This window comes from Klebsiella sp. 4_1_44FAA (assembly GCF_000238715.1).
Lineage (GTDB): Bacteria > Pseudomonadota > Gammaproteobacteria > Enterobacterales > Enterobacteriaceae > Klebsiella > Klebsiella pneumoniae.
Genome location: NZ_JH414799.1, coordinates 788,708 through 846,378 on the forward strand (window position 1 = coordinate 788,708; position 57,671 = coordinate 846,378).

A 57,671-nucleotide genomic window follows, 5' to 3' on the forward strand; every position below is an offset into this window, starting at 1 on the left:
AGCCAGCGCCGTATCAGCAGCCGGCTTACGATCGCATGCCGTCACCTGCGCCGCAGTCCTATCAGCCTGAGCCAGCGCCGTATCAGCAGCCGACTTACGATCCGCATGCCGGTCAACCTGCGCCGCAGGCCTATCAGCCTGAGCCAGCGCCGTATCAGCAGCCGGCTTACGATCCCTATGCCGGTCAACCTGCGCCGCAGGCCTATCAGCCGGAGCCAGCGCCGTATCAGCAGCCGGCTTACGATCCCTATGCCGGTCAGCCTGCGCCTCAGACCTATCAGCAGCCGGCTTACGATCCGAATGCCGGTCAGCCCGCGCCGCAGACCTACCAGCAGCCGGCTTACGACCCGCATGCCGGCCAGCCCGCGCCGCAGCCGTATCAGCCGGAGCCAGCGGCGTATCAGCCGCAAAGCGCGCCAGTTCCCCCACCGGAGCCAGAGCCCGAGGTCGTGCAGGAGGAAGTGAAACGTCCGCCGCTCTATTATTTCGAGGAAGTGGAAGAGAAGCGGGCGCGCGAACGCGAGCTGTTGGCCTCCTGGTATCAGCCAATTCCTGAGCCGGAAAGTCCGATTGCCACTAAACCGCTGACGCCGCCGACCACTGCGTCCAAACCGCCAGTGGAGACAACCGTAGTCTCTGCGGTAGCGGCTGGGGTGCATCAGGCTACCGCCGCCAGCGGCGGCGCGGCGGCAGCAACCTCGTCCACTGCCGCATCCGCTGCGGCTACGCCATTGTTCAGCCCGGCGTCCAGCGGCCCACGGGTTCAGGTGAAAGAGGGCATCGGTCCAAAACTACCGCGGCCCAATCGCGTGCGTGTTCCTACGCGTCGGGAACTGGCCTCCTACGGCATCAAGCTACCGTCGCAGCGGGAGGCGGAACAGCGCGCGCGGCAGGCGGAGCGCGATCCGCATTATGATGATGAGCTGCTCTCGGATGAGGAAGCGGATGCTATGGAGCAGGATGAACTGGCTCGCCAGTTCGCCGCCACCCAGCAGCAGCGCTACGGTCATCGCTGGGAAGACGATAACGCGACTGATGACGATGAGGCCGACGCCGCGGCGGAAGCGGAGCTGGCGCGTCAGTTTGCCGCTACCCAGCAGCAGCGGTACGCTACCGAGCAGCCGCCGGGCGCCAACCCGTTCTCGCCGGCAGATTATGAATTCTCGCCGATGAAAACGTTGGTCAATGACGGCCCGAGCGAACCGCTGTTTACGCCGACGCCGGAAGTCCAGCCGCAGCAGCCGGCCCAGCGCTATCAACAACCGGCGGCCGCTCCGCAGCAGAGTTATCAACCTGCGCAGCATCAGCCGATACACCATCAGCCTGTGCCGCCGCAGCCGCAGTCCTATCCGACTGCGTCGCAGCCCGTGCAGCCGCAACAACCGGTTGCCCCGCAGGGGCATCAGCCTGCCGCCCCTGCGCCGCAGGAGAGCCTGATCCACCCGCTGCTGATGCGCAATGGCGATAGTCGACCGCTGCAAAAGCCGACCACGCCACTGCCGTCGCTGGATCTGCTTACCCCGCCGCCGAGTGAAGTCGAGCCGGTGGATACCTTTGCTCTCGAGCAGATGGCACGCCTGGTGGAAGCGCGACTCGCCGATTTCCGCATTAAAGCGGATGTGGTGAACTACTCACCGGGGCCGGTGATCACCCGCTTCGAACTGAATCTGGCGCCTGGCGTTAAGGCCGCACGGATCTCTAACCTGTCACGGGACCTGGCGCGATCGCTGTCAACGGTCGCCGTGCGCGTGGTGGAGGTGATCCCGGGCAAACCGTATGTCGGGCTTGAGCTGCCGAATAAAAAACGCCAGACCGTCTACCTGCGTGAAGTGCTCGACAACGCCAAGTTCCGTGATAACCCATCTCCGCTCACCGTGGTGCTGGGTAAAGACATCGCTGGCGATCCGGTAGTAGCCGATCTGGCGAAAATGCCGCATCTGCTGGTGGCCGGTACCACCGGTTCCGGTAAGTCTGTTGGCGTCAACGCCATGATCCTCAGCATGCTCTACAAGGCGCAGCCGGAAGATGTGCGTTTCATTATGATCGACCCGAAAATGCTCGAGCTGTCGGTCTACGAAGGAATTCCGCACCTGCTGACGGAAGTGGTCACCGACATGAAAGACGCCGCCAATGCGCTGCGCTGGAGCGTCAATGAGATGGAGCGCCGCTACAAGCTGATGTCGGCGCTGGGCGTGCGTAACCTGGCGGGCTACAACGAGAAGATCGCCGAAGCCGCGCGCATGGGACGTCCGATCCCGGATCCGTACTGGAAGCCTGGCGACAGCATGGACGCCGTACATCCGGTGCTGGAAAAACTGCCGTACATCGTGGTGCTGGTGGATGAATTCGCCGATCTGATGATGACCGTCGGCAAAAAGGTGGAAGAGCTGATCGCTCGCCTGGCGCAGAAAGCGCGCGCGGCGGGGATCCACCTGGTGCTGGCGACACAGCGTCCGTCGGTAGATGTTATTACCGGCCTGATTAAGGCCAACATCCCGACGCGCATCGCCTTTACCGTGTCGAGTAAAATTGACTCACGTACCATTCTCGATCAGGGCGGCGCGGAATCGCTGCTGGGTATGGGGGATATGCTTTACTCCGGGCCGAACTCTACCACGCCGGTGCGTGTCCACGGGGCGTTTGTGCGCGACCAGGAAGTCCACGCCGTGGTTCAGGACTGGAAAGCCCGCGGTCGCCCGCAATATGTGGATGGCATTACCTCCGACAGCGAAAGCGAAGGCGGCGGTGGCGGCTTCGATGGCGGGGAAGAGCTGGATCCGTTGTTCGATCAGGCAGTCAACTTTGTGACCGAGAAGCGCAAAGCGTCGATTTCCGGGGTTCAGCGTCAGTTCCGCATCGGCTATAACCGTGCCGCGCGTATTATCGAACAGATGGAAGCGCAGGGTATCGTCAGCGAGCAGGGCCATAACGGTAACCGCGAAGTGCTGGCGCCGCCGCCCTTTGAATGAGTGCAAAGTTGGGTAAATAAGCGCAAAATCAGCCAATTCTTCTGTCCCGCCGCCGCCGGCGGTCCTACAGTAGGGGCAGAAGAGGCTCCCGCGTCGGGAGTGACGCACATTAAGGAAGAACAATGAAAAAACTCGCAATCACCTGTGCATTACTGTCTGGTATGGTCGTCAGCCAGGTCTGGGCAGATGCGGCCAGCGACTTAAAAAGCCGTCTTGATAAAGTGAGCAGCTTCCATGCCAGCTTCACGCAAAAAGTCACCGACGGCAGCGGTAACGCCGTGCAGGACGGGCAGGGAGACCTGTGGGTGAAACGCCCGAACCTGTTTAACTGGCATATGACCCAGCCGGATGAGAGCGTCCTCGTTTCGGATGGTAAAACGCTGTGGTTCTATAACCCGTTCGTCGAGCAGGCCACGGCGACCTGGCTGAAAGACGCTACCAGCAACACGCCGTTTATGCTGATTGCCCGCAACCAGTCCAGCGACTGGCAGCAATATAATATCAAGCAAAATGGCGATGATTTTGTGCTGACGCCAAAAAGCGGCAGCGGCAACCTCAAGCAGTTCACGATCAACGTCGGTCGGGACGGCACTATCCATCAGTTCAGCGCCGTCGAGCAGGATGATCAGCGCAGCAGCTATCAGCTGAAATCGCAGCAGAACGGCGCCGTCGACGCAGCTAAGTTCACCTTTACGCCGCCGAAAGGGGTGACGGTGGACGATCAACGTAAGTAGAGGCGAAAGTGAGCAATCTGTCGCTCGATTTTTCCGACAACGCGTTTCAACCTCTGGCCGCTCGCATGCGGCCAGAAAATTTAGCGCAGTATATTGGCCAGCAGCACCTGCTGGCGCCGGGTAAACCCCTGCCGCGGGCCATTGAGGCCGGGCACCTGCATTCGATGATCCTCTGGGGGCCGCCGGGTACCGGCAAGACCACTCTGGCGGAAGTGATTGCCCGCTACGCCAGCGCCGATGTCGAACGGATCTCAGCGGTAACCTCCGGGGTGAAAGAGATTCGCGAGGCTATTGAGCGCGCGCGGCAAAATCGCAACGCCGGCCGGCGAACCATCCTGTTTGTTGACGAAGTGCATCGCTTTAATAAAAGCCAGCAGGATGCCTTTCTGCCGCATATTGAAGACGGCACCATTACTTTTATTGGCGCGACCACCGAAAACCCCTCCTTTGAGCTTAACTCGGCGCTGCTCTCCCGCGCTCGCGTCTACTTACTGAAATCGCTCACCACCGACGATATCGAGCGGGTGCTTGACCAGGCGATGAACGATAAAACCCGCGGCTACGGCGGCCAGGATATCATTTTGCCGGATGAGACCCGCAGGGCTATTGCCGAACTAGTGAACGGCGACGCGCGGCGAGCGCTGAATACCCTGGAAATGATGGCCGATATGGCCGAAAGCGATGACTCGGGCAAGCGGGTGCTGAAGGCGGAACTGCTGACCGAGATCGCTGGCGAGCGCAGCGCGCGCTTTGATAATAAAGGCGACCGGTTCTACGATTTGATTTCCGCCCTGCATAAGTCGGTGCGCGGTAGCGCGCCGGATGCGGCACTTTACTGGTACGCGCGGATCATCACCGCCGGCGGCGATCCGCTGTACGTTGCTCGCCGCTGTCTGGCGATTGCCTCGGAAGATGTCGGCAACGCCGACCCGCGGGCGATGCAGGTCGCCATTTCGGCGTGGGACTGCTTTACCCGCGTCGGGCCGGCGGAAGGCGAACGGGCGATTGCCCAGGCCATTGTCTATCTGGCCTGCGCGCCGAAAAGCAACGCGGTGTACACCGCCTTCAAAGCGGCGCTGGCCGACGCGCGGGATCGTCCTGACTACGACGTTCCGGTGCATCTGCGCAATGCGCCGACGAAGCTGATGAAAGAGATGGGCTATGGCCAGGAGTATCGTTACGCTCATGACGAACCCAACGCCTACGCCGCCGGCGAGCAGTACTTCCCGCAGGAAATGGCGCAAACGCGCTATTATCACCCGACAAACCGGGGGCTTGAGGGCAAAATTGGCGAAAAGCTCGCCTGGCTCGCTGAACAGGATCAAAATAGCCCGATAAAACGCTACCGCTAATTGAGGCGTTGCGGTAAGGTTATTACACTATTTCCGTGGTCGTAGTCTGCGGCCACTTTTCTTTTTTAATTCGATAAGCACAGGATAAGCATGCTCGATCCCAATCTGCTGCGTACCGAGCCAGACGCAGTCGCAGAAAAACTGGCACGCCGGGGCTTTAAGCTGGATGTAGATAAACTTCGCGCGCTTGAAGAGCGTCGTAAAGTTCTGCAGGTGCAAACGGAAAACCTGCAGGCGGAGCGTAACTCCCGATCGAAATCCATTGGCCAGGCGAAAGCGCGCGGGGAAGACATCGAGCCATTACGCCTGGAAGTTAACAAGTTTGGCGAACAACTGGATGCTGCAAAATCCGAGCTGGAAACGCTGCTGGCGGAAATTCGCGATATCGCGCTGGCGATCCCGAATATTCCTCATGATGATGTGCCGGTTGGTCGCGACGAAAACGACAACGTTGAAGTTAGCCGCTGGGGTACGCCGCGCCAGTTCGATTTTGAGGTGCGCGATCATGTGACGCTGGGTGAAATGCACGGGGGGCTGGATTTTGCCGCCGCCGTTAAGCTCACCGGCTCGCGCTTCGTGGTGATGAAAGGGCAGCTGGCCCGTCTGCACCGCGCCCTGGCGCAGTTCATGCTGGATCTGCACACCGAACAGCATGGCTACAGCGAAAACTATGTCCCGTACCTGGTAAACCAGGATACCCTGTATGGCACTGGCCAGCTGCCGAAATTCGCCGGCGACCTGTTCCATACCCGTCCGCTGGAAGAAGAGGCTGACAGCAGCAACTACGCGCTGATCCCGACGGCGGAAGTGCCGCTGACCAACCTGGTGCGCGATGAAATCATCGACGAAGACGATCTGCCGATCAAAATGACCGCCCATACGCCGTGCTTCCGCTCTGAAGCCGGTTCCTATGGCCGCGACACCCGCGGTCTGATCCGTATGCACCAGTTCGATAAAGTTGAAATGGTGCAGATCGTCCGCCCGGAAGACTCTATGGCCGCGCTGGAAGAGATGACCGGTCACGCCGAGAAAGTGCTGCAGCTGCTGGGCCTGCCGTACCGTAAGGTCGCGCTGTGCACCGGCGATATGGGCTTCAGCGCCTGCAAAACCTATGACCTCGAAGTATGGGTTCCGGCGCAAAACACTTATCGTGAGATCTCCTCCTGCTCCAACGTCTGGGATTTCCAGGCGCGTCGTATGCAGGCTCGCTGCCGCAGCAAGTCCGATAAGAAGACCCGTCTCGTTCATACCCTGAATGGTTCTGGCCTGGCAGTAGGTCGTACCCTGGTGGCGCTGATGGAAAACTATCAGCAGGCTGATGGCCGTATCGAGATCCCGGAAGTGCTGCGCCCGTATATGCGCGGCCTCGAATATATCGGCTAAACTTCTCACTCCTTCTTTTAAAAGCGCCTGCGGGCGCTTTTTTTACGCCCTTATTGATACCGGGCAATAATCCTTTTCGCGAATGCAGTGATACTCCCTTTGGATTAAACCAGCATAAAAAACCAATAATATCGCAAAGCATTATATATATGTCTATATAACGCTTGTCAGTTTATTGTGAGCAACCAAAGCGAGTATCCATGAAAATTAAAGCCCCTGATGCTTTACTGGCTGCTGAGGTAAGCCGCCGTGGTCTGATGAAAACCACGGCAATAGGCGGCCTGGCGCTGGCCAGCAACGCACTAACGTTACCTTTTACCCGACTGTCGCATGCTGCCGATACGCCGGCGCCCGCCAGTGAGAAGGTGGTCTGGAGCGCCTGCACCGTCAACTGCGGTAGCCGTTGCCCGCTGCGCATGCACGTGGTGGATGGCGCGATTAAATACGTCGAAACCGATAATACCGGTGATGATAACTATGACGGTTTGCACCAGGTCCGCGCCTGCCTGCGTGGGCGTTCAATGCGCCGCCGGGTCTATAATCCGGACCGTCTGAAGTACCCGATGAAGCGCGTTGGTAAACGCGGTGAGGGCAAGTTCGAGCAAATCAGCTGGGAAGAGGCGTTGGATACCATCGCCAGCAATATGCAGCGGCTGATTAAAGAGTACGGCAACGAATCCATCTATCTGAACTACGGCACCGGCACGCTCGGCGGGACGCTGACCCGCTCCTGGCCGCCGGGGAAAACGCTGATTGCCCGTCTGATGAACTGCTGCGGTGGCTATCTCAACCATTATGGCGACTATTCATCAGCGCAGATTGCTGCCGGTCTGAATTACACCTACGGCGGCTGGGCGGACGGCAACAGCCCATCGGATATTGAAAACAGTCAGCTGGTGGTGCTGTTCGGCAATAACCCCGGCGAAACGCGGATGAGCGGCGGCGGGGTGACGTACTACCTTGAACAGGCGCGGCAGAAATCCAATGCCCGGATGATAATCATCGATCCGCGCTATACCGACACCGGCGCCGGGCGTGAAGATGAATGGATCCCGATTCGTCCTGGGACCGATGCGGCACTGGTTTCGGGCCTCGCGTGGGTGATGATCACCGAGAATCTGGTCGATCAGCCGTTCCTCGATAAATACTGCGTGGGATACGACGAGAAAACGCTGCCCGCCGGTGCGCCAGCCAATGGTCATTACAAAGCTTACATTCTTGGCCAGGGCACTGACGGTATCGCCAAAACGCCGGAGTGGGCCTCGACGATTACCGGTATTCCGCGCGAACGCATTGTTAAACTGGCGCGCGAAATTGCCACCGCCAAACCGGCCTATATTAGCCAGGGCTGGGGTCCGCAGCGTCACGCCAACGGAGAGATCGCCACCCGCGCCATCTCAATGCTCGCCATTCTGACGGGTAACGTCGGGATCAACGGCGGCAATAGCGGGGCGCGCGAGGGCTCGTATAGTCTGCCTTTTGAGCGTATGCCGACGCTGGAGAATCCGGTTGAGACCAGTATCTCGATGTTTATGTGGACCGATGCTATTGAGCGCGGCCCGGAAATGACCGCTCTGCGCGACGGCGTACGCGGTAAAGATAAGCTCGACGTGCCGATCAAGATGATCTGGAACTATGCGGGCAACTGTCTGATTAACCAGCATTCTGAGATCAACCGGACCCACGAAATCCTGCAGGACGACAAGAAATGCGAGATGATTGTGGTCATTGACTGCCATATGACCTCCTCGGCGAAATACGCCGATATTCTGCTGCCGGACTGTACCGCCTCCGAGCAGATGGATTTCGCGCTGGATGCCTCCTGCGGCAACATGTCCTACGTTATCTTTGCCGATCAGGCCATCAAGCCGCGCTTTGAATGCAAAACCATCTATGAGATGACCAGCGAACTGGCAAAGCGCCTGGGCGTCGAAGAGCTGTTTACCGAGGGCCGTACCCAGGAAGGCTGGATGCGCTATCTGTATGAGCAGTCGCGCAAAGCGATTCCCGACCTGCCGGATTTCGACACCTTCCGTCAGCAGGGCATCTATAAGCAGCGCGATCCGCAAGGTCATCATGTGGCCTACAAAGCCTTCCGTGAGGATCCGCAGGCTAATCCGCTGACCACGCCTTCGGGCAAGATCGAAATTTACTCGCAGGATCTGGCGAAAATCGCGGCCACCTGGGAGCTGCCGGAAGGGGATGTTATCGATCCGCTGCCGATCTACACCCCGGGTTTCGAAAACTACAACGATCCGCTGACAGCGAAATACCCGCTACAGCTCACCGGCTTCCACTATAAATCTCGCGTCCACTCGACCTACGGCAACGTCGATGTGCTGAAGGCCGCCTGTCGGCAGGAGATGTGGATTAACCCGATCGATGCCCGCAAGCGCGGCATTGCCAACGGCGATCGTATTCGCATCTTCAACGATCGGGGTGAAGTGCATATCGAAGCGAAGGTGACGCCGCGCATGATGCCGGGCGTCGTCGCGCTGGGGGAAGGGGCCTGGTACAACCCGGACGCCTCGCGTGTGGATCAGGCGGGCAGTATCAACGTGCTGACCACCCAGCGTCCGTCGCCGCTGGCGAAGGGAAACCCGTCGCATACCAACCTCGTTCAGGTTGAGAAGCTGTAAGGAGTAACCGATGACAACTCAGTATGGATTTTTTATTGATTCCGCCCGTTGCACCGGTTGCAAAACCTGCGAACTGGCCTGTAAGGACTACAAGAACCTGACCCCGGAGGTCAGCTTCCGCCGCATCTATGAATATGCCGGCGGCGACTGGCAGGAGAACAACGGCGTCTGGCAGCAGAACGTGTTTGCCTATTACCTCTCCATCGCCTGTAACCACTGTGAAGATCCGGCCTGCACCAAGGTCTGTCCGAGCGGCGCGATGCATAAGCGCGAAGACGGTTTTGTGGTGGTCAACGAAGAGGTATGCATTGGCTGCCGCTACTGCCATATGGCCTGCCCGTACGGCGCCCCACAGTACAACGCCGACAAAGGCCATATGACCAAGTGCGATGGCTGTCACGAGCGCGTCGCCGAGGGGAAAAAGCCGATCTGCGTCGAGTCCTGCCCGCTGCGGGCGTTGGATTTCGGGCCGATTGCCGAACTGCGCGCTAAGCACGGCCAGCTGGCCGCGGTAGCGCCGCTGCCGTCGGCGCACTTTACCCGGCCGAGTATCGTTATCAAACCTAACGCCAATGCCCGGCCGTGTGGCGATACCACCGGTTACCTGGCGAACCCGAAGGAGGTGTGAGATGGGAAACGGATGGCATGAATGGCCGCTGATGGTCTTTACGGTCTTCGGCCAGTGCGTCGTAGGCGGCTTTATTGTTCTGGCGCTGGCGCTGATGACAGGCAAGCTTTCCCGTGAGCAGGAGCTGCGCGTGGTGGGCAGCATGTTCGGACTGTGGGTATTGATGGGGATCGGGTTTATTGCCTCGACGATGCACCTTGGCTCGCCGCTGCGGGCCTTTAATTCGCTGAATCGCATGGGAGCCTCGTCGCTGAGTAATGAAATAGCCAGCGGGGCGATCTTCTTCGCCGTCGGCGGAATTGGCTGGCTGCTGGCCGTGTGCAAAAAGCTGCCTGCCGGCCTGCGGAGCCTGTGGCTGGTGGTGACCATGGTGCTGGGCGTGATTTTCGTGTGGATGATGGTGCGGGTATACAACACCATCGACACGGTGCCGACCTGGTACACCGTTTGGACGCCGCTGAGCTTCTTCCTGACGCTGTTTATCGGCGGTCCACTGCTGGGCTACCTGCTGCTGCGCGTCGCAGGCGTCGATGGTTGGGCGCTGCGCCTGCTGCCGGTGGTTAGTTTGCTGGCGCTGCTGGTCAGTATTATGGTGGTCGTGATGCAGGGAAGTGAACTTGCCACCATCCGCAGCTCAGTTCAGCAGGCCTCCGCCCTGGTGCCGGATTACGGGTTGCTTATGGCCTGGCGCGTGGTGCTGCTGGCCCTGGCCCTGGCCTGCTGGTGCGTGCCGCAGATTCGCGGCCGCAAACCGGCGGTCTCGCTGCTCGGCCTGGCCTTTGTTCTGATACTGGCGGGAGAGATGATCGGCCGCGGCATATTCTATGGCCTGCATATGACCGTTGGGATGGCTGTCGCCAGTTAACTACCTCCATCATGCCGGTGCCTAACCACCGGCATGATGAAAACGTGCTGTCGATAGATGAAATTTTTCAACTGAAATTAACTTCGGCATTTATTAATAAACCAGCAAAAACAATAGCGTATTATCTGTTGTCTCACCTTTTTCCATCCTCTGGATAAAAAACTTCTATCGTAGCCGACAAAACCGCGTCACGCCTGATTTCAGGTGGATTGACAATGTTTTTAGCAGTGGCATGATGCGCTCGCGATCTGAACATTCCTCACGGTTTTTACCCATGACCATCTACACCCGGCCAGTGCAAATGCTGCTCTGTGGCCTGCTTTTATTGACCCTGGCGATAGCGGTGCTGAATACGCTCGTCCCGCTCTGGCTCGCCCATGAAAACATGCCAACCTGGCAGGTCGGCATGGTGGGGTCATCCTATTTTACCGGCAACCTGGCCGGTACGTTGCTGGCCGGCTGGGTGATCAAGCGCCTGGGGTTTAACCGTAGCTATTATCTCGCATCGTTAATTTTCGCCGTCGGCTGCGTAGGGCTGGGGATCACCGTTGGCTTCTGGACATGGCTGAGCTGGCGTTTTATCGCCGGCATAGGTTGCGCGATGATCTGGGTGGTGGTGGAAAGCGCGCTGGTTTGCAGCGGCACTTCCCGCAGTCGCGGTCGTCTGCTGGCGGCGTACATGATGGTCTATTACGTCGGTACCGTACTGGGCCAGCTGATGGTCAGTAAATTACCCACCGATTTAATGAGCGTCCTGCCGTGGGTGACCGGCCTGGCGCTGGCGGCGATCCTGCCGTTGCTGTTTACCCGCATTATGGGGCAGGCAGAAGAGCCGCATGAAACGGTACGTATCTGGCCGATGCTGAAGCTGCGCCAGGCGCGCCACGGGGTCAATGGCTGTATTATTTCGGGGATTGTCCTCGGCTCGCTGTATGGCCTGATGCCGCTGTGGCTGAACCATCAGGGCGTCAGCGACTCCGGCATCGGCTTCTGGATGGCGGTGATGGTGAGTGCGGGGATCCTCGGCCAGTGGCCGGTAGGGCGCCTGGCAGACCGCTACGGTCGCCTGCTGGTGCTGCGGGTACAGGTCTTTGTGGTCATTCTGGGATGTCTGGCGATGCTTAGTCAGGCGGCAATGGCCCCGGCGCTGTTTGTGCTTGGGGCATCTGGTTTCACGCTGTATCCGGTGGCGATGGCCTGGGCCTGTGAAAAAGTGGAGCACCATCAGCTGGTGGCGATGAATCAGGCGCTGCTGATGAGCTATACCATCGGCAGCCTGCTGGGCCCGACCCTGACGGCGATGCTGATGCAGAACTTCTCAGACAACCTGCTGTTTATCATGATCGCCAGCGTGTCGTTTATCTATCTGCTGACCCTGCTGCGCAAAGCCGGGCATCATCCGACGCCGGTGGCGCACGCCTGACCCTGCAACGCGCAGCGCATGCTGCGCGTCATCTGCTGCAATCGCATAGGCTTACTGCCGCAGAGAGGACAAGTCGTTTTTCATGAGAATGAAACGGCGGGGCGGACACAGCTTCCCACGCCGTTGCAGGCCGGCATAAGCGCATCACCGGCCCGGGCGGGATTAGTACATTACTTTGTGACCATACTGCTCAAGGATGCCTTTTACCCGCTCCATGGTCTCTTTCTTCGGCGGATGGACGCCGTCCAGCTTGTACTCTTCGCCCATCGCTACCCATTTGTGTTTACCCAGCTCATGGTAGGGCAGCAGCTCGATTTTTTCGACATTGCCCATATCGCGGGTAAATTCGCCCAGGCGGTGCGCGGAATCATCATCGTCTGACCAGCCGGGAACCACCACGTAGCGGATCCAGACATTGATATTCTTCTTCGCCAGATACTGGGCGAATTCCAGCGTACGATGGTTAGAGACGCCGACCAGGTTCTGGTGAATCTCATCGTTCATCTGCTTGAGATCCAGCATCACCAGGTCTGTTACCTCCAGCAGCTCGTCGATAACCGGATCGTAGCGACGTACGAAGCCGTTGGTATCCAGGCAGGTGTGGATGCCTTCTTTCTTACACGCGCGGAACCAGTCGCGAACAAACTCCGCCTGCAGGATCGCCTCACCGCCCGAGGCGGTGACGCCGCCGCCGGAAGCATTCATAAAGTGACGATAGGTCACCACCTCTTTCATTAATTCTTCAACGGTGATTTCTTTGCCGCCGTGGGTATCCCAGGTGTCACGGTTATGGCAGTACAGGCAGCGCATCAGGCAGCCCTGGAAAAAGGTAATAAAGCGGATGCCCGGGCCATCAACGGTGCCACAGGATTCAAAGGAGTGAATGCGACCAATAACTGACATTGCGGTGTTTTCTCCAGATGTGGCCCATCCGGGGCCGTGTTGGTGCGCAGCTCAGCGGCTGCGTCGAGTCTGTTTTGACAGGTACCCAAAGTATAGATAACTGGCAAAGCAGGCTGGGGCGGGGAATGCTTGTTAAAAAGGCCCCACTGATGTGGGGCCTTTATTGTACGCCTTTTCAGTCAGACAGGGAATTACATGGTCTGAGTGAAGGTACGGGTAATAACATCCTGCTGCTGTTCTTTGGTCAGGGAGTTAAAACGTACGGCGTAGCCAGATACACGGATGGTCAGCTGCGGATATTTTTCCGGGTTTTCCATCGCGTCGAGCAGCATTTCGCGGTTCATGACGTTCACGTTCAGGTGCTGACCACCTTCGATGGACGCTTCGTGATGGAAGTAACCATCCATCAGACCCGCCAGGTTGGTCTTACGAACTTCGTCGTCTTTACCCAGCGCGTTCGGCACGATAGAGAAGGTATAAGAGATACCATCTTTCGCGTAAGCAAACGGCAGTTTAGCGACGGAGGTCAGAGAGGCTACTGCGCCTTTCTGGTCACGGCCGTGCATCGGGTTAGCACCTGGACCGAACGGCGCGCCAGCGCGACGACCGTCTGGGGTATTACCGGTTTTCTTACCGTACACCACGTTAGAGGTGATGGTCAGAACAGACTGAGTCGGGATAGCGTTGCGGTAGGTGTGCAGTTTCTGAATTTTCTTCATGAAACGTTCAACCAGGTCAACGGCCATGTCATCGACGCGAGGGTCGTTGTTACCAAACTGCGGGTATTCGCCTTCGATTTCGAAGTCGATAGCCAGACCGTCTTCGTCACGAATCGGTTTAACTTTCGCATATTTGATAGCAGACAGGGAGTCAGCAGCAACGGACAGACCAGCGATACCACACGCCATGGTGCGGATAACGTCACGGTCGTGCAGCGCCATCAGAGAGGCTTCGTAGCTGTACTTGTCGTGCATGTAGTGGATGATGTTCAGCGCGGTGACGTACTGTTTAGCCAGCCAGTCCATGAAGTGATCCATGCGATCCATTACTTCGTCGAAGTTCAGGACGTCGCCTTTGATCGGTTCAGATTTCGGACCAACCTGCATTTTCAGTTTTTCATCCACGCCGCCGTTGATAGCGTACAGCATGGTTTTCGCGAGGTTAGCGCGAGCGCCGAAGAACTGCATTTGCTTACCAACAACCATCGGGCTTACGCAGCATGCGATAGCGTAGTCGTCGTTGTTGAAGTCCGGACGCATCAGGTCATCGTTCTCATACTGCAGAGAAGAGGTATCGATGGACACTTTAGCGGCGAATTTCTTGAAGCTCAGCGGCAGTTTTTCAGACCACAGGATAGTAATGTTCGGCTCCGGAGACGGCCCCATGGTGTACAGGGTGTTCAGGAAGCGGAAGCTGTTTTTGGTCACCAGAGTACGGCCGTCAACGCCCATACCGCCGATGGATTCCGTTGCCCAAATCGGGTCGCCGGAGAACAGTTCATCATATTCCGGGGTACGCAGGAAGCGAACCATACGCAGTTTCATGACCAGGTGGTCAACCATTTCCTGCGCGTCTTGCTCGGTGATTTTACCTGCCTGCAGGTCACGCTCGATGTAGATATCCAGGAAGCTGGAGGTACGACCGAAGGACATTGCCGCGCCGTTCTGAGATTTCACGGCAGCCAGGTAACCGAAGTAGGTCCACTGAATCGCTTCCTGAGCGGTGGTCGCCGGACCGGAGATGTCATAGCCATATTTAGCGGCCATCTCTTTGATCTGGCCCAGTGCGCGGTGTTGTTCAGCGATTTCTTCACGCAGACGGATGGTCGCTTCCAGGTCTTCGCCGCTTTCCAGTTTCGCTTGCAGAGAGTTGAACTGGGCGAATTTGTCTTTCATCAGGAAGTCGATACCGTACAGCGCAACGCGACGGTAGTCACCGATGATACGACCACGACCGTAAGCATCCGGCAGACCCGTCAGCACGCCGGATTTACGGCAGCGCAGGATGTCCGGGGTATAGACGTCGAAAACGCCCTGGTTGTGAGTTTTACGGTACTCTGTGAAGATTTTTTTCAGCATCGGGTCCAGCTCGCGATTATACGCTTTGCAGGAACCTTCAACCATTTTGATACCACCGAACGGGATGATCGCACGTTTCAGCGGCGCTTCGGTCTGCAGACCAACGATTTTTTCCAGACCTTTCTCGATATAGCCCGCGTCGTGAGAGGTGATGGTGGAAGCCAGGGCAGTGTCAAAATCAACAGGCGCGTGAGTGCGGTTTTCCTGTTTTACACCTTCCATTACGGTGTCCCACAGCTTGGTGGTCGCTTCAGTCGCGCCAGCCAGGAAGGATTCGTCGCCTTCATATGGGGTGTAGTTTTTCTGAATAAAGTCACGGACGTTGACTTCATTCTGCCAGTCACCTTTCGCAAAACCTTCCCAGGCTGTGGCTAACTTTTCATTAAGCTCGGACATGTAACACCTACCTTCTTAAGTGGATTTTTTATTTACTGCCTGAAACAACCCTTAGTGATGGTCGTTGCCACGCAGGTAAATGACCCAGTATGTCAACCCGACCAGCAGACCCCCGCCGATAATGTTCCCGATAGTTACCGGAATCAGGTTATCAGTGATGAAGTTCATAACGGTCAAGTGAGAGAAACTTTCCGGAGTCGAACCGATGGCGGTCCAGAATTCCGGGCTTGCAAAGTTGCGGATTACGATACCCATCGGGATCATAAACATGTTGGCGATGCTGTGCTCAAAGCCGCTGGCAACGAACATCGCTACCGGCAGGACCATGATCATCGCTTTATCCATCAGGCTACGACCGGAATAGCTCATCCATACGGCGAGACAAACCATCAGGTTAGCGAGGATACCCAGGCTCACGGCCTCCACAAAAGTATGGTGCATTTTGTGGTCGGCGGTCTGCAGAACGTTTAGCCCCCAGCCGCCGTTGGCAGTCATATATTCGCCTGATAACCACATCAGCAGCACAAACAGCAGCGCGCCCACCAGGTTACCAAAATAGACGTTGAGCCAGTTTTTTGCCAGTTGCCCCCAGGTAATTCGACCGCTGGCTTTGGCCACCACGATCAGTACCGTAGAGGTAAAGAGGTCAGCGCCGCAGATAACGCACAGAATCAGACCCAGAGAAAAACAGATCCCACCGATAAGTTTGGCAATCCCATAAGGCATCGCGGCAGTGCCGGTGGTCGCGGTGATATAGAATACGAAAGCGATGGAGATGAAAACGCCAGCGGTGATCGCCAGATAAAACGTCTTCATCGGATGCTTCGTTGCTTTATAGACACCTGCTTCTTCGGCGACTTTCGCCATCGCGGCAGGGAGCAAAAGATCAAAAGGGTTGTCAGCTTTCACACTAACTCTCTCTTTATATAAGTTGGCGGTGAGATACTAACAAAGCATTATAGAAGGGAAATTGATATAGATCATATCTCACCGGAACTATATGCCTTTTTAGTGTGTGGTTTCTATTGAAATTATCTATAACTGCATGAAATGTATAGAGAAAATAATTTTTAAATTTTATAAATAATGTTGAATTTTTTCTTTTTTACCCCCATTTTTGAGTTAATTAAAATGGAGTATTTTTATTAAATTTAACAATTGATAAATGATGAAATGGCGTTATTTAACATTAATTAACTTTACAACTACAAATTATAGGAGGCGCTTTCTCAGGGTTAAATAACGGAGCCGCTGAGGGCTCCGTTGTAAGCATGAACGATGGCGCAAGCTGGGCTTATTTTGCCCAAAACGCCGCTTTCGCCCGCTGCAGTTTTTCATAGGCTTTCAGCAGCGACTGATGGGCCGGGAAGGCCTGCAGATCGCTATCGACCGCCTGGAGACCATAGAACGGCGCTTCCCCGCTCAGCGCCGCGCTGGCGGCTTCGACCGCGTCGGCGCCGTACATACGGATGAAGGCGTTCAGGTACTGCAGCGGCTGACGCTCTTCTTCCTGGCTCAGCAGCAGCAGGGTTTGCAGACAGCGATAGTAGTTCGCGCGCTCCGCGCTGAAGACCGAAGCATTAAATTCCATGGTCCACTCGGTCCAGATCAGCGCCTGTTCCAGATCGCCGCCGGCCAGGGCCAGCATCGCTTTCAGCTCGCCGACGCGCAGGGTATACCAGCCGTTGTCTTTTCCGGTGGCGAGCCCCAGCAGTTCGCGAACGCGGGTGAAATCATCCAGACCCTCATCGTCCATCTGCTCGATCAGCGCCAGGTAATCTTCTTTATCCCACTCGCTGCCCGGCAGGGACAGAATGGTGTCCCGCAGATGAGCGCCCATGCTGTTGTTCGCCAGCCACAGGTCTTCCGCCGGGTATATGTCCGACATCCCCGGGACGATGATACGGCAGGCGTAAACGCCCAGGTGCTCGTAGTCGGCGATGTACACTTCTTTATCTTCGGCCTTGAAGATGGCCATCAGGGTGGCGAACTCTTCTTCGGTGGTACCGGAGAAGCTCCAGTCAACGAATGGATAGTCGGCGTCCTGCTTGAACATATCCCAGGAGATCAGGCCGCTGGAGTCGATAAAGTGGGTTTCGAGGTTCGCGTGCTCGGCGACCTCTTCGTCATCGAAGGTTGGCGGCGTGAAGACATCGAGGTCTTTCAGGCTGCGGCCCTGCAGCAGTTCGGTGACGGTTCGCTCCAGCGCCACGCCAAAGTCCGGGTGGGCGCCGAAGGAGGCGAAGCAGGTGCCGTTAGCCGGGTTAAACAGCACGACGCAGATAACCGGATATTTGCCGCCGAGCGAGCCATCATAGGCAAAGATCGGGAAACCTTCAGCTTCCAGTTTGGCGATCGATTCCACGACGCCCGGATAGCGCGCCATGACTTCCGCCGGGATCTCCGGCAGGCTGATGCTTTCAGCGATGATGCGGTTTTTAATGTGACGTTCAAAGACCTCTGACAGACCCTGTACCCGCGCTTCGTTGCGGGTGTTACCGGCGGACATGCCGTTGGAGACGTACAGGTTACCGACAATATTCATCGGAATATAGACGGTTTCGCCGTCGGACTGGCGGGTAAAAGGCAGACCGCACACGCCGCGCTCATCGTTACCCGACTGCAGATCCACCAGCATACTGGCCGTTAACTGATCGTCAGGATCGTAGAACGCGCGCAGGCGGGCATCCAGCAGACCTTCCGGGACTTCATCATCCTCAGTCAGCGGGAACCACTTTTCGTTCGGGTAGTGAACAAACGGGCCGTTAGCGATTGTGTCGCCTAACCAGAAGTCGGCGAAGAAATAGTTAGTGGACAGACGTTCGAAATATTCGCCCAGCGCGGAGGCCAGGGCTGCCTTTTTGGTGGCGCCTTTACCATTGGTAAAGCACAGCGCGCACGCTTTATCGCGAATGTGAACGGACCACACGTGCGGCACCGGGTTCAGCCACGAGGCCTCTTCGATATCAAATCCGAGGTCGAGCAATTTCTGCTGGAAGCGAGCGATGGAATCTTCCAGGGCGGCATCTTTGCCGGGAATAAACGTTTGGGTCATGGCGATCACTTTTGTCGTACGGAAAGCGCGCAATGATACGGCTTTTATCTGACAGGTGCTATCTCCATCATCTGGCTATGCTTAGAGGCATCTTTAATACACAGGGAGATGGAAAATGAAAGCCTTTGACTGGCAGCGGATGGCGCTCGATAAAGTACCGGTGGAATTCCTGGCGGAGGTGGCGTTGCGCAGCCTCTATACCTTCGTTCTGGTCTTTATTTTCCTCAAGATTACCGGACGGCGCGGCGTGCGGCAGATGTCGCTGTTCGAGGTGCTGATTATTTTGACCCTCGGCTCGGCGGCGGGTGACGTGGCGTTTTATGACGATGTGCCGCTGCTGCCGGTGCTGGTGGTCTTCGTTACGCTGGCGCTACTGTATCGCGGCATTATGTGGCTGATGGGGCATAGCGAAAAGCTGGAGGATCTACTGGAGGGGAAACCTATCGTAGTGGTGGAAGAGGGACAGTTGGCCTGGGAGAAGCTGCATGCGGAAAACATGACCGAATTCGAATTTTTTATGGAGCTGCGGGTCAACAGCGTCGAGCAGCTTGGCCAGGTCCGGCTGGCAATCCTCGAAACCAACGGGCAGATCAGCGTGTTTTATTATCCCGATGAAGAGGTGAGGGCCGGATTATCGATCCTTCCAGCGCATTGTACCACACGCTATACCACCATTCCGCAAGAGGGGATCTATGCCTGCGTGCGCTGCAGCATCGTAATGGCGATGCAGGCGGGAGAAAAACGAATATGTCCGCGCTGCGCAAATGCAGAATGGTCGAAGGCCAGCCGGGCGAAACGGCTTACCTGACAGCAAATATGTCGGTTTTATTACGTCAAGCCGATAGATTCTGTTGTGTGACGGCGGCCGCGTTTTACCGTCGGCGAGTTTTAGCCATTGCGGACCGTGTCACTGAATGATAAAACCGATAGCCACAGGAATAACTTATGCTCGCGGCGGTTCGCGGGCAAAACAACATAGCAACGTGGTGAGGGGAAATGGCTCAGGTCTATAACTTCAGTTCGGGCCCGGCAATGCTGCCGGCGGAAGTACTCAAACTGGCGCAGCAGGAACTGTGCGACTGGCACGGTCTGGGGACGTCGGTCATGGAGATCAGTCACCGTGGTAAGGAGTTTATCCAGGTGGCAGAAGAGGCAGAACAGGACTTCCGCGCTCTGCTGAACATCCCTTCCAACTATAAAGTTTTATTCTGCCACGGCGGCGGCCGCGGCCAGTTCGCCGGGATCCCGCTGAACATCCTCGGCGATAAAAAGGTCGCTGACTATGTGGACGCCGGCTACTGGGCGGCCAGCGCGGTCAAAGAGGCGAAGAAATACTGCACGCCGAACGTTATCGACGCGAAAATCACCGTCGACGGCAAGCGCGCTGTGAAGCCGATGAGCGAGTGGCAGCTGACCCCGGGGGCGGCCTATCTGCACTACTGCCCGAACGAAACCATTGATGGTATCGCGATTGATGAGACGCCGAACTTCGGCGACGACGTCATCGTGACCGCCGATTTCTCCTCCACCATTCTTTCCCGCGAAATTGACGTCAACCGCTTCGGCGTAATCTACGCCGGCGCGCAGAAGAATATCGGTCCGGCTGGGCTGACGCTGGTCATCGTGCGTGAAGATCTGCTGGGCAAAGCCAGCGTGGCCTGCCCGTCAATTCTTGACTACACCGTGTTAAGCGAGAATGACTCGATGTTTAACACACCGCCGACGTTCGCATGGTATCTGGCTGGACTGGTGTTTAAGTGGCTGAAACAGCAGGGTGGGGTTGCCGCGATGGATAAAATCAACCAGCAGAAAGCCGAACTGCTCTACGGCGTGATCGATAACAGCGGCTTCTATCGTAACGATGTGGCGCAGGCCAACCGTTCGCGTATGAACGTACCGTTCCAGCTGGCGGACAGCGCCCTGGACAAACTGTTCCTCGAAGAGTCGTTTGCTGCCGGGCTGCACGCGCTGAAGGGCCACCGGGTGGTGGGCGGCATGCGTGCTTCCATCTACAACGCCATGCCGCTGGACGGCGTGAAGGCGTTAACCGACTTTATGCTGGACTTCGAACGCCGCCACGGTTAATCGCCTGTTTCTTTCTTCCTCCCCGCGGCCTGTCTGCGGGGTTTTTATTCTGTTTGTTTGAGAGTGAAGTTTGATGGAATCCCTGACGTTACAACCCATCGCACGCGTAGAGGGCACCGTGAACCTGCCAGGTTCGAAAAGCGTCTCCAACCGCGCGCTGCTGCTGGCTGCCCTGGCCCGCGGCACGACGGTGCTGACCAACCTGCTGGACAGCGACGATGTGCGCCATATGCTGAATGCCCTGAGTGCGCTGGGGGTTCAATATACCCTGTCTGCCGACCGCACCCGCTGCGAAGTGACCGGCAACGGCGGCCCGTTGCGCTCTGCCGCGGCGCTGGAGCTGTTCCTTGGCAACGCCGGTACCGCGATGCGTCCGCTGGCGGCGGCTCTGTGCCTTGGCAGCAACGATATCGTGCTGACCGGCGAACCGCGGATGAAAGAGCGTCCGATCGGCCATCTGGTGGATGCCCTGCGTCAGGGCGGCGCTCAGATCGACTATCTGGAGCAGGAAAATTATCCACCGCTGCGCCTGCGCGGCGGTTTTCAGGGCGGCAACGTCGAGGTTGACGGCAGCGTCTCCAGCCAGTTCCTGACCGCGCTGCTGATGACCGCGCCGCTGGCGCCGCAGGATACCGTCATCGTCATTAAGGGCGATCTGGTGTCGAAACCCTATATCGACATTACGCTGCACCTGATGAAAACCTTCGGCGTTGAGGTGGACAATCAGTCTTATCAGCGATTTGTGGTGCGCGGCAAGCAGCAGTATCAGTCGCCGGGAGATTACCTGGTGGAAGGCGATGCTTCCTCGGCCTCGTATTTCCTCGCCGCTGGCGCCATTAAGGGCGGCACGGTAAAAGTCACCGGTATCGGCCGCAACAGCGTACAGGGCGACATTCGTTTCGCCGACGTACTGGAGAAAATGGGCGCCACCGTCACCTGGGGCGACGATTTCATCGCCTGCACCCACGGCGAGCTCAAGGCGGTCGATATGGATATGAACCATATCCCGGACGCCGCGATGACCATCGCCACCGCCGCGCTGTTCGCGCAAGGGACCACTACCCTGCGCAATATCTACAACTGGCGGGTCAAGGAGACGGACCGTCTGTTCGCCATGGCGACCGAGCTGCGTAAAGTGGGCGCCGAGGTGGAAGAGGGAGAAGATTATATCCGCATCACCCCGCCGGCAAAGTTGAAGTACGCAGAAATCGGCACCTATAACGACCACCGGATGGCGATGTGCTTCTCGCTGGTAGCGCTGTCTGATACGCCGGTGACCATCCTTGATCCCAAATGTACGGCCAAAACGTTCCCTGACTACTTTGAGCAGCTGGCGCGGATCAGTACCCTCGCCTGAGTAAAACTTTGTCATCCCGCGGGCTGATATCCTGTCAGCCCGCTATAATTGCGCAAAACTTCTGCTTTTCATTTCCTGTAGTCCGTAATTTACAAGCAATGCTCACTTTCCGGCGTATTGATGCGTATAATGCGCGGCGTTTATATTCCATGCGCCTTGCTGAAGGAGAAAAAGATGACGGCGAATATTCCGGTAATCACCATTGATGGACCTGGCGGTGCGGGTAAAGGTACGTTGTGCAAGGCAATGGCGGAAGCGCTGGGCTGGCATCTGTTAGATTCAGGCGCGATCTACCGCGTTCTGGCGCTGGCGGCGCTGCATCATCATGTCGACGTGGAGTCCGAAGAGGCGCTGGTGCCCCTGGCTGCACATCTTGACGTGCGTTTTATTTCTACTGACGGCAACCTGGAAGTGGTGCTGGAAGGGGAAGATGTCAGTAGCGAAATTCGCACTCAGGAGGTCGCGAACGCGGCCTCGAAAGTGGCGGCTTTTCCGCGCGTTCGCGAAGCGCTGCTGCGCCGCCAGCGCGCCTTCCGCGAACTGCCGGGGCTTATCGCCGACGGTCGCGATATGGGAACGGTAGTGTTCCCGGACGCGCCGGTGAAAATTTTCCTCGATGCCTCGGCCGACGAGCGGGCGCATCGCCGCATGCGGCAGTTGCAGGAAAAGGGCTTTGATGTTAACTTTGAACGTCTTTTGTCCGAGATAAAAGAGCGTGACGATCGCGACCGAAATCGCGCCGTGGCGCCGCTTGTCCCGGCTGCCGATGCATTAGTTCTCGATTCAACCGAACTAAACATTGAGCAAGTGATTGAAAAAGCGCTACAATATGCGCGCGAAAAATTGGCCGTTGCGTAGGCCTTAACCGGTAACGCGCCGAAGCCTCCGAATTATAGCAGTACCCCGCGGCAATGGATGGTCAGCGGGTATGTGAAACAACCCCATCCGGCACGGAGCCAGGTGGACGTTAATATTAACCTGAAGATTAAACATGACTGAATCTTTTGCTCAACTGTTTGAAGAATCCTTAAAAGAAATCGAAACCCGCCCGGGTTCCATCGTTCGTGGTGTTGTTGTTGCTATCGACAAAGACGTAGTACTGGTTGACGCCGGTCTGAAATCTGAGTCCGCCATCCCGGCTGAGCAGTTCAAAAACGCCCAGGGCGAGCTGGAAATCCAGGTTGGTGACGAAGTTGACGTTGCTCTGGATGCAGTAGAAGACGGCTTCGGTGAAACTCTGCTGTCCCGTGAGAAAGCTAAACGTCACGAAGCTTGGATCACGCTGGAAAAAGCTTACGAAGACGCTGAAACTGTTACCGGTGTTATCAACGGCAAAGTTAAAGGTGGCTTCACTGTTGAGCTGAACGGTATTCGTGCGTTCCTGCCGGGTTCCCTGGTAGACGTTCGTCCGGTGCGCGACACGCTGCACCTGGAAGGCAAAGAGCTTGAGTTCAAAGTCATCAAGCTGGACCAGAAGCGTAACAACGTTGTTGTTTCTCGTCGTGCCGTTATCGAATCCGAAAACAGCGCAGAGCGCGATCAGCTGCTGGAAAACCTGCAGGAAGGCATGGAAGTCAAAGGTATCGTTAAGAACCTCACTGACTACGGTGCATTCGTTGATCTGGGCGGCGTTGACGGCCTGCTGCACATCACCGATATGGCCTGGAAACGCGTTAAGCATCCGAGCGAAATCGTAAACGTTGGCGACGAAATCACTGTTAAAGTGCTGAAGTTCGACCGCGAGCGTACCCGTGTATCCCTGGGCCTGAAACAGCTGGGCGAAGATCCGTGGGTAGCTATCGCTAAACGTTATCCGGAAGGTACCAAACTGACCGGTCGCGTGACCAACCTGACCGACTACGGCTGCTTCGTTGAAATCGAAGAGGGCGTTGAAGGCCTGGTTCACGTTTCCGAAATGGATTGGACCAACAAAAACATCCACCCGTCCAAAGTTGTTAACGTTGGCGACGTTGTGGAAGTAATGGTTCTGGATATCGACGAAGAGCGTCGTCGTATCTCCCTGGGTCTGAAGCAGTGCAAATCTAACCCATGGCAGCAGTTCGCGGAAACCCACAACAAGGGCGACCGTGTTGAAGGTAAAATCAAGTCTATCACTGACTTCGGTATCTTCATCGGCCTGGACGGCGGCATCGACGGCCTGGTTCACCTGTCTGACATCTCCTGGAACGTTGCAGGCGAAGAAGCAGTTCGTGAATACAAAAAAGGCGACGAAATCGCAGCAGTTGTTCTGCAGGTTGACGCAGAGCGTGAGCGTATCTCCCTGGGCGTTAAACAGCTCGCGGAAGATCCGTTCAACAACTACGTTGCTCTGAACAAGAAAGGCGCTATCGTTGTTGGTAAAGTGACTGCAGTTGACGCTAAAGGCGCAACCGTAGAACTGGCTGACGGCGTAGAAGGTTACCTGCGTGCTTCTGAAGCATCCCGTGACCGCGTTGAAGACGCAACTCTGGTTCTGAGCGTTGGCGACGAAGTTGAAGCGAAATTCACCGGCGTGGATCGTAAGAACCGCGTAGTGAGCCTGTCTGTACGTGCGAAAGACGAAGCGGAAGAAAAAGACGCTATCGCTACCGTGAACAAGCAGGAAGACGCGAACTTCTCCAACAACGCTATGGCTGAAGCGTTCAAAGCAGCGAAAGGCGAGTAATCTTTGTCATTCAGGTAATAACAACCTGAATAGCGACGAGTTTACTTGACAGATTGCAGGATTCGTCCTGTAATCAAGCACAAAGGGCGGCTACGGCCGCCCTTGTTTAAGCTGTTAGCTAATTTTTGCCTTGAAGGAAACCGGAGGAATAATGACCAAGTCAGAATTGATTGAAAGACTTGCCAGCCAGCAATCTCACATTCCGGCGAAAGCGGTGGAAGATGCTGTTAAAGAAATGCTGGAACATATGGCCTCAACGCTTGCTCAAGGTGAGCGCATTGAAATCCGCGGTTTCGGCAGCTTTTCTCTGCACTATCGAGCACCTCGCACCGGACGTAACCCGAAAACTGGTGATAAAGTCGAACTGGAAGGTAAGTACGTTCCGCACTTTAAGCCCGGGAAAGAATTACGTGACCGCGCCAATATTTATGAAGGGTGAGTTGCACGACGTGCAGCCTGCCTGACGATAAAGAAAGCACCTTCGGGTGCTTTTTTTGTGCCCGCCATTTACGGCCATCCTCACAAAAAAAGCGTGCCCGGCTGCAAGCGAGGCGATTGTCTGGAATGCGCCGCGCAAGCCTGAATTCGCCGCCAGGACGCCAGCACCGCTTTGCGTAACACTGCCCACTCACAGGGAGGTGTTTATGCGTCTACCATGGCTTGCCGGATGCGCCATCATTGCAATGCTGCCGCTTCTCTGGCTACCCGTCTTGCCGGGCCCGTACAGTCTGGCGGGCGCGAGCGCACTGGCGCTGGCGCTGATTCGTCTGCATGGAAGGGCCGTCGCCGGAGTGGCGATGACGCTTCTGCTGGTGGTCTGGGGAGTATTGAGCGCGCATCAGGCGCTGTGGCCGACCCGGCACCTTACCGGCGCCATCCGGCAAGCGGAAGTGATCCTTAGCGAGACGGATGGCCAGACCTTGCACCGTGGACAGATGGTGCGCCTGCGGGGCCGCTATCTGTTTCCCCCGGTAGGCGTAACGCTGTACGGGGAACTTGCACCTGCGCCAGCCTGTGCGGGTCAACACTGGCTGATGACGCTGCGCCTGCGCCCGGTGCACGGGCAGCTCAATGACGGGGGCTTCGACAGCCAGCGCTATGCGCTGGCGCAGCACCGACCGCTGAGCGGAGGGATCGTCGCCGCTTCCGCGCTGGATGCCCGCTGCAGTCTGCGCGCCCGCTATCTGGCGTCGCTGACCCGGCGACTGCAGACTTATCCCTGGCGCGCGGTGATGTTGGGATTAGGAATGGGGGAGCGGCTGTCTCTGCCGACGGAGATAAAGGTCCTGATGCAGAACACGGGCACTTCCCATCTGATGGCTATCTCGGGTTTGCATATCGCTCTCGCGGCTTCTCTTATCATGCTGTTGCTGCGCGGCGTGCAGTATATTCTCCCGGGCCGCTGGATTGGCTGGCGGTTGCCCCTTGTCGCCGGGCTGGCCGGCGCCGTCGGCTATGCCTGGCTGACCGGTATGCAGCCGCCGGCCCTGCGCACTTGCTTAGGGCTTGCGGTCTGTTGTGCTTTACGTTTGTCGGGTCAACGCTGGACGGCGTGGCAGGTGTGGCTCTGCTGTCTGGGAGCGATACTGGTTGCCGACCCGCTGGCGGTCCTGTCGCAAAGCCTGTGGCTATCTGCCTTCGCCGTGGCGGGGCTGATCTTCTGGTTCCAGTGGCTCCCGCTGCCTGCCGGCCGCTGGCGCTGGCCGTGGAAGCCCATAATTGCTCTTGTTCATTTGCAGGCTGGCGTGACGCTGCTGCTGCTGCCGCTGCAGTTGTTGCTATTCCATGGCATAAGCCTGACGTCGATGGCGGCTAATTTGCTGGCGGTACCGTTAGTCACCCTGTTGGCGGTGCCGCTTATTCTGACCGCGATGCTGGTGCATCTCTCGGGGCCGGAGATAGTGGAGTCGCTGCTCTGGCTGGCGGCCGATCGCGTGCTGGCCGTATTGTTCTGGGGATTAAGACGTTTACCGGACGGCTGGTTGACGCTGGATACTCGCTGGCTGTGGATCAGTATCCTGCCGTGGCTGTTGGTGATGGGCTGGCGTTTTCAGAGCTGGCGGCATTCACCGGCGCTGTGTCTCAGCGTGCTGTTTTTACTGACGCGGCCATTCAGCCGACAACCGCCTGCGGACGAATGGCGGGTGACGATGCTGGATGTCGGGCAGGGGCTGGCGATGGTGATCGAGCGTCACGGTAAGGCATTGCTTTACGATACCGGGCCGGCTTGGCCGCAGGGTGATAGCGGTCAACAGGTGATTATCCCGTGGTTGCGCTGGCACCATCTGCAGCTGCAAGGGATTATGCTAAGCCATGAACATCTGGATCATCGCGGCGGCCTTGATTCAGTGCTGCAGGCATGGCCGCAGGCCTGGGTGCGCAGCCCGTTAGGCTGGGCGCATCATCTGCCGTGTCATCGCGGTGAGCGCTGGCAATGGCAGGGACTCAACTTCCAGGCCCTGTGGCCGCTACCGGGCAGCACGGCAAAGGGTAACAATCATTCCTGTGTGGTGCGGATCGATGATGGTCGCTCCAGCATCCTGCTCACCGGCGATATAGAACGTCAGGCGGAGCAGGCGATGATCAGCCGTTACTGGCGGCATCTGACGTCTACACTTATTCAGGTTCCCCACCACGGCAGCAATACCTCCTCCAGCGCGCTGCTGATCCGCCGGGTGGATGGCGCGGCCGCGCTGGCCTCCGCTTCGCGCTACAATGCGTGGCGGATGCCCTCGTACAAGGTGGTTCAGCGCTACCGCCAGCGGGGTTATCGCTGGTTCGCCACGCCGCAGCAGGGGCAGATAACGGTGGTTTTTTCCGCAGAAGGGTGGCAAATCCATAGCTTACGGGATCAAGTTTTACCGCGTTGGTATCATCAGTGGTTTGGCGCGCCCGCCGATAACGGGTAGAATATGCGGCTATTTCAACACAAGCTGGTTTATTGAATGCAGAACGATAAAGATCTCTCCACGTGGCAGACCTTCCGCCGACTTTGGCCGATTATCGCGCCGTTTAAAGCCGGGCTAATCGTAGCGGCGGTGGCGTTGGTGCTTAACGCGGGCAGTGACACCTTCATGTTATCGCTTCTTAAACCGTTATTGGATGATGGTTTTGGTAAAACGGATCGCTCAGTGCTGCTATGGATGCCGCTGGTGGTTATCGGCCTGATGGTGCTGCGTGGGATCACCAGCTACATCTCGAGCTATTGTATTTCCTGGGTTTCCGGCAAAGTGGTGATGACCATGCGTCGTCGCCTGTTCGGCCACATGATGGGTATGCCGGTGGCCTTCTTTGACAAGCAGTCTACCGGAACGCTGCTGTCACGCATCACCTATGATTCTGAGCAGGTCGCCTCCTCCTCTTCCAGCGCGCTGATCACCGTGGTCCGCGAAGGGGCATCGATTATCGGTCTGTTCGTGATGATGTTCTATTACAGCTGGCAGCTGTCGCTGATCCTGATCGTACTGGCGCCGATTGTGTCGGTGGCGATCCGCGTGGTCTCCAAGCGTTTTCGCAATATCAGTAAGAATATGCAGAACACGATGGGGCAGGTCACCACCAGCGCCGAGCAGATGCTGAAAGGGCACAAAGAGGTGCTGATGTTTGGCGGCCAGGAAGTGGAAACCAAACGTTTTGATAAAGTCAGCAATAAAATGCGTCTGCAGGGGATGAAGATGGTTTCCGCCTCGTCTATCTCCGACCCGATCATTCAGCTTATCGCCTCCCTGGCGCTGGCCTTTGTCCTGTATGCCGCCAGCTTCCCGAGCGTGATGGACACCCTGACCGCCGGGACCATTACCGTGGTCTTCTCCTCGATGATTGCGCTGATGCGTCCGCTGAAGTCGCTGACCAACGTCAATGCCCAGTTCCAGCGCGGGATGGCGGCGTGCCAGACGCTGTTTGCGATCCTCGATTCCGAGCAGGAAAAAGACGAAGGTACGCGGGTCATTGAGCGGGCGAAAGGCAATCTCAAGTTCGAGAACGTCACCTTTACCTACCCGGGTCGCGAAGTGGCCGCGCTGCGCAATATCAATCTCGATATCCCGGAAGGGAAAACCGTGGCGCTGGTGGGGCGCTCAGGGTCGGGTAAATCGACCATTGCCAGCCTGATCACCCGCTTCTACGATGTCGACGAGGGGCAGATCCTGCTGGATGGCCACGACCTGCGCGAGTACAAGCTGAGCTCGCTGCGCGACCAGGTGGCGCTGGTTTCACAAAACGTGCATCTGTTCAACGATACCGTCGCCAACAATATCGCCTATGCCCGTACCGAAGAGTACAGCCGCGAGCAGATTGAAGAGGCCGCGCGCATGGCCTACGCCATGGATTTCATTAACAAGATGGATAATGGTCTGGATACCATCATCGGCGAGAATGGCGTGATGCTGTCCGGCGGCCAGCGCCAGCGTATTGCTATTGCCCGCGCGCTGCTGCGTAACAGCCCGATCCTGATCCTTGATGAAGCCACCTCGGCGCTGGATACCGAGTCTGAGCGTGCCATTCAGGCGGCGCTGGATGAGCTGCAGAAAAACCGTACCTCGCTGGTTATCGCTCACCGTCTGTCGACCATTGAGCAGGCTGATGAAATCGTGGTGGTTGAAGACGGGCGGATCGTGGAGCGCGGAACGCACCATGACCTGCTGGAGCATAAGGGCGTGTACGCCCAGCTGCATAAGATGCAATTCGGCGAATGATCGCGCGCATCTGGTCCGGGGAATCGCCGCTGTGGCGCCTGCTGCTGCCGCTCTCCTGGCTGTATGGCCTGGTGAGCGGGGTGATTCGCCTCAGCTATCAGCTGGGGTGGCAAAAAGCCTGGCGCGCGCCGGTGCCGGTGGTGGTGGTTGGTAACCTGACCGCCGGCGGCAATGGCAAAACGCCGGTGGTGATCTGGCTGGTGGAGCAGCTGCAGCAGCGCGGTATTCGCGTTGGCGTCGTGTCTCGCGGCTACGGCGGTAAAGCCGACCGCTATCCGCTGGTGTTGGACGACAGAACCAGTACGGCGCTGGCGGGTGATGAACCGGTGTTGATCCATCAGCGTACCGGTGCCCCGGTCGCTGTCGCTCCGCTACGCAGCGACGCGGTAAAAGCATTGCTCAGCGCGCACGATCTGCAGATGATTGTGACCGACGACGGGTTGCAGCACTATAAGCTCGCGCGGGACAGAGAAATTGTCGTTATTGACGGCGTGCGCCGCTTTGGCAACGGCTGGTGGCTGCCTGCCGGGCCGATGCGCGAGCGGGCGTCGCGCTTGCAAAGCGTTGATGCGGTTATCGTTAACGGCGGCGTGGCGCGTCCGGGTGAGATCCCGATGCGATTGCGCCCAGGGATGGCGGTTAACCTGCTTACCGGCGAACGTCGCGATGTCTCCACCTTCACGAACGTAGTGGCGATGGCCGGCATCGGCCATCCGCCGCGCTTCTTCGCCACCCTCGAAAGCTGCGGCGTCCAGCCGGTCAAAACCGTGGCGCTGGCGGACCATCAGGCGCTGAGCCAGGATGATGTCGCCGCCCTGGTGACCGCCGATCAGACGCTGCTGATGACCGAGAAAGATGCCGTGAAATGTCGCGATTTCGCCGCTGCAAACTGGTGGTATTTACCGGTCGACGCCATAATGGCCGATGAACGCGCACAGCGGTTGCTTGCGGACTTAGCGACGTTGGCGCAACGTTAACTGACGCGCCGGCTTTGCTCGCCGCTGTGCTGGAATTCCTGACGGAGAACCTGCATGTCGGTATTGCAACTATCGCTTAACGAGGCGCGCCACCTCCATCTCGCGGCGCAGGGGTTGTTAAAGAAGCCCCGACGTCGCGCTCGCCCGAAAGACATTCTTTCCACCATCCAGCAGATGTCGCTGCTGCAAATCGATACCATCAACGTGGTGGCCCGCAGCCCCTACCTGGTGCTGTTCAGCCGTCTTGGCAGCTATCCGCAGCACTGGCTGGATGAGTCGCTGCGCAACGGCGAGCTAATGGAATACTGGGCGCATGAAGCCTGCTTTCTGCCGCGCAGCGATTTCGCCCTGGTGCGCCATCGCATGTTGAATCCCGACAATATGGGCTGGAAATACCATCGCGCGTGGATGGAGGAGCATGTCGGGAGTATTGCCGAGCTGGTGGCGCATATCGGGCAAAACGGCCCGGTTCGCTCGGCGGATTTTACCCACCCGCGCAAAGGCGCCAGCGGCTGGTGGGAGTGGAAACCGCATAAGCGCCACCTGGAAGGGCTGTTTACCGCCGGCGAAGTGATGGTGGTGGAGCGGCGCAATTTTCACCGCGTGTATGATCTAACCCGGCGGGTGATGCCGGACTGGGACGACGAGCGCGACGCGCTCTCCCGCGAAGACGCAGAGGCCATTATGTTGCGCAATAGCGCCCGTAGTCTCGGCATCTTCCGCGCCCAGTGGCTGGCCGATTACTATCGCTTGCGCCAGCCGTCGCTACCGGGTCTGCTGGCGGCCTGGCAGGAAGAGGGGCTGGTGGTGCCGGTTAACGTGGAAGCACTCGGCGAGATGTGGCTGCATCACGAGGCGCTGGCGCAGCTGGAGACCGCGCCCGGCGGTAAGCTGACCGCCAGCCATAGCGCCGTGCTCTCGCCCTTCGACCCGGTGGTCTGGGATCGGAAACGCGCTGAGCAGCTGTTCAACTTCAGCTATCGCCTGGAGTGTTATACCCCGGCGCCGAAGCGTCAGTATGGCTACTTCGTACTGCCTCTGCTGCACCAGGGAAAACTGGTCGGGCGGATGGACAGTAAAATACATCGCAAAAGCCGGGAGCTGGAGATCTTCGCTCTGTGGCTGGAGGAGGGGGTGAAGATCACCCGTGGTCTGGAGCAGGGGCTGCGCCGGGCGATTAACGACTTCGCACGCTGGCAATCGGCAGAGCGGATCCTGTGCCGACGCCTGCCGGAAGGGCTGTTTGTCGGCCAGGAGCAGGGGTGGGAAATCGACGCCGATTGATCCCGGCGCCTGCCTTCCTGTGATATGCTGCTGAGAAATCTATCCGGTCCATCAGGAGGAAACATGGATCACCGTTTACTTGAAATCATCGCCTGCCCGGTCTGTAACGGCAAGCTGTATTACAGTCAGGATAAGCAAGAACTTATTTGCAAACTTGATAGCCTGGCGTTTCCGCTGCGCGACGGTATCCCGGTGCTGCTGGAGACAGAGGCGCGTCCGCTGGCGCTAGAAGAGAGTCACTCATGAGTTTCGTGGTCATTATTCCTGCGCGTTTCGCCTCCACGCGCCTGCCGGGAAAACCACTGCAGGACATTAATGGTAAGCCGATGATTGTCCATGTGCTGGAGCGCGCTCGTGAATCCGGCGCGGATCGCATTATTGTCGCCACCGATCACGAAGATGTCGCCCGGGCGGTTGAAGCCGCCGGCGGCGAGGTCTGTATGACCCGCGCCGACCATCAGTCCGGCACCGAACGGCTGGCGGAAGTGGTGGAAAAGTGCGCGTTCAGCGATGACACCATTATCGTCAATATTCAGGGCGATGAGCCGATGATCCCCCCGGCGATTGTCCGCCAGGTGGCGGAGAATCTGGCTGCCAGCAGCAGCGGAATGGCGACCCTGGCGGTACCGATCCATGATGCGGAAGAGGCGTTTAACCCGAATGCGGTCAAAGTGGTGATGGATGCCAAGGGTTACGCGCTCTATTTCTCCCGCGCGACTATTCCCTGGGATCGCGATCGCTTTGCCCAATCCCGCGAGACCATCGGTGACTCCCTGCTGCGTCACATCGGCATCTATGGCTATCGCGCCGGCTTTATCCGCCGCTATGTCAGCTGGGCGCCGAGCCCGCTGGAGCAGATTGAAATGCTCGAGCAGCTGCGAGTGCTGTGGTATGGCGAGAAAATCCATGTCGCCGTGGCGGCCGAAGTGCCCGGCACCGGCGTGGATACCCCGGAAGATCTGGAGCGCGTCCGCGCTGAGCTGCGTTAGCCCTCTGTCCCCTCCTTGCTGGAGGGGATATCCCCGTCGGTTTTTTGCTTTTTTTACCCCTTTTTGATCTTATCCGATGACAACCCAGGTGCGGGCGCTCATTATGAAACCAGTAGTGTTCATAGGGGTAATCGACAATGGAACAGTTGCGAACCGAACTCAGTCATCTTCTTGGCGAAAAGCTAAGCCGGGTGGAGTGTGTCAGTGAACAAGCCGCTACGGCGCTGTGGTTCCTGTACGATGCGCAGGGAAACCCGATGCCGCTGCTGGCGCGAAGTTTCACCACGCCCGGCGTGGCGCGGCAGCTGGCATGGAAGATCTCGACCCTGGCGCGTAATGGTACGGTGCGTATGCCGGTGGTTTATGGCGTCATGACGCACGAAGAACATCCCGGACCAGATGTGCTGTTGCTTGAGCGCCTGCGCGGCGTACCGGTGGAGGCGCCGACGCGCACCCCGGCGCGCTGGGAGCAACTGCAGGAGCAAATCGTCGAGGCGCTGCTGGCGTGGCATCGGCAGGACAGTGGCGGCTGCGTGGGAATGGTCGACAATACCCAGGAAAACCTGTGGCCGAACTGGTACCGCCAGCGGGTAGAGATATTGTGGAGCACCCTGAACCTGTATCAGGACACCGGTCTCACCATGCAGGATAAGCGCCTTTTGTTCCGCTCCCGCGAGTGCCTTCCGGAGCTGTTCCGCGATTTCAATGATAATGCTGTGCTGGTGCATGGCAACTTCACTCTGCGCAGCATGCTAAAAGATCCGCGCAGCGATCAGCTGCTGGCGATGGTGGGGCCGGGGATGATGCTGTGGGCGCCACGCGAGTATGAACTGTTCCGCCTTGCTGAAGGCGGCCAGGCGGAACAGCTGCTGTGGCGCTACCTGCAGCAGGCGCCAGTTTCCGAGGCCTTTGTCTGGCGGCGCTGGCTTTATCTGCTGTGGGATGAGGTGGATAGTCTGGTCAACACCGGGCGCTTTGATCGCGCCCGTTTTGACCTCGCTGCAAAATCACTCCTGCCCTGGCTCGCCTGAGCTGCCTTTCAGCCGTTGCCAGACGCGACCAAGGGTTTCATAGCCGACCCGGTCGCTGTGCATCAGCCACACTGGAGAAGGAATGGCCCGCTCCCACGGATTGAGCGGCGAGGTCACCGCCAGCTGATTGGCCGGCGCGGGAAGCGGATCCAGGCCGGCATGGCGAAAGAATATCATCGCCCGCGGAAGGTGTGACGCCGAGGTGACCAGCAGGAAGGGCGCGTCGCCGATGGCGCGCTTCACCGCCAGCGCTTCCTCTTCTGTATCTTTCGGCCGATCGAGCACAATGATATCGCTGCGAGGTACGCCAAGGCTCTCCGCCACTCTCGCCCCGGCTTCCGCCGTGCTGACGGGGTTCGTTTTCGCCGCCGCGCCGGTAAAGATCATTTTCGAACCGGGATTCGCCTGCCACAGGCGGATGCCCTCCGTCAGGCGCGGCAGGCTGTTATTGATAAGATTAGAGCTTGGCGCCCACTCCGGATTCCAGGTATAGCCGCCGCCCAGCACCACCACGTAGTTCACCGGCTGCTCGCCGCGCCAGGTGGGGTAGGTATCTTCAATCGGTTTCAGCAGGCTGTCGGCCACGGGCTGCAGGCTCAGCAGCGTCAGCAGCAGCCAGCCGAGGCTCACGCATAGCTTTCCGGTACGCTGAAAGCGGCTGAACCATAACAGCGCGATCCCGATACCGATCAGCAACAGTAAGGCGGGTAGCGGCAACAGCAGGCCGCCGACGATCTTTTTTAGCGTGAAAAGCATGCCAGATGGTTCCTTTTTTAACCATATAACCAAAGTTATGTTCGGATCTTATAACAGATCGCTTCATTCTCGGCGCGGGTATGACAAAATAGCGGTTTTGTGTTGGCTTGTGGAGTCACTCGTGCAGGATCGCAATTTCGATGACATTGCTGAAAAGTTTTCGCGCAATATTTACGGCACCACAAAAGGCCAGTTGCGTCAGGCGATCCTCTGGCAGGATCTGGAACCGCTGTTGGCGCAGCTGGGGCCGGGACCGCTGAGGGTGCTGGATGCCGGCGGCGGCGAAGGGCAAACGGCCATCAAAGTCGCGCAACTGGGCCATCACGTGACGCTGTGCGATCTCTCCGCTGAGATGGTGGCTCGCGCCCGCCAGGCGGCCGCCGATAAAGGTGTGATCGACAACATGCATTTTGTACAATGCGCGGCTCAGGATATTGCGCAGCATTTGGAAAGCCCGGTCGATCTGGTACTGTTTCATGCGGTGCTGGAGTGGGTGGCGGAGCCCCAGGAAATACTGCATACCCTGTGGTCGACGCTGCGTGCTGGCGGTGGACTGTCATTGATGTTCTACAATGCTAACGGCCTGTTGATGCACAATATGGTTGCCGGTAATTTTGATTACGTTCAACTGGGCATGCCAAAAAAGAAAAAACGCACGCTGTCGCCGGATTATCCGCGTGAACCACAGCAGGTTTATCACTGGCTGGAAGAGATTGGCTGGCAGATCGTCAGCAAAACCGGCGTGCGGGTGTTTCATGATTATCTGCGTGAAAAACGCCAACAGCATGACAGCTATGCGGCGCTGCTGGCGCTGGAGACGCGCTACTGTCGTCAGGAGCCGTATCTCAGCCTGGGCCGTTATATTCATGTCACCGCGCTTAAGAGCCAGGCTCATAGCCGCAGATGCAAGGATAAAGTATGAGTGAATTTTCCCAGACAGTCCCCGAACTGGTTGCCTGGGCCAGAAAAAATGATTTTTCAATCTCGCTACCGGTCGACAGACTCTCTTTCCTGCTGGCGATCGCCACTCTGAATGGTGAACGACTGGAAGGGGAAATGAGCGAGGGTGAACTGGTGGATGCGTTCCGCCACGTCAGTGATGCGTTTGAGCAGACCAGCGAAACCATCAGCCAGCGCGCCAATAACGCGATCAACGATTTGGTGCGCCAGCGTCTGCTGAACCGCTTTACCAGCGAAATTACCGAAGGCAATGCGATCTATCGCCTGACGCCGTTGGGGATTGGGATCACCGATTATTATATCCGTCAGCGCGAATTCTCGACGCTGCGTCTCTCGATGCAGCTGTCGATCGTCGCCGGCGAGCTGAAGCGCGCGGCGGACGCCGCGGAAGAGGGCGGTGATGAATTCCACTGGCATCGCAACGTTTTTGCGCCGCTGAAGTATTCCGTAGCGGAAATTTTCGACAGCATCGACCTGACGCAGCGCATTATGGATGAGCAGCAGCAGCTGGTGAAAGACGATATCGCGCAGTTGTTGAATAAAGACTGGCGCGCGGCGATTTCCAGCTGTGAACTGCTGCTGTCGGAAACCTCCGGCACCCTGCGCGAACTGCAGGATACGCTGGATGCGGCAGGGGATAAGCTGCAGGCGAACCTGCTGCGCATTCAGGACTCGACCATGGCGCGCGACGATCTCCATTTTGTCGATCGGCTGGTGTTCGATCTGCAAAGCAAGCTCGACCGCATCGTCAGCTGGGGTCAGCAGGCGATTGACCTGTGGATCGGCTACGACCGCCATGTGCACAAGTTTATCCGTACCGCTATCGATATGGATAAGAACCGCGTCTTCGCCCAGCGTCTGCGCCAGTCGGTACAGACCTATTTTGATGAACCGTGGGCGCTAACTTACGCCAACGCCGACCGCCTGCTGGATATGCGCGATGAAGAGATGGCCCTGCGCGATGAAGAGGTCACCGGCGAGCTGCCGGCGGACCTCGAATTTGAAGAGTTTAACGAAATTCGCGAGCAGCTGGCGGCGCTGATCGAAGCGCAGCTGGCGGTCTATAAAGAGAAAGGAATACCGCTGGATCTCGGCCTGGTGGCGCGGGAGTTCCTGGCGCAGTATCCGCGCGGGCGTCACTTCGACGTGGCGCGGATCGTCGTGGATCAGGCGGTACAGCTGGGCGTCGCCCAGGCAGATTTCACCGGACTGCCGGCAAAATGGCAGCCGATTAATGATTACGGAGCCAAGGTACAGGCGCATGTCATTGACAAATATTGAACAAGTGATGCCGGTTAAGCTGGCGCAGGCGTTGGCCAATCCGTTATTTCCGGCGCTGGACAGCGCCCTGCGCGCGGGCCGTCATATCGGTCTCGACGAGCTGGATAATCACGCATTTTTGATGGATTTTCAGGATTACCTGGAAGAGTTTTACGCTCGCTATAACGTCGAGCTGATCCGCGCGCCGGAGGGATTCTTCTACCTGCGCCCGCGGTCCACCACGCTGATTTCGCGCTCGGTACTGTCCGAGCTGGATATGATGGTGGGCAAAATTCTTTGCTATCTCTATCTCAGCCCGGAGCGCCTGGCGAACGAAGGGATTTTTACCCAGCAGGAGCTCTATGACGAGCTGCTGACCCTGGCCGATGAATCCAGGCTGCTGAAGCTGGTGAACAACCGTTCCACCGGTTCGGATCTGGACCGCCAGAAGCTGCAGGAAAAAATGCGGGCCTCGCTTAACCGCTTACGCCGTCTGGGGATGGTGTGGTTTATGGGCCACGATAGCAGCAAGTTTCGCATTACCGAATCGGTATTCCGCTTTGGCGCCGATGTGCGCGCCGGCGACGACCCGCGCGAAGCGCAGCGCCGTCTGATCCGCGACGGGGAAGCGATGGCCCTGGAAAATCACCTGCAGCTCAATGATGAGAATGAAGAAAACCAGCCGGATAGCGGGGAGGAAGAGTAATGATTGAACGCGGTAAGTTTCGCTCGCTAACGCTGGTTAACTGGAACGGCTTCTTTGCCCGGACCTTTGATCTTGATGAACTGGTGACCACCCTCTCCGGGGGGAACGGCGCGGGTAAGTCCACGACCATGGCGGCCTTCGTCACGGCGCTGATCCCGGATTTAACCCTGCTGCACTTCCGTAACACCACCGAAGCGGGGGCCACCAGCGGCTCACGCGATAAAGGCCTGCACGGTAAGCTGCGCGCCGGGGTGTGTTACTCGGTACTCGATGTGATCAACTCCCGCCACCAGCGCGTGGTGGTCGGCGTGCGCCTGCAGCAGGTCGCCGGGCGCGATCGTAAAGTCGATATTAAACCTTTCGCCATTCAGGGACTGCCGACCTCTATCCTGCCGACCCAGCTGTTGACCGAAACGCTGAACGATCGCCAGGCGCGCGTCGTGAGCCTCAACGAGCTGAAAGATAAACTCGAGGCGATGGAAGGGGTCCAGTTTAAACAGTTCAACTCGATCACCGAATATCACTCGCTAATGTTCGATCTGGGCGTGGTGGCGCGTCGCCTGCGTTCCGCCTCCGATCGTAGCAAGTACTACCGCCTGATTGAGGCCTCGCTGTACGGCGGGATCTCCAGCACCATTACCCGCTCGCTGCGCGACTACCTGCTGCCGGAAAACAGCGGCGTGCGTAAAGCGTTCCAGGATATGGAAGCGGCGCTGCGGGAAAACCGCATGACGCTGGAAGCCATTCGCGTTACCCAGTCCGACCGCGATCTGTTTAAACACCTGATCAGCGAAGCCACCAACTACGTGGCGGCGGACTATATGCGTCACGCCAACGAGAGGCGCATTCACCTGGATAAGGCGCTGGAGTATCGCCGCGATCTCTTCACCTCGCGTTCGCAGCTGGCGGCTGAGCAGTATAAGCACGTCGACATGGCGCGCGAACTGCAGGAGCATAACGGCGCGGAGGGCGATCTGGAAGCCGATTACCAGGCCGCCAGCGATCACCTGAACCTGGTGCAGACTGCGCTGCGTCAGCAGGAAAAAATCGAGCGCTACGAAGCGGATCTCGACGAGCTGCAGATCCGTCTGGAAGAACAGAATGAAGTGGTGGCGGAAGCCGTCGATCGTCAGGAAGAGAACGAAGCCCGCGCTGAGGCCGCCGAGCTGGAAGTGGATGAGCTGAAAAGCCAGCTCGCCGACTATCAGCAGGCGCTCGATGTGCAGCAGACCCGCGCCATTCAGTATAACCAGGCGCTGCAGGCGCTGGAGCGCGCGAAGGCGCTGTGCCATCTGCCGGATCTGACCCCGGAGAGCGCCGACGAGTGGCTGGAAACCTTCCAGGCGAAAGAGCAGGAAGCGACGGAGAAAATGCTGTCGCTGGAACAGAAAATGAGCGTGGCGCAAACCGCGCACAGCCAGTTTGAACAGGCTTACCAGTTGGTGGCGGCGATTAACGGCCCGCTGGCGCGCAATGAAGCCTGGGACGTAGCGCGCGAATTGCTGCGCGACGGCGTGAACCAGCGCCACCAGGCCGAGCAGGCGCAGGGGCTGCGCAGCCGCCTCAACGAGCTTGAACAGCGCCTGCGCGAGCAGCAGGACGCTGAGCGTCAGCTGGCCGAGTTCTGCAAACGCCAGGGTAAACGCTACGATATCGACGATCTGGAAACGCTGCATCAGGAGCTGGAAGCGCGCATCGCGTCGCTGGCCGACAGCGTCTCCAATGCTCAGGAGCAGCGCATGGCGCTGCGTCAGGAGCTGGAGCAACTGCAGTCGCGTACCCAGACGCTGATGCGTCGGGCGCCGGTCTGGCTGGCGGCGCAGAACAGCCTTAACCAGCTGTGCGAGCAAAGCGGCGAGCAGTTTGCGTCCGGCCAGGAGGTCACCGAATACCTGCAGCAGCTGCTGGAGCGTGAACGAGAGGCTATCGTTGAACGTGACGAGGTCGGCGCCCGCAAGCGCGCCATCGACGAAGAAATCGAGCGTCTTAGCCAGCCGGGCGGTTCGGAAGATCCGCGCCTCAACGCCCTGGCGGAACGGTTCGGCGGCGTTCTGCTGTCCGAGATCTACGATGATGTTAGCCTGGACGATGCGCCGTACTTCTCCGCGCTGTACGGTCCGTCGCGCCATGCGATCGTGGTACCGGATCTGTCGCGGGTAGCCGAGCAGCTTGAGGGGCTGGAAGATTGCCCGGAAGACCTGTATCTGATCGAAGGCGATCCGCAATCCTTCGATGACAGCGTATTCAGCGTCGACGAGCTGGAAAAAGCGGTGGTGGTGAAGATTGCCGATCGCCAGTGGCGTTATTCGCGCTTCCCGTCGCTGCCGCTGTTTGGCCGCGCGGCACGTGAAAACCGCATTGAAACCCTGCATGCCGAGCGTGAATCGCTGTCAGAGCGTTTTGCGACCCTGTCGTTCGATGTGCAGAAAACCCAGCGCCTGCACCAGGCCTTCAGCCGCTTTATCGGCAGCCATCTGGCGGTGGCTTTCGAGGACGATCCGGAAGAAGAGATCCGCAAACTCAACAGCCGCCGCGGCGAGCTGGAGCGTGCGCTGAGCGCCCATGAAAGCGATAACCAACAGAACCGTGTGCAGTACGAGCAGGCGAAAGAGGGCGTGTCGGCGCTCAACCGCCTGCTGCCGCGCCTGAACCTGCTGGCGGATGATACGCTGGCCGACCGCGTGGACGAGATCCAGGAACGTCTGGACGAAGCGCAGGAGGCCGCGCGCTTTATTCAGCAGCACGGTAACCAGCTGGCGAAGCTGGAGCCTATTGTTTCGGTGCTGCAGAGCGATCCGGAGCAGTTTGAGCAGCTGAAAGAAGATTACGCCTATGCGCAGCAAACCCAGCGCGATGCGCGTCAGCAGGCTTTTGCCCTGGCGGAAGTTGTGCAGCGCAGGGCCCACTTCAGCTACTCCGATTCGGCGGAAATGCTCAGCGGCAACAGCGATCTCAACGAGAAGCTGCGCCAGCGTCTGGAGCAGGCGGAGTCCGAACGCAGCCGCGCGCGCGACGCGATGCGTGCCCATGCGGCGCAGCTTAGTCAGTACAATCAGGTGCTGGCCTCGCTGAAGAGCTCGTATGACACCAAGAAAGAGCTGCTCAACGATCTGTATAAAGAATTGCAGGACATTGGCGTGCGCGCCGACGCCGGCGCGGAAGAGCGTGCTCGCGCGCGTCGCGATGAACTGCACATGCAGCTGAGCAATAACCGCTCCCGACGCAATCAGCTGGAGAAAGCGTTGACCTTCTGCGAAGCGGAAATGGACAACCTGACCCGTAAACTGCGCAAGCTGGAGCGCGATTACTGCGAAATGCGCGAGCAGGTGGTGACCGCCAAGGCGGGCTGGTGCGCGGTGATGCGTCTGGTGAAAGACAACGGCGTCGAACGTCGTCTGCATCGCCGCGAGCTGGCCTATCTCTCCGCCGATGAGCTGCGCTCAATGTCGGATAAGGCGCTGGGGGCGCTGCGTCTGGCGGTCGCCGATAACGAACATCTGCGTGACGTGCTGCGTATCTCGGAAGATCCGAAGCGTCCGGAGCGCAAAATTCAGTTCTTCGTTGCCGTATACCAGCATCTGCGCGAGCGTATTCGTCAGGATATTATTCGCACCGATGATCCGGTGGAAGCGATCGAGCAGATGGAGATCGAGCTCAGCCGCCTGACCGAAGAGCTGACCAACCGTGAACAGAAGCTGGCGATCAGTTCCCGCAGCGTGGCCAACATTATTCGCAAAACCATTCAGCGCGAGCAGAACCGTATCCGGATGCTCAACCAGGGTCTGCAGAGCGTCTCCTTCGGCCAGGTCAACAGCGTGCGTCTGAACGTCAATGTGCGTGAGACCCACTCGATGCTGCTCGACGTGCTCTCCGAGCAGCATGAGCAGCACCAGGATCTGTTTAACAGCAATCGTCTGACCTTCTCTGAGGCGCTGGCCAAGCTCTATCAGCGTCTCAACCCACAGATCGACATGGGGCAGCGCACGCCGCAAACCATCGGTGAAGAGCTGCTCGACTACCGCAACTATCTGGAGATGGAAGTGGAAGTTAACCGCGGCTCCGACGGCTGGCTGCGCGCGGAGTCCGGCGCGCTGTCTACCGGGGAAGCTATCGGTACCGGGATGTCGATTCTGGTGATGGTGGTGCAGAGTTGGGAAGATGAATCCCGTCGCCTGCGCGGCAAGGATATCTCGCCTTGCCGTCTGCTGTTCCTCGATGAAGCGGCGCGTCTCGACGCCCGCTCCATCGCCACCCTTTTCGAGCTGTGCGAACGTCTGGAGATGCAGCTGATTATCGCAGCGCCGGAGAACATCAGTCCGGAAAAAGGCACTACCTATAAACTGGTGCGTAAGGTGTTCAATAATCACGAACATGTGCACGTCGTGGGGCTGCGCGGGTTTGCCGCGCCGCTGCCGGAAGCGCTGCCGGGAACGGCCGACGCCTCCTGACGATGCAGCTCACTACTGGCGGGTAAGCGCTGAAAAGGGCAACGTTAAGTTGCCCTTTTTGCTATCCAGCTTGCTATGCCAGGGTGGTATAATCTTTAAGCTTCTTTACATTAGGTAAGGCAAAAGCCTTTTCGTCTTTATATACTGTGTTAAAGCCCACGAATTTGTGGGCGGCAATGTGTGACAACAGGGGGCAAGGGATGTTGCTTAAGAAACGGTATGGTCGTCCATTGTCAGCGCTCAGTCTGAGCCTGGCAATGGCATTTGCTCCGCTGTTCAATGTCCAGGCCGCAGAGCCTGAAGTCGTACCAGGTGATAGCTCCGCTACGCCTGGAGAGCTTTCCGTCGCGCTGTCGCAAAGCGACGGGCAATCGCCGGCGGTCGCGAAGCTGGCCGGTGAGCAGCCGCTGTCGATGGAAGCCGCGGCGAACAGTCGCGCCCAGATCGAAGCGCTATTGCCGGCTGGCTACAAACCCGTCTTTATGAATCCGCTGGTCTCGCTATACGCCGCCAGGGATATGAAACCGATGTGGGAAAACCGCGAGGCGGTGCAGGCGTTCCAGCAGCAGCTGGCGGAGATCGCCATCGCCGGTTTTCAGCCGCAGTTTACCACCTGGGTCAGTCTGCTGACCGATCCTGCCGTCAGCGGTATGGCGCGCGATGTGGTGTTGTCTGATGCCATGATGGGCTATCTGCACTTTATCAGCGGCATCCCCACCCAGGGGACCCGCTGGTTATATAGCTCGACACCGTACAAGATGGCGACCCCGCCGCTGTCGGTGATTAACCAGTGGCAGCTGGCGCTGGATAATGGCTCCCTGCCGGCGTTTATCGCCTGCCTGGCGCCGCGTCATCCGCAGTATGAGGCCATGCACCAGTCGCTGCTGGCGCTGGTGGCTGATTCACGTCCATGGCCGCAGATGACCGGCAGCGGCTCGCTGCGTCCGGGAGAATGGAGCAATGATATCGGCGCGCTGCGCGAGATCCTCCAGCGTACCGGGATGCTGGAAAATTCCGCCAATATCGTTCTGCCCGGCGACGTGGTGAGTCCTTCGGCGAAGAAAAAGAGCAAGCCCGCGGCGCGCGGTGTGTACGATCGCCAGCTGGTGGAGGGCGTTAAGCGCTTTCAGGCCATGCAGGGGCTGGGGGCGGATGGGGTCATCGGCCAATCCACCCGTGACTGGCTCAATGTCTCATCGGCGCAGCGCGCTGGCGTGCTGGCGCTGAACATTCAGCGTCTACGTCTGCTGCCAGGCAAACTATCGACCGGTATCATGGTGAATATTCCCGCGTTTTCGCTGGTCTATTACCAGGACGGCAGTCAGGTGCTGGCCTCGCGGGTGATCGTCGGACGTCCAGACCGCAAGACGCCGATGATGAGCAGCGCGCTGAACAACGTAGTGGTCAATCCGCCGTGGAACGTACCGCCCACCCTGGCGCGCAAAGATATTCTGCCGAAGGTGCGTAATAATCCTGGCTATCTGGAGCAGCATGGCTACACCGTGATGCGCGGCTGGAACAGTAAAGAGACCATCGATCCTTACCGGGTTGACTGGTCAACCATCACCGAGAACAATTTACCGTTCCGTTTTCAGCAGGCGCCTGGGGCACGTAATTCACTGGGGCGTTACAAGTTTAATATGCCGAGTTCGGATGCTATCTATCTGCACGATACGCCGAATCATAATCTGTTTCAGAAGGATGTCCGTGCGCTCAGTTCCGGCTGCGTCAGGGTCAATAAAGCCTCGGAGCTGGCCAATATGCTGCTGCAGGACGCGGGCTGGAATGACACGCGCATTTCCGACGCCCTGAAGCAGGGGGATACGCGCTATGTCAATATTCGGCAAAATATACCGGTGAATTTATATTACTTAACGGCGTTTGTGGACGCTGATGGACGTACACAATATCGAACAGATATTTACAATTACGATATCACCGCGCGATCCAGCGCACAAATTCTGACGAAAGCGGAACAATTAATCAGGTAAATGAAGTAGTTCAATGGATTTTGTTGTCCTAGCACTGGGTAAAAAAGGGCGCTGCACCTCTGCAGCGCCCGATTTTCCTGGGGTGAGGCTGCCTTGACGTTGGCAATAATGCCCGGTAAGGTGCCTTTCGTGCGCCAGAAGTGCATATACATATCATTCCGCTCAATGCGTAGCGCGGTTAGCGCGAACGCTCTCCTTTGCCGGGCAACATCTCGGTCGTGGCGAGCGATAGCGAGCTGATCCTGGCATCGCGCAAAGCGGAAAAAGTATATAACGATTCATTGACTGTAGACCTGATTATCATGGACAAATTTGACGCTAATCGCCGCAGATTGCTGGCGTTGGGTGGCGCTGCGCTGGGTGCTGCCGCCATTCTCCCTGCGCCGGCATTTGCCACCCTCTCGACCCCCCGTCCGCGTATTTTGACGCTGAATAACCTGCATACCGGTGAATCGCTCAGGGCGGAGTTTTTCGATGGCAGAGGCTATATTCAGGATGAATTAGCAAGACTTAACCATTTTTTCCGTGACTATCGCGCGAATAAAATTAAGTCCATCGATCCAAATCTGTTCGATCATCTTTATCGGTTGCAGGGACTACTTGGCACCAACAAACCTGTCCAGCTTATCTCTGGCTATCGTTCCCTTGATACCAACGATGAGCTTCGCGCACGAAGCCGTGGTGTAGCGAAACACAGCTATCACACCAAGGGGCAGGCGATGGATTTCCATATTGAAGGTATTTCGTTAAGCAATATTCGCAAAGCGGCGTTATCTATGCGCGCAGGTGGTGTAGGATATTACCCACGTAGTAACTTTGTGCATATTGATACCGGTCCCGTAAGGCACTGGTAACGAAAGGAGCGTCATGAACTATCGTATTATTCCGGTTACCGCGTTCGCGCAGAACTGTTCTCTTATCTGGTGCGGGCAAACCCGGCTGGCGGCGCTGGTCGATCCTGGCGGCGATGCTGAACGTATCAAAGCGGTGGTGGCGGAGGCTGGCGTCACGCTGATGCAGATCCTGCTGACGCATGGCCACCTCGATCACGTTGGCGCCGCGGCTGAACTGGCGCAGCATTATGGCGTACCGGTTATTGGTCCGGAAAAAGAGGATGAGTTCTGGCTGGAAGGATTACCGGCGCAAAGCCGGATGTTCGGCCTGGAGGATTGCCAACCGCTGCGTCCGGATCGCTGGCTCAATGAAGGCGATGTGGTCAATGTGGGGAATGTGGCGCTGCAGGTGCTGCACTGCCCGGGCCATACGCCGGGCCATGTGGTCTTTTTTGATGACGCCTCCCGACTGCTGATCTCCGGAGACGTGATTTTCAAAGGCGGGGTGGGACGCAGCGATTTTCCGCGCGGCGACCATGGGCAGCTGATTGCGGCTATCAAGGAAAAGCTGTTGCCGCTGGGCGATGATGTGACCTTTATTCCCGGCCATGGTCCGCTGTCGACGCTGGGTGAGGAACGCCGTAATAATCCGTTTCTGCAGGATGAGATGCCGGTCTGGTAACAGACATGACGCGAACACATAAAAAAGGCCGCATTCGCGGCCTTTTTCTTTATACCGAATACTATCGCTTACAGTACGGCGACGATGGCTTCGCACAGCGGCGCCATATTGTCAGGCGTCATCCCGGCCACGTTGATACGTCCGGAAGCTACCGCATAGATGGCGAACTCTTCACGCAGGCGCAGCACCTGCTCTTTAGTCAGGCCGCTGAATGAGAACATGCCGTTCTGCTGGCTGATAAAGCTGAAGTCGCGGCTCGCGCCTTTCTCCTGCAGGGTATTGACGAACAGCAGACGCATACGCTGGATGCGCTGGCGCATATCGGTCAGTTCCTGCTCCCAGATTGCCCGCAGCGCATCGTTGCTCAGAATGGTGGCGACCACGGAGGCGCCGTGCGCAGGCGGGTTGGAGTAGTTGGCGCGGATCACCGACTTCATCTGACTGAAAGCGCGGTCTACAGTCTCCTGATCCGCGGCGACCAGAGTGCAGGCGCCGACGCGCTCGTTGTACAGGCCAAAGTTTTTCGAGTAGGAGCTGGCGACCAGCAGCTCTTTATGTAGAGCAGCAAAAGCGCGTAGCCCTTCAGCATCTTCTTCCAGACCGCGGGCGAAGCCCTGGTAGGCGAAATCGAACAGCGGTAGCCAGCCTTTTTCCACCGACAGCTGCGCCAGCTGCTGCCACTGATCGAGCGTCGGATCGATACCGGTCGGGTTGTGGCAGCAGCCGTGGAACAGTACCACGTCGCCCGCCTGGGCTTCGTTCAGGCTGGCCAGCAGACCATCAAAGTCCAGCGCGTGGTTAGCCGCGTCGTAGTAAGCGTATTCGCGCACTTCCAGCCCGGCAGAGGTGAATACGCTTTTATGGTTCGGCCAGCTCGGATTACTTACCCACACACGTTTCACGTCGGTGTTTTTGGCGAGGAAGTCTGCGGCGACACGCAGCGCACCGGTACCGCCCGGTGTCTGCGCGGTGCGGGCGCGTTTATCAGCGATAATCGCATTGCCTTTACCGAACAGCAGCTCCTGGGTGCAGCGACCAAATTCAGGAATACCATCGATGCCCAGATAGTTTTTAGTCGTTTCATTTTCCAGCAGATACTGCTCTGCTTTTTTGACGCTGGTCAGAACGGGCGTTTTACCGGTTTCATCCTTGTAAACACCAATTCCGAGGTTAATTTTTTCAGGGCGGTCATCGGCACGAAACAGATCGGCCAGACCTAAAATCGGGTCGGCTGGGGCGGCGGTAATGTTCTCAAACATGACGAGGTTCCATTGTGATTACTGAAGGGAAATCCGCTATCAGGTTAACGGGAGAATAACGAATTGCCAACCGTTTGCGACAAAAAGCGCGAAGGTTTTCGAAAGAGACGATCTTTGCCTCACGAATACAGAAAAGCAGGACCGAAGTCCTGCTTTGAAGGCATATCACGAAGGGGTGTACTGCAGATTAGAACTGGTAAACGATACCCACGGCCGCCTGGTCGTCAGTGGCGACACCAGCCGCTTTGGTGTAATCGTTGTCGTCCAGCTGGTTGAATTTATACGCAGCGTAGACGTTCATGTTCTTGTTAAAGTAGTACCAGGTACCCACTTCGATGTATTTAACCAGATCCGCATCGCCGCCGGAGAAGCCAGCACGCGACTGCAGGTCCTTGCCTTTGGTCTGTACGTAGCCGATGGACGGACGCAGGCCGAAGTCAAACTGATACTGTACAACTGCTTCAAAGTTCTGAGTTTTACCGGCGAAGTGGTTATCTTCTTCCGGAGTCATGTTGTAAGTCTGGGAGTACATGACGGCCGCATAGATGTTGTTAGCGTCATATTTTGCAGAGGTCGCCCAGGCTTCGGCTTTGTCGCCATTGCCGTCAGCTTTCTGATCGACGCTACGGTTAGAGCTGGAGTAGCCTGCAGACAGTGCGATACCGTTGTCGAACGCGTAGGTGGCTGCGGTGCTGAAGCCGTCACCATTCTGCTTGCGAATCGCACGGTCGTGGTCGTTTTTACCCTGGTACTGCAGCGCGAAGCTCAGACCGTCAACCAGACCGAAGAAGTCGGAGTTACGGTAGGTTGCGACGCCGTTGGTACGACCGGTCATGTAGTTGTCGGTATAGTTCCAGCCGTCACCGCCCCATTCAACCAGCATATCGGTTGCCGCTTCGACGTCGTAGATCGCGCCGTAGTTACGGCCATAGTCGAATGAACCGTATTCGCCCGCTTTCAGGCCTGCGAACGCCAGACGGGTTTTTGTGGTCTGGGAACCTTCAACATTGGACGCGTCCATGTTGTATTCCCACTGGCCGTAGCCGATCAGCTGATCGTTGATCTGAGTTTCGCCTTTCAGGCCGATACGGGCATAGGTGGTATCGTCGCTGCTGGTGTCGCCATTGGTGGTCCAGACGTGCTTGCCGACCATTTTTCCATAGAAGTCCAGTTTGTTGCCGTTTTTGTTATAGATTTCTGCAGCGTTGGCTGCACCGGCTACCAGCAGGGCAGGGATCACCACTGCCAGAATATTGCGCTTCATCATTATTTATTACCCTCATTAATATTTTTTATATGAACACGTGCCACTGCCGTCAATAAGTTCTGTCAATAAAAACTTACAGAACCATTGATGAGAGTTTGGTGTCTGAAGGCATCTTTCCATCCGCGACAACGTTTCGCTAGCCGGAAAATGCTACGAATATCTCATATGAGTAACAAAATGAAAAATCATGTAACTAAATGTGTATTTAACGGAACTTTGTGAACTTAATCAAAATTCCGTTCCACCGGATAAGGGCAAACGTCATTACTTATCTATCTATATGAATTATTTATGATTAATTTGGCTAAGCGGCAATTCGTTCATTTTGTGTATTGAATTCGTATTCTTTTTATTCAGTCTCTGTCTTTGCAAGATGTGCGGGTAAAGGTCAAAAAATGAGCAAATTTATCAGCCATTTTGCTCTGTTATGAACATAAAGTGCGATCTACATCACCAGGATGCACCGAAACAGTGCGTAACATAATTGTGATTTCCAGGTCTTGATGTTTAAGGTTGTTGAATTTTACTAACAGTAATTGACATAAAAAAAGGCCAGCTTGCGCTGGCCTTTCAGATTGATGTCAGAAAAATTTAGAATGTCGCGTTGCGCGGCGTCCGCGGGAACGGAATAACATCGCGGACGTTCTGCACGCCGGTGACGTAAGCGATGAGGCGTTCGAAGCCCAGACCGAAGCCGGAATGCGGCACGGTGCCGTAGCGACGCAGGTCGCGATACCACCAGTAGTCTTCTTTGTTAAGCCCCATCTCTGCCATACGCGCGTCAAGCACGTCGAGACGCTCTTCACGCTGGGAACCGCCGATAATCTCGCCGATGCCCGGCGCCAGAACGTCCATTGCCGCGACGGTTTTACCGTCTTCGTTAAGGCGCATATAGAACGCTTTAATGTCTTTCGGGTAGTTTTTCACCACCACCGGCGCTTTGAAGTGCGCTTCGGCCAGGTAACGTTCGTGCTCAGAGGAGAGATCCACGCCCCAGTACACCGGGTTCTCGAACTGTTTGCCGCAGTTTTCCAGAATGGTGACGGCGTCGGTGTAATCCACCTGGGCAAAATCAGCGGTGATAAAGCGCTGCAGACGGTCGATAGCGTCTTTATCCACGCGCTCGGCGAAGAACTGCATGTCGTCCGCACGCTCTTCCAGTACCGCTTTGAAGACGTACTTGAGCATCGCTTCCGCCAGGCCGGCGACGTCGTTCAGGTTGGCGAAGGCCACTTCCGGCTCCAGCATCCAGAATTCCGCCAGGTGGCGGCTGGTGTTGGAGTTCTCGGCGCGGAAGGTCGGGCCGAAGGTATAAATCTTCGACAGCGCACAGGCGTAGGTTTCGCCGTTCAGCTGGCCGGAAACGGTCAGGAACGACTCTTTACCGAAGAAGTCTTTGTCGAAATCGACTTTGCCCTGATCGTTACGCGGCAGGTTTTCCAGATCCAGCGTCGACACGCGGAACATTTCGCCGGCGCCTTCGGTATCGGAGGCGGTGATCAGCGGGGTGGAAACCCAGAAGAAGCCCTGTTCGTTGAAGAAGCGGTGCAGCGCCTGCGCCAGGGTGTGACGCACGCGGGCTACCGCGCCAATCAGGTTGGTGCGCGGACGCAGGTGCGCTACTTCACGCAGATACTCGATGCTGTGGCGCTTGGCCGCCATCGGGTAGGTGTCCGGGTCTTCCACCCAGCCGGTCACTTCCACGCTGGTCGCCTGGATCTCAAAGCTTTGACCCTGACCCTGAGAAGCCACGACTTTACCGGTGACAATCACCGAGCAGCCGGTGGTCAGACGCAGCACTTCCTGATTGTAATTGGGCAGAGAATTATTAATAACGGCCTGTACAGGATCAAAGCAGGAACCGTCATAGACGGCGAGGAAAGAAAAGCCAGCTTTAGAATCTCGGCGGGTACGCACCCATCCGCGGACCGTGACTTCGCTGTCAACGGCAACGCGGCCCTGGAGTACGTCGGCTACAGGCACAACGCTCATAATAATCTCTCTATGTAGTCCAATAAAAAAGTCTCTTCCCCCAACAGCGGGGGGATATCTATGTTACCTGTCATCTTCCATCAGACAAGTAGATTTCGCACAGGGAAGGGTGGATTTCGGAAATAAATACACCTCCGGGGCGTTCTTTGGCTCCCCATGTCGACTTTTACACGACTTACTCGATAATGACCGTCATTTCCTGCTTCGCATTTTGCATCGACACGATGGTCCGGAAAGACTTGATATTTCCCGAGGCAAAAAAGAGTTCACGGGTTAGCGCTTCGTATTCCGCCATATCACGGACGTTGATCACGAGCAGAAAATCGAAGTCGCCAGTGACATAGTAGACCTGCTGCACTTGCGGACAGGTTACGAAACGCTGTTTATCCTCCTCAAGCAGATCGAGACGTTCATTCTCAATGGTCACCTGCACCATAATGGTGATTGGTCTTCCCACTTTACTGGCGTCCACTAAGCTAACACTGCCTATAATCACCCCTGCATCCTCCAGTGCAGCGATACGCCGATTGACTGCCGAAGGAGACAGGCTGATCCGATCGGCGATCTCCCGTTGCGACAAGCGATTATTACGCTGCAAGAGCGTAAGAATTTTTTTATCCCATGCGTCAAGTTTCATCATATATCTCGTCCTGCAAGCCTGTGATCAACCTCACTAATGCAACGTTGTTGCGTATGAATGATAAAACAGAGTGAAAATTGCGGCGCGATGGGCAACTTTGCGCCAATTAACCGCCGGGCGCAGTGTACCATCACAGGCAGTGGGAAAGCGGTATATCGCGACAAAAAGCCTCTCACATTCTGACTTAACCAATTTAAAGCGACCGTCCTGTCTCAGGCCGCACGGATCCGTGCACCCGTCGTTTAGGCGGAATGGTCGCAAATAACGTTATCGTCGCAGGACGATATGAAAATAGAGGTGCCTGAATAGTGGACACAATTAAATTTCAACTTAACGCCCGGCGGCAGCCCTATGGCCAGGGAGCAGACTTGAGTCTGCTGAATGAAAGCGTGGGGAACGAAGTGCTGGCATTCCATCAAAAATTTCCTGATTACCGGGTCACGCCGCTGCGTAAGCTGGAATTTTTAAGCCAGCGGCTGGGGCTGGGATCGATCCATATAAAAGATGAAGCGCAGCGATTCGGTTTGAATGCGTTTAAAGGACTAGGCGGGTCCTATGCGATGGGGAAATATCTCGCCGCTCTGCTTGAGCGAGATATTAATACGTTGAGCTTTGCCGAGCTTAATTCACCAGTGATTAAGGCGCGTATCAAGGACATCGTATTTGTGACTGCTACCGACGGTAACCACGGACGTGGCGTGGCGTGGGCGGCTGAGCAGCTTGGGCTGCGTGCGGTGGTGTATATGCCAAAGGGCTCGTCGCCGGTACGCGCGCAGAATATTCGCCGGCATGGCGCCGAATGCACGATTACTGAACTGAACTACGACGACACAGTTCGGCTGGCGGCCAAAACCGCGCGCGAGCAGGGATGGGTTCTACTCCAGGATACCGCCTGGCAGGGCTACGAGCAGATCCCCACATGGATCATGCAAGGCTATATGACCCTCGCTGTTGAAATCTGGCAGCAGCTGGCAGAAAGCGGAGCGTCGATGCCGACGCATCTGTTTTTACAAGCCGGGGTCGGGTCGTTTGCCGGTAGCATCATGGGATATTTCATCGAAAAGATGCAGCAGCAGGCTCCCACTATCATCATCGTTGAGCCGCACAAGGCGAACTGCCTGTTTCGCTCGGCAACCATTAATGACGGACTGCCGCACAGCGTCGGCGGGGATATGTCAACCCTGATGGCCGGGCTTGCCTGTGGTGAACCTAACATCACCAGCTGGCCAATGCTCCGCGACCATGCCACCTGTTTTATTTCCGCCGACGATTGTCTGGCGGCCAACGGCATGCGCCTGTTGGCCGCTCCGCGACCAGGTACTGACGAACCTTTTGTCTCCGGGGAATCCGGCGCTATTGGCACAGGAGTGCTTTATGCGCTGATGACTCAACCGGCGTATCGCGAGCTTGCCGAATCGCTGCGCCTGAATGCCGATGCACAGGTTCTGTTAATCAGCACGGAAGGAGATACATCACCCGATGTCTATGAAGACATCGTCTGGTTTGGCCGTAATGGTTGAGCGCTATCGACAATAACAAGGGGGCCATCTTACCTACCCTACAAGCCCTCGGTATGACAAGCGTTCTGACTCATAACGAAAACATACGCGCTTTCGCGTCATGCATAGAGAGAACCTGACCGATGAATACTGAAAATATAATTATCAATAAAGGATATTCCGATCCCGCAAAGTGGCATAGCGAAGATACCGTTTGGGTCCTTGGCCTGTTCGGTACCGCCATTGGCGCCGGGGTGCTGTTTCTGCCGATTAATGCCGGAATTGGCGGCTTCTGGCCGCTGCTGATTGTTTTTGTCCTCGCTTTTCCTATTACTTATCTGGCTCACCGCGGTCTGGCGAGATTCATTTACTCTTCCAATACGCCGGAAAGCAGTATTACCGATGTTATTGGCGAGCATTTTGGCGCGCTGGCGGGAAAAGTATTTACCGTCATCTATTTCTTCGCCGTCTATACCATTCTGATTATGTATGCGGTGGCTATCACCAACACCGCGCAGAGCTTTATCACCCACCAGTTGGCAATGGCCGAGCCTCCCCGGTCGCTGGTGGCCATCGTTCTGATCCTCGGGCTGATGTTTATCGTCCGTTTCGGACAGCGTTTGATAATGCGGGTGATGAGCACCCTGGTTTATCCCTTCATCATCTCGCTTATTTTTATGGCACTTTTTCTGATTCCGCACTGGAACGGCGCAATTTTGCAAACCGTAAGCTTCAGCGCCACGGGCGATGGGCAGGGGATCATGTTATCCCTGTGGATGACCTTCCCGGTACTGGTGATGTCGTTTAACCACTATCCCATCATTTCGCCGATGGTGGTGCGCCAGAAGCAGCGTTACGGTCTGGCGCTCGCTGAGGGTAAATGTGCGCAGATCCAGCGCTACGGTATCCTGCTCATGACGGTGGTGGTGCTGTTTTTTGTTCTCAGCTGCGTGTTAAGCCTGTCGCCGCAGCAACTGGCGGAAGCCAAAGCCCAGAATCTGTCGATTTTGTCCTATCTGGCCAATCAGTACGATACACCGATTATTGCCTGGCTATCGCCGATTATCGCCTTTGTCGCTATTACTAAATCATTTCTTGGCCACTACATCGGCGCCTATGAATCGCTGCGCGACCTGATTCTGGAGGCCGCCGCCGCACGCGGTAAAAAACCAGGTATTCGCCTCGTCGACGCGGTCATCCTGGTGTTTATGGTGCTTACCTGCTGGTTCGCCGCGTACAAGAACCCCAGTATCCTCGGTATTATCGAATGCATCAGCGGTCCCACCGGGGCGGCAATTCTGCTGCTGTTGCCTATGTACGCCATTCATAAATTACCGGTACTTGCCCCCTGGCGCGGTAAAGCGAGCAACGTTTTCGTCACCCTGATCGGTCTTATCACCGTATCTGCCATTTTTTACGGCATGTTCCAATAACCACCATTATTAGCGAGATGTTATATGAGTCATTATCTGCAGATTAACGGCCAACGGCTTATCGATTCCCTGTATGCACTTGGCGAACATGGTGCGCTGCCAGGCGGCGGCGTATGCCGCCTGGCAGCGACTGCCGAAGATAAAGCCGGCAGGGACTTTGTTGTAGCCCGCATGAAGGCGCTGGGCCTGAGCGTGTCAATTGATGCTATCGGCAATGTCACCGGCGTTTATCACGGCGAGGAGACGTTGCCGATGGTGATGATGGGGTCACATATCGATACCGTCGCCACAGGTGGGTTATACGATGGCAACTACGGCGTTATGGCCGGCCTTGAGGTGATTGCCACCCTCCAGGATGCCGGGATCCGCACCCGACGACCGTTGGCGGTAACCTTCTTTACTAACGAGGAGGGGGTGCGATTTCAGCCCGATATGATGGGCAGCGTGGTGTTTGCCGGCGAGTATCCGTTGGCGCAGGCGCTCGCGGCAAAAGATCTCGACGGTATCACGCTCGATGAAGCGCTGCGTAACATTGGTTATAAAGGCGAACGTCAGCCGGGAGATATGGCGGTAGATAGCTACGTTGAGCTGCATATCGAACAGGGACCAATTCTTGATAAAGAGCAGATTGATATTGGCGTGGTTACCGGCGTACAGGGTATTTCGTGGCAGGAATTTACCCTGAGAGGCGTATCGAATCATGCGGGTACAACCCCAATGTCCATGAGACGTGATGCCGGGCTGGCGGCTGCGAAAATCGCTGTTTTTGCCCGTGAGCTGGCGCTAAGCCTTGGTGGTAATCAGGTAGCTACCGTCGGACATTTCAGCGTGAAGCCTAATCTAATCAACGTCATTCCCAACCATGTCGTCATGTCAGTGGATCTCCGCAATACCGATAATGCGATCTTATGTCTGGCGGAGCAGCAATTAGCCGAATTTGTCGCGAAAACGTCGCAGGAAGAGGGCGTGGAGATAACCAGCCGCTCACTGGTGCGCTTTAATCCGGTCATCTTTGCCGATGAGATCGTCAATGCGGTGGAAGCCGAGGCGGAGCGTCAGGCGCTCAGTTACCGACGTTTGCCAAGCGGCGCCGGACACGATGCACAATTTATGGCGTCGGTATGTCCCGCCGGGATGATTTTTGTCCCCTGCGTCGATGGCATTAGCCATAACGTCAAAGAACATAGCGCAGCCAAAGATCTGATTGCTGGCGCCAATGTGCTGCTGCAGGTGGTTTTACAGCGCGCCCAGCGTATGGACTAATGTTTACAGGAGCAGAGAATGAATCAGCAACAGCTAAAGCAGCAGCTTATCGCCTGGCGTCACTATTTGCATGCCCATCCGGAAAGCGCCTTCGAGGAGCAGAATACTTCACGGTTTATTGCCGAAAAGCTCGAAGCTATGGGCATTGAGGTGCACCGCGATATTGGCAAAACCGGGGTGGTGGGGAGATTGAAATGCGGCGACGGGAAGGGCGTTATCGCTATTCGTGCCGATATCGATGCCATTCAATTGACCGAACAGGGAGACTGGTCTTACCGCTCCATGACCGCCGAGCGGATGCACGGCTGCGGACATGATGGTCATACCTGCATTGCGCTGGGCGCGGCGCAGTTGCTATTGCAGCGGCAGAATTTTAACGGCACGGTCTGCTTTGTTTTTCAGCCTGCTGAGGAACCTGGCTATGGCGCCAGAGCGATGATGGACGATGGCGTTATTGAACGCTTTGGCATAGAGGAAATCTACGGTCTGCATAATATGCCGGGTATGAAAGCCGGGACTATCGCCACGCGAGTCGGTGGCATTATGGCCAGTGAAGATAACTTTATTATTCGTATTAAAGGGCAGGGAGCGCATGCGGCGCGGCCGCATATGGCGAAAGATCCGCTGGTCATTGCGGCGGAAATCATCCTGGCTTTGCAGACAATTGTTTCGCGAAATGTTGATCCGAACGTGCCAGCGGTCATTTCCTGTACTGAACTGCACACCGATGGCATCCGCAATGCGATTCCGACGCACGTCGAAATCAAAGGGGATACGCGCAGCTTTGCACCGGAGGTACAGATGCTGCTCGAAGAACGAATGCGTACCATTAGCGAAGCGATTTGCGCGATGCACGGTGCGACGTGCCAGTTCAGCTATACCCATGAATTTGCGCCAACGGTGAACTGGCAGCAATGCGTTGATGTAGCGGTCACCGCTGCGATTAACGTGGTAGGGGCTGAGAAGGTGGACGGCAACGTCGCACAGATGATGATTTCGGAGGATTTTGGCGCTTTTCTGCAAAAAATCCCCGGCTGTTTCATCTTTTTAGGCAACGGCGATAGTTCAGATGCTCAGGGCAATACACCGTTGCATAATGCCTGCTACGACTTTAATGATGAGATATTGCTAACTGGCGCGGAGTATTTTGCCGAGGTCGTCAGAACCCGTCTGCCGCAGGAGTGATATTGATTGGCCCGATAGCAGAATGCCGTCGGGCCAAGTTTTTTAGCTTGCCTTTTTAATCGGCGGCAGGTCGAACGCTTCGCGCAGGGCGCGGACGAAGGCCTTATCGTGGCAGATAGTTTTCCCCGGGCTGTCGGAGAGTTTCGCCACCGGCTTGCCGTTACATTCCACCAGCTTAATCACGATATTGAGCGGTTTAACCTGCGGCAGATCGCAGGTTAAACGGGTGCCGATCCCAAAGCTGAGCTTCACCCGCGAGGCGAAGTGGCGATACAGATCGACGGCTTTCGCCAGGTCGAGATTATCGGAGAAGACCAGCACTTTGCTCAGCGGATCGATACCCAGCTTCTGATAATGGGCGATAGCTTTTTCTCCCCATTCCACCGGGTCGCCGGAATCGTGGCGCAACCCCTGATAGCGGGTGGCGAATTCCGGACCGAAATCGCGCAGGAACGCATCCATAGTGATGCAGTCGGTCAGCGCGATGCCCAGCTGGTCGGGATACTCTTCCAGCCAGGCGGCAAGGGCCGCCCGCTGGCTGCTGGCAAGGCTGGGGCTGATCTGCTGGTGGGCCTGGAACCACTCATGGGCCTGGGTACCCATCGGGGTTAAATTCAGACGGCGCGCCAGATCGTAATTGCTGGTGCCGACAAACCATGGTTCCTGCTGCAGACGCCGCACAATACCTTCCTGCACCTCGCGTGAGAAACGACGGCGGGTGCCGAAGTCCATCAGACGGAAGGCGCTCATGTCGAGGTCAGCGGTCATGGTGGCGAAGTCGCCTAGCTTATGTTCCAGCGTGTTGAGCGCCTGATCGACGCCCATCTCTGGTGAACGATAGCGATGGACCAACTCGCTTATCACCGCCAGCAGCGGGACTTCCCACATGATGGCTTCCCGCCATGGGCCGGTAAGGCGAATGTTCAGCTTGCCATTGTCATTGCTGACCGTGACCTGGCTCGGGTCATAGCGAAAATCGCGCAGCCAGTTGAGGTAATCCTGGCGAAAAAAGGGAAGGGTGGACAGCCAGCGATATTCATCATCCCGCAGCCTCAGGTCGCGCATGGACTCCACCTGCTCGCGGATCGCGTCGGCATAGATGCCGAGCAGGTCGTCTCCGCGGCAGCGAAACTCCGCCGCCACATGCACATCGCCGTAGCGGTGGAAGACAGCCTGCTGCATGTGCAGCTTATAGGCATCCGTATCAAGCAGCGAGTGCAGTACAGGAGAAGTGAATTGTGTCATGGTGCGCAGTAGCATCCTCTCACTGGAGCGTTCCATCGAAACCAACGCGGAAAATGGAGGCGGAGTATACCTTTATTACCCGACTCTGTCCCGCGATGGCGAGCAATGGTGACGCTGACGGTCATTTGCGAGGCCTAGTTTAATATATTGAACATGGATCACACCACAAGCTTTGCGTCGGGTCGAGGGCATTTCGTGCCGCGAGTGTTAACAAAATGTAGCGATTTCCGTGTTTCACGTTGAAAAGATGAAGATTCTGCATAGCGCGATTGACACAACAGGAATAGACTGGGACGACACTTTACCGAAGATGCTAAAGGTTTTTTATGACACAACAGCCCCAAGCCAAATACCGCCACGACTATCGTGCGCCGGAGTATCTGATTAGCGATATCGATTTGACCTTTGACCTGGATGCCGCAAAAACCGTTGTTACGGCCGAGAGCAAGGTCTCCCGCCACGCGGCTGCGTCTGATGTGCCATTGCGCCTGGACGGCGAAGATCTGACCCTGATCGCTCTGCAGGTGAACGGCCAGCCGTGGAGTGACTATAAAGAAGAAAACAATCAGCTGGTGATCGGCGGCCTGCCGGAGCATTTCACCCTGACCATCGTCAATGAGATCAGCCCGGCGGCGAACACCGCGCTGGAAGGCCTGTATCAGTCAGGCGAAGCGCTGTGCACCCAGTGCGAAGCGGAAGGTTTCCGCCATATCACCTGGTATCTGGACCGTCCGGATGTGCTGGC

Annotated in this window: 43 protein-coding genes (1 of these 43 cut by a window edge); 33 read left to right on the top strand and 10 right to left on the bottom strand. The window is 57.0% G+C overall.

What is annotated here, in order from left to right:
- The 8 genes from ftsK to HMPREF1024_RS16715 form a co-directional block, all read left to right on the top strand.
- Window positions 1–2,969, top strand: a 2,969-nt coding sequence (gene ftsK / locus HMPREF1024_RS16750) for a DNA translocase FtsK (protein WP_009308251.1), incomplete at its 5' end; no start/stop codon positions are given.
- A gap of 122 nt (window positions 2,970–3,091) precedes the next feature.
- Window positions 3,092–3,703 carry an outer membrane lipoprotein chaperone LolA gene (gene lolA, locus HMPREF1024_RS16745; RefSeq protein ID WP_002898132.1) on the top strand — a complete coding sequence of 204 codons (612 nt, stop codon included), beginning with the start codon at window positions 3,092–3,094 and terminating at the stop codon, window positions 3,701–3,703.
- An 8-nt stretch (window positions 3,704–3,711) separates the two neighbouring features.
- On the top strand, window positions 3,712–5,055 hold the full coding sequence (rarA, locus tag HMPREF1024_RS16740; protein WP_002898137.1) for a replication-associated recombination protein RarA: 1,344 nt from the start codon (window positions 3,712–3,714) through the stop codon (window positions 5,053–5,055).
- A 90-nt stretch (window positions 5,056–5,145) separates the two neighbouring features.
- A complete protein-coding gene (gene serS, locus HMPREF1024_RS16735; RefSeq protein WP_009308253.1) occupies window positions 5,146–6,438 on the top strand; it encodes a serine--tRNA ligase in 1,293 nt (430 codons plus the stop codon).
- Between the two features lie 200 nt (window positions 6,439–6,638).
- Window positions 6,639–9,077, top strand: a complete 2,439-nt coding sequence (gene dmsA, locus HMPREF1024_RS16730; RefSeq protein WP_009308255.1) for a dimethylsulfoxide reductase subunit A — start codon at window positions 6,639–6,641, stop codon at window positions 9,075–9,077.
- Between the two features lie 10 nt (window positions 9,078–9,087).
- A complete protein-coding gene (locus HMPREF1024_RS16725) occupies window positions 9,088–9,705 on the top strand; it encodes a DMSO/selenate family reductase complex B subunit (protein WP_004191137.1) in 618 nt (205 codons plus the stop codon).
- 1 nt (window position 9,706) lies between these two features.
- Window positions 9,707–10,570: a dimethyl sulfoxide reductase anchor subunit family protein gene (locus HMPREF1024_RS16720; RefSeq protein ID WP_009308257.1), complete on the top strand. Its 864-nt coding sequence runs from the start codon at window positions 9,707–9,709 to the stop codon at window positions 10,568–10,570.
- 274 nt (window positions 10,571–10,844) lie between these two features.
- Window positions 10,845–11,993 (top strand): MFS transporter, encoded by a 1,149-nt coding sequence (locus HMPREF1024_RS16715; protein WP_009308258.1) that lies wholly within the window; start codon window positions 10,845–10,847, stop codon window positions 11,991–11,993.
- A gap of 162 nt (window positions 11,994–12,155) precedes the next feature.
- On the opposite strand, the gene pflA is transcribed toward HMPREF1024_RS16715, so the two are convergent.
- The 4 genes from pflA to ycaO form a co-directional block, all read right to left on the bottom strand.
- The gene (pflA, locus tag HMPREF1024_RS16710; protein ID WP_002898145.1) at window positions 12,156–12,896 is read right to left on the bottom strand and encodes a pyruvate formate lyase 1-activating protein; all 741 of its coding nucleotides are present in this window, start codon (window positions 12,894–12,896) and stop codon (window positions 12,156–12,158) included.
- A gap of 191 nt (window positions 12,897–13,087) precedes the next feature.
- Entirely contained in the window at window positions 13,088–15,370 is a 2,283-nt protein-coding gene (pflB, locus tag HMPREF1024_RS16705; RefSeq protein WP_002898148.1) for a formate C-acetyltransferase, read from the bottom strand.
- 51 nt (window positions 15,371–15,421) lie between these two features.
- Entirely contained in the window at window positions 15,422–16,279 is an 858-nt protein-coding gene (focA, locus tag HMPREF1024_RS16700) for a formate transporter FocA (protein ID WP_002898150.1), read from the bottom strand.
- A 385-nt stretch (window positions 16,280–16,664) separates the two neighbouring features.
- On the bottom strand, window positions 16,665–18,425 hold the full coding sequence (ycaO, locus tag HMPREF1024_RS16695; protein ID WP_004150842.1) for a 30S ribosomal protein S12 methylthiotransferase accessory factor YcaO: 1,761 nt from the start codon (window positions 18,423–18,425) through the stop codon (window positions 16,665–16,667).
- A gap of 115 nt (window positions 18,426–18,540) precedes the next feature.
- Here ycaO and HMPREF1024_RS16690 point away from each other — a divergent pair, with 115 nt between their 5' ends.
- The 13 genes from HMPREF1024_RS16690 to HMPREF1024_RS16630 all read left to right on the top strand — a co-directional run bounded on the left by HMPREF1024_RS16690 (window position 18,541) and on the right by HMPREF1024_RS16630 (window position 33,507).
- On the top strand, window positions 18,541–19,233 hold the full coding sequence (locus HMPREF1024_RS16690) for a DUF421 domain-containing protein (protein ID WP_002898152.1): 693 nt from the start codon (window positions 18,541–18,543) through the stop codon (window positions 19,231–19,233).
- Between the two features lie 188 nt (window positions 19,234–19,421).
- The gene (gene serC, locus HMPREF1024_RS16685) at window positions 19,422–20,510 is read left to right on the top strand and encodes a 3-phosphoserine/phosphohydroxythreonine transaminase (protein ID WP_002898155.1); all 1,089 of its coding nucleotides are present in this window, start codon (window positions 19,422–19,424) and stop codon (window positions 20,508–20,510) included.
- A gap of 73 nt (window positions 20,511–20,583) precedes the next feature.
- The gene (gene aroA, locus HMPREF1024_RS16680) at window positions 20,584–21,867 is read left to right on the top strand and encodes a 3-phosphoshikimate 1-carboxyvinyltransferase (RefSeq protein WP_002898157.1); all 1,284 of its coding nucleotides are present in this window, start codon (window positions 20,584–20,586) and stop codon (window positions 21,865–21,867) included.
- Window positions 21,868–22,041: 174 nt separating this feature from the next.
- Complete coding sequence (gene cmk / locus HMPREF1024_RS16675; RefSeq protein ID WP_002898160.1) at window positions 22,042–22,725, top strand: (d)CMP kinase; 684 nt, start codon at window positions 22,042–22,044, stop codon at window positions 22,723–22,725.
- Between the two features lie 133 nt (window positions 22,726–22,858).
- Window positions 22,859–24,532, top strand: a complete 1,674-nt coding sequence (rpsA, locus tag HMPREF1024_RS16670) for a 30S ribosomal protein S1 (RefSeq protein WP_002898162.1) — start codon at window positions 22,859–22,861, stop codon at window positions 24,530–24,532.
- Window positions 24,533–24,683: 151 nt separating this feature from the next.
- Window positions 24,684–24,971, top strand: coding sequence for an integration host factor subunit beta (gene ihfB, locus HMPREF1024_RS16665; protein ID WP_002898165.1), 288 nt, complete (start codon window positions 24,684–24,686; stop codon window positions 24,969–24,971).
- Between the two features lie 205 nt (window positions 24,972–25,176).
- On the top strand, window positions 25,177–27,441 hold the full coding sequence (locus HMPREF1024_RS16660; protein WP_009308260.1) for a ComEC family protein: 2,265 nt from the start codon (window positions 25,177–25,179) through the stop codon (window positions 27,439–27,441).
- Between the two features lie 36 nt (window positions 27,442–27,477).
- On the top strand, window positions 27,478–29,226 hold the full coding sequence (gene msbA / locus HMPREF1024_RS16655) for a lipid A ABC transporter ATP-binding protein/permease MsbA (protein WP_002898170.1): 1,749 nt from the start codon (window positions 27,478–27,480) through the stop codon (window positions 29,224–29,226).
- Window positions 29,223–30,203 carry a tetraacyldisaccharide 4'-kinase gene (gene lpxK / locus HMPREF1024_RS16650; RefSeq protein WP_004147813.1) on the top strand — a complete coding sequence of 327 codons (981 nt, stop codon included), beginning with the start codon at window positions 29,223–29,225 and terminating at the stop codon, window positions 30,201–30,203. The genes msbA and lpxK overlap by 4 nt, the downstream gene beginning before the upstream one ends.
- 54 nt (window positions 30,204–30,257) lie before the next feature.
- A complete protein-coding gene (locus HMPREF1024_RS16645) occupies window positions 30,258–31,487 on the top strand; it encodes a winged helix-turn-helix domain-containing protein (protein ID WP_009308263.1) in 1,230 nt (409 codons plus the stop codon).
- 63 nt (window positions 31,488–31,550) lie between these two features.
- Window positions 31,551–31,733, top strand: a complete 183-nt coding sequence (gene ycaR / locus HMPREF1024_RS16640; RefSeq protein ID WP_002898177.1) for a protein YcaR — start codon at window positions 31,551–31,553, stop codon at window positions 31,731–31,733.
- Window positions 31,730–32,476, top strand: a complete 747-nt coding sequence (kdsB, locus tag HMPREF1024_RS16635; RefSeq protein ID WP_002898180.1) for a 3-deoxy-manno-octulosonate cytidylyltransferase — start codon at window positions 31,730–31,732, stop codon at window positions 32,474–32,476. Before ycaR ends, kdsB begins: the two co-directional genes overlap by 4 nt.
- Window positions 32,477–32,613: 137 nt before the next feature.
- On the top strand, window positions 32,614–33,507 hold the full coding sequence (locus HMPREF1024_RS16630; RefSeq protein WP_002898182.1) for a YcbJ family phosphotransferase: 894 nt from the start codon (window positions 32,614–32,616) through the stop codon (window positions 33,505–33,507).
- Here HMPREF1024_RS16630 and elyC read toward each other — a convergent pair.
- The gene (gene elyC, locus HMPREF1024_RS16625) at window positions 33,484–34,263 is read right to left on the bottom strand and encodes an envelope biogenesis factor ElyC (RefSeq protein WP_009308267.1); all 780 of its coding nucleotides are present in this window, start codon (window positions 34,261–34,263) and stop codon (window positions 33,484–33,486) included. The genes HMPREF1024_RS16630 and elyC overlap by 24 nt on opposite strands.
- Before the next feature lie 121 nt (window positions 34,264–34,384).
- Here elyC and cmoM point away from each other — a divergent pair, with 121 nt between their 5' ends.
- The 7 genes from cmoM to HMPREF1024_RS16590 all read left to right on the top strand — a co-directional run bounded on the left by cmoM (window position 34,385) and on the right by HMPREF1024_RS16590 (window position 45,143).
- Window positions 34,385–35,185 carry a tRNA uridine 5-oxyacetic acid(34) methyltransferase CmoM gene (gene cmoM, locus HMPREF1024_RS16620; RefSeq protein WP_002898187.1) on the top strand — a complete coding sequence of 267 codons (801 nt, stop codon included), beginning with the start codon at window positions 34,385–34,387 and terminating at the stop codon, window positions 35,183–35,185.
- Window positions 35,182–36,504, top strand: coding sequence for a chromosome partition protein MukF (gene mukF, locus HMPREF1024_RS16615; protein ID WP_002898189.1), 1,323 nt, complete (start codon window positions 35,182–35,184; stop codon window positions 36,502–36,504). The genes cmoM and mukF overlap by 4 nt, the downstream gene beginning before the upstream one ends.
- On the top strand, window positions 36,485–37,189 hold the full coding sequence (mukE, locus tag HMPREF1024_RS16610; RefSeq protein ID WP_004150840.1) for a chromosome partition protein MukE: 705 nt from the start codon (window positions 36,485–36,487) through the stop codon (window positions 37,187–37,189). Before mukF ends, mukE begins: the two co-directional genes overlap by 20 nt.
- Window positions 37,189–41,637 carry a chromosome partition protein MukB gene (mukB, locus tag HMPREF1024_RS16605; RefSeq protein ID WP_004176682.1) on the top strand — a complete coding sequence of 1,483 codons (4,449 nt, stop codon included), beginning with the start codon at window positions 37,189–37,191 and terminating at the stop codon, window positions 41,635–41,637. Before mukE ends, mukB begins: the two co-directional genes overlap by 1 nt.
- Before the next feature lie 200 nt (window positions 41,638–41,837).
- Window positions 41,838–43,628 carry a L,D-transpeptidase gene (gene ldtD / locus HMPREF1024_RS16600; protein WP_009308271.1) on the top strand — a complete coding sequence of 597 codons (1,791 nt, stop codon included), beginning with the start codon at window positions 41,838–41,840 and terminating at the stop codon, window positions 43,626–43,628.
- Between the two features lie 302 nt (window positions 43,629–43,930).
- Window positions 43,931–44,482 carry a YcbK family protein gene (locus HMPREF1024_RS16595; RefSeq protein ID WP_002898198.1) on the top strand — a complete coding sequence of 184 codons (552 nt, stop codon included), beginning with the start codon at window positions 43,931–43,933 and terminating at the stop codon, window positions 44,480–44,482.
- A gap of 13 nt (window positions 44,483–44,495) precedes the next feature.
- Complete coding sequence (locus HMPREF1024_RS16590; RefSeq protein WP_002898200.1) at window positions 44,496–45,143, top strand: MBL fold metallo-hydrolase; 648 nt, start codon at window positions 44,496–44,498, stop codon at window positions 45,141–45,143.
- Between the two features lie 68 nt (window positions 45,144–45,211).
- Here HMPREF1024_RS16590 and HMPREF1024_RS16585 read toward each other — a convergent pair whose 3' ends face one another.
- From HMPREF1024_RS16585 to HMPREF1024_RS16570, 4 genes are all read right to left on the bottom strand, one after another.
- Complete coding sequence (locus HMPREF1024_RS16585; protein WP_002898202.1) at window positions 45,212–46,402, bottom strand: amino acid aminotransferase; 1,191 nt, start codon at window positions 46,400–46,402, stop codon at window positions 45,212–45,214.
- Window positions 46,403–46,589: 187 nt separating this feature from the next.
- Window positions 46,590–47,669: a porin OmpK35 gene (gene ompK35, locus HMPREF1024_RS16580; protein WP_009308277.1), complete on the bottom strand. Its 1,080-nt coding sequence runs from the start codon at window positions 47,667–47,669 to the stop codon at window positions 46,590–46,592.
- A 591-nt stretch (window positions 47,670–48,260) separates the two neighbouring features.
- Window positions 48,261–49,661 (bottom strand): asparagine--tRNA ligase, encoded by a 1,401-nt coding sequence (gene asnS / locus HMPREF1024_RS16575; RefSeq protein WP_009308279.1) that lies wholly within the window; start codon window positions 49,659–49,661, stop codon window positions 48,261–48,263.
- A 175-nt stretch (window positions 49,662–49,836) separates the two neighbouring features.
- A complete protein-coding gene (locus tag HMPREF1024_RS16570; protein WP_032451364.1) occupies window positions 49,837–50,298 on the bottom strand; it encodes an Lrp/AsnC family transcriptional regulator in 462 nt (153 codons plus the stop codon).
- 311 nt (window positions 50,299–50,609) lie between these two features.
- Between HMPREF1024_RS16570 and dpaL the strand changes: the two genes are divergently transcribed.
- The 4 genes from dpaL (at window position 50,610) to HMPREF1024_RS16550 (ending at window position 55,681) form a co-directional block, all read left to right on the top strand.
- Complete coding sequence (dpaL, locus tag HMPREF1024_RS16565; protein ID WP_004179185.1) at window positions 50,610–51,821, top strand: diaminopropionate ammonia-lyase; 1,212 nt, start codon at window positions 50,610–50,612, stop codon at window positions 51,819–51,821.
- A 122-nt stretch (window positions 51,822–51,943) separates the two neighbouring features.
- Window positions 51,944–53,233: an aromatic amino acid transport family protein gene (locus HMPREF1024_RS16560; RefSeq protein ID WP_004176676.1), complete on the top strand. Its 1,290-nt coding sequence runs from the start codon at window positions 51,944–51,946 to the stop codon at window positions 53,231–53,233.
- Between the two features lie 24 nt (window positions 53,234–53,257).
- A complete protein-coding gene (locus HMPREF1024_RS16555) occupies window positions 53,258–54,496 on the top strand; it encodes a Zn-dependent hydrolase (RefSeq protein ID WP_004141764.1) in 1,239 nt (412 codons plus the stop codon).
- Window positions 54,497–54,514: 18 nt separating this feature from the next.
- Window positions 54,515–55,681 (top strand): M20 aminoacylase family protein, encoded by a 1,167-nt coding sequence (locus tag HMPREF1024_RS16550; protein WP_004179190.1) that lies wholly within the window; start codon window positions 54,515–54,517, stop codon window positions 55,679–55,681.
- A gap of 42 nt (window positions 55,682–55,723) precedes the next feature.
- On the opposite strand, the gene pncB is transcribed toward HMPREF1024_RS16550, so the two are convergent.
- The gene (gene pncB, locus HMPREF1024_RS16545; protein WP_002898217.1) at window positions 55,724–56,926 is read right to left on the bottom strand and encodes a nicotinate phosphoribosyltransferase; all 1,203 of its coding nucleotides are present in this window, start codon (window positions 56,924–56,926) and stop codon (window positions 55,724–55,726) included.
- Between the two features lie 326 nt (window positions 56,927–57,252).
- Here pncB and pepN point away from each other — a divergent pair, with 326 nt between their 5' ends.
- Window positions 57,253–57,671, top strand: the 5' portion of a protein-coding gene (gene pepN, locus HMPREF1024_RS16540) for an aminopeptidase N (RefSeq protein ID WP_002898220.1). 2,197 nt of this gene lie beyond the right edge of the window; the window shows 419 of its 2,616 coding nt (coding positions 1–419); its start codon is at window positions 57,253–57,255; the stop codon falls past the right edge of the window.

Bases quoted from the DNA above. Each gene is read 5' to 3' on its own strand.
- HMPREF1024_RS16590 (WP_002898200.1), top strand. From the start codon at position 44,496: ATGAACTATCGTATTATTCCGGTTACCGCGTTCGCGCAGAACTGTTCT.
- pncB (WP_002898217.1), bottom strand. From the start codon at position 56,926: ATGACACAATTCACTTCTCCTGTACTGCACTCGCTGCTTGATACGGAT.
- ycaO (WP_004150842.1), bottom strand. From the start codon at position 18,425: ATGACCCAAACGTTTATTCCCGGCAAAGATGCCGCCCTGGAAGATTCC.
- ihfB (WP_002898165.1), top strand. From the start codon at position 24,684: ATGACCAAGTCAGAATTGATTGAAAGACTTGCCAGCCAGCAATCTCAC.
- mukE (WP_004150840.1), top strand. From the start codon at position 36,485: ATGTCATTGACAAATATTGAACAAGTGATGCCGGTTAAGCTGGCGCAG.
- ompK35 (WP_009308277.1), bottom strand. From the start codon at position 47,669: ATGATGAAGCGCAATATTCTGGCAGTGGTGATCCCTGCCCTGCTGGTA.
- pflA (WP_002898145.1), bottom strand. From the start codon at position 12,896: ATGTCAGTTATTGGTCGCATTCACTCCTTTGAATCCTGTGGCACCGTT.
- mukB (WP_004176682.1), top strand. From the start codon at position 37,189: ATGATTGAACGCGGTAAGTTTCGCTCGCTAACGCTGGTTAACTGGAAC.
- HMPREF1024_RS16645 (WP_009308263.1), top strand. From the start codon at position 30,258: ATGTCGGTATTGCAACTATCGCTTAACGAGGCGCGCCACCTCCATCTC.
- dmsA (WP_009308255.1), top strand. From the start codon at position 6,639: ATGAAAATTAAAGCCCCTGATGCTTTACTGGCTGCTGAGGTAAGCCGC.
- mukF (WP_002898189.1), top strand. From the start codon at position 35,182: ATGAGTGAATTTTCCCAGACAGTCCCCGAACTGGTTGCCTGGGCCAGA.
- asnS (WP_009308279.1), bottom strand. From the start codon at position 49,661: ATGAGCGTTGTGCCTGTAGCCGACGTACTCCAGGGCCGCGTTGCCGTT.
- serC (WP_002898155.1), top strand. From the start codon at position 19,422: ATGGCTCAGGTCTATAACTTCAGTTCGGGCCCGGCAATGCTGCCGGCG.
- HMPREF1024_RS16725 (WP_004191137.1), top strand. From the start codon at position 9,088: ATGACAACTCAGTATGGATTTTTTATTGATTCCGCCCGTTGCACCGGT.
- HMPREF1024_RS16560 (WP_004176676.1), top strand. From the start codon at position 51,944: ATGAATACTGAAAATATAATTATCAATAAAGGATATTCCGATCCCGCA.
- lpxK (WP_004147813.1), top strand. From the start codon at position 29,223: ATGATCGCGCGCATCTGGTCCGGGGAATCGCCGCTGTGGCGCCTGCTG.
- HMPREF1024_RS16570 (WP_032451364.1), bottom strand. From the start codon at position 50,298: ATGAAACTTGACGCATGGGATAAAAAAATTCTTACGCTCTTGCAGCGT.
- HMPREF1024_RS16660 (WP_009308260.1), top strand. From the start codon at position 25,177: ATGCGTCTACCATGGCTTGCCGGATGCGCCATCATTGCAATGCTGCCG.
- HMPREF1024_RS16555 (WP_004141764.1), top strand. From the start codon at position 53,258: ATGAGTCATTATCTGCAGATTAACGGCCAACGGCTTATCGATTCCCTG.
- serS (WP_009308253.1), top strand. From the start codon at position 5,146: ATGCTCGATCCCAATCTGCTGCGTACCGAGCCAGACGCAGTCGCAGAA.
- rpsA (WP_002898162.1), top strand. From the start codon at position 22,859: ATGACTGAATCTTTTGCTCAACTGTTTGAAGAATCCTTAAAAGAAATC.
- HMPREF1024_RS16585 (WP_002898202.1), bottom strand. From the start codon at position 46,402: ATGTTTGAGAACATTACCGCCGCCCCAGCCGACCCGATTTTAGGTCTG.
- pflB (WP_002898148.1), bottom strand. From the start codon at position 15,370: ATGTCCGAGCTTAATGAAAAGTTAGCCACAGCCTGGGAAGGTTTTGCG.
- lolA (WP_002898132.1), top strand. From the start codon at position 3,092: ATGAAAAAACTCGCAATCACCTGTGCATTACTGTCTGGTATGGTCGTC.
- cmk (WP_002898160.1), top strand. From the start codon at position 22,042: ATGACGGCGAATATTCCGGTAATCACCATTGATGGACCTGGCGGTGCG.
- HMPREF1024_RS16595 (WP_002898198.1), top strand. From the start codon at position 43,931: ATGGACAAATTTGACGCTAATCGCCGCAGATTGCTGGCGTTGGGTGGC.
- ycaR (WP_002898177.1), top strand. From the start codon at position 31,551: ATGGATCACCGTTTACTTGAAATCATCGCCTGCCCGGTCTGTAACGGC.
- elyC (WP_009308267.1), bottom strand. From the start codon at position 34,263: ATGCTTTTCACGCTAAAAAAGATCGTCGGCGGCCTGCTGTTGCCGCTA.
- aroA (WP_002898157.1), top strand. From the start codon at position 20,584: ATGGAATCCCTGACGTTACAACCCATCGCACGCGTAGAGGGCACCGTG.
- HMPREF1024_RS16630 (WP_002898182.1), top strand. From the start codon at position 32,614: ATGGAACAGTTGCGAACCGAACTCAGTCATCTTCTTGGCGAAAAGCTA.
- msbA (WP_002898170.1), top strand. From the start codon at position 27,478: ATGCAGAACGATAAAGATCTCTCCACGTGGCAGACCTTCCGCCGACTT.
- kdsB (WP_002898180.1), top strand. From the start codon at position 31,730: ATGAGTTTCGTGGTCATTATTCCTGCGCGTTTCGCCTCCACGCGCCTG.
- HMPREF1024_RS16715 (WP_009308258.1), top strand. From the start codon at position 10,845: ATGACCATCTACACCCGGCCAGTGCAAATGCTGCTCTGTGGCCTGCTT.
- HMPREF1024_RS16720 (WP_009308257.1), top strand. From the start codon at position 9,707: ATGGGAAACGGATGGCATGAATGGCCGCTGATGGTCTTTACGGTCTTC.
- ldtD (WP_009308271.1), top strand. From the start codon at position 41,838: ATGTTGCTTAAGAAACGGTATGGTCGTCCATTGTCAGCGCTCAGTCTG.
- HMPREF1024_RS16550 (WP_004179190.1), top strand. From the start codon at position 54,515: ATGAATCAGCAACAGCTAAAGCAGCAGCTTATCGCCTGGCGTCACTAT.
- HMPREF1024_RS16690 (WP_002898152.1), top strand. From the start codon at position 18,541: ATGAAAGCCTTTGACTGGCAGCGGATGGCGCTCGATAAAGTACCGGTG.